Raw genomic sequence first — 57,671 nt, 5'->3', positions numbered from 1 at the left:
TATTAACGGAAAAGATCGTATGGTATTTGCAGAGATGGAGTAAGGTTCACACCTTACTCTATTTTTTTGTGGAAAAATTCATATAGATTTTGAATTTAATAGTTTAGAAAGATGAAAGTCTGTCCACACTGTTTGTAGAAGGGACGGTGGAGGAAATGAAAAAACAAGTTATTGCTTATCTTCTTATACTATTAATTGGTGCACAGTTACTTGTGCAGTTTGGATATATGAAAGCTGATGCGAAAGGGCCTTCAGTTATTCCGAAAGAGGCCGTTCGATTACGAATTTTAGCAAATAGTGATTCAGATAAAGACCAGGCATTAAAGCGTAAAGTGCGTGATGAAGTAAAAGCACAAATTGATGGATGGGTAGCGGATTTAACTTCATTTGAAGAGGCGCGCAAAGTAATTCAAAGTCATATTCCAGAAATCGAGAAAACGGTGGAAAATACGTTAAAAAGAGAAGGAAGTAAAGAATCATTTCAAGTGAAATTTAGTAAGAATGTAAAGTTTCCTACAAAGGTATATGGGAATTTTATTTATCCGGCAGGGGAATATGAAGCAGTCTTAATTACAATTGGGGAAGGTGAAGGGGCAAACTGGTGGTGTGTATTATTTCCACCGATGTGTTTCTTAGATTTTTCAAGTGGTACAGCTGTAAGGAAAGAAGAACATGTTGTGAAGGCTGAATCTCCTGAAGAGGAGCAAGTAAAACAAATAGATAATGAAGAAGTAGTAAATGTAGAAGAGAAAAAAGAGGATGAGGTAAAAGAAACGAAAGTTGTAAAGCGGGAAGCAGTAAAAAAAGTAACAGCTTCTGAAAAGAAAGTAGTGAAAAATGAAACAAAAGTCGAAGAGCAGCCTGTAAGTAAAGAAGAAACAAAAAATGTGGAAAAAGTGGAGAAATCTGTGGAGAAAAAACAAGAACAGCAAAATGAGTATGTAAAAGTAGAAGAGGAAGAAGAAAAGCCAGAAGTTAAATTGTTTATTGTAGAAGCTTTTACATCTTTATTCTCTAAATAGTACTATTAATAAATCCCTCCTCATATATAAAAATGAGGAGGGATTTATTATGAAGAAAGTGTATTTTGCTACGAAAGCAGATGTGGAAAGATTACATTCTTTTTTCGGACAAGCTAATAAAAAAGATGATAAAATAAATGAGTTGTACGCACAATTTATGATTTTGGAAGAGGCGGAAGAAATACGAGCTGTAATTGGTTATGAACAAAGTGGGGAAGATGTACTTATTCGTTCTTGTTTATTCACACCTCATGTGGATAAACAGACTTTCTTATATTTTTTTGAAATGTTTTTGCAGTATATGAAAGAAAAAAGTGTTCAACAATTGTACTTACTAACAAATCATCCACAATCTGTACCGATCTTTCAGTTCTTTGACTTTTTTACTATAGAAAAGGATGAGGTTCCAGAGGGAATTCAACAGCTAGAACATTTTTGTAAAAATATAAAAGAGCAGAATGCAATAATACTAAATTGTCAGCTATTCACAAAGTTATCCACGGATTAATTAGGTTTATCCACATTTTGTGGATAAACCTTGTTTGTCTTTTGGATAAATCTCATAGTAAACTAAAAATAGACAAGTATTTAAGGCTAGAAAAGGACGTGGAAAAAAATGCATACAAATATGTGGGTTGTGGATAATGTTGTGGAAAGAAAAAAATATTATCCACAGTTACAAGAAGCAGCAAAATTATTAAGAGAAAATGAGGCGGTTGCTTTCCCTACGGAAACAGTATATGGGTTAGGGGCAAACGCGATGGATGATGAAGCAATCGCGAAAATTTTCGAAGCGAAAGGAAGACCGAGTGATAATCCACTCATTGTCCACATAGGTACAAAATCTCAGTTAGATGGGATTGTGAAAGAAATTCCACCAGTTGCAGAGAAGTTAATGGCGCATTTTTGGCCAGGACCATTAACAATTATTTTGCCGAGAAAAGAAGGAATTTCAGAGAAGGTGACGGCAGGACTTAATACGGTTGGAGTAAGAATGCCTGATCATCCAATTGCACTTGCTCTTATTGAAGAGGCGAATGTACCTGTTGCGGCACCAAGTGCGAATCGTTCAGGGCGTCCAAGTCCAACATTAGCTTCTCACGTATATGAAGATTTGAATGGGAAGATTGCAGGTATTGTTGATGGTGGTGCAACTGGAGTAGGCGTTGAATCAACTGTAATTGATTGTACAAGCACGGTTCCAACAATATTACGTCCAGGTGGGATTACGAAAGAACAATTAGAAGCGGTGATAGGTACTGTTTCTTTAGATCCAGCTTTAAAGGATGAGAAGGAAAAACCGAAATCGCCTGGAATGAAATACACACATTATGCGCCGAAAGCACCACTTAGTATTGTCGAGGGCTCACGTGAGTTTATTCAGCATCTTGTGGATGAGAAAAAGAAAGAAGGATTTAAAGTAGGCGTATTAACGACAGAAGAGTATCAGCATGTATATAGTGCAGATGTTATATTATCTTGTGGTGTTAGAAGTGACTTAGCTAGCGTTGCGACTAAATTATATGATGTACTTAGAACATTTGATGCAAGTGAAGTGGATGTTATTTTTAGTGAGTCATTCCCTAATGAAGGAATAGGGAATGCAATTATGAATCGTTTAACGAAAGCGGCAGGACATCATATTATTATTGAATGATAAGGTAAGATTAGCAAACAGAATATTTCTCCTTGGATAAGCATATTGTGAAGTAGCACGTCCAAGGAGGGGCATGAATGACGTTTGAACAGCTAATACCTTTAATAATTATGGCATTCGCCTTAGGGATGGATGCGTTCTCGGTGAGTCTTGGTATGGGGATGATGCCCCTAAAGTTAAGACAAATCCTGTATATTGGTATGACGATAGGGATATTTCATATTATTATGCCGTTTATAGGAATGGTACTAGGTCGTTTTTTATCAGAGAAATATGGAGATATCGCACATTTTGCGGGTGCTATTTTATTAATCGGACTAGGGTTTTATATCGTATATTCGACCATTTTACAAAATGAAGAGACTAGAACTGCTCCTATTGGAATTAGTTTATTCGTATTTGCATTTGGCGTCAGTATAGATAGTTTCTCAGTAGGGCTTAGTCTTGGTATTTATGGGGCACAGACAATTATTACGATTTTACTTTTTGGATTTGTTAGCATGTTATTAGCGTGGATTGGTTTATTAATTGGGAGACATGCGAAAGATATGCTCGGTACATACGGTGAGATAGTAGGTGGTATCATTTTGGTTGGGTTTGGATTATATATCCTTTTTCCTATATAATTTTATGTAGGAGGGAATTATGAACAAGCTATTGGAATGGTATGTTAAATTTTTAACCTTCTTTCCTCGATGGCTAAGAAGACTTATAATTTGGGGTATTATTTTGCAAATTTCGATGTTAGGTTGGATTAAGTTAATTCGTGAATGGTGAGATAGTTCCTTTCTGTGAATATTTTGTTTGTACTATATTTATTACGCTAAAAATTACAGATATAGAAAGGATGAGATGAATGACGAGATTGAAGCAAGTTTTTGGTATTATTATTAGTTTTTTTGTTTTTTGGTTTAGTATGCTCGGTGTACAAATGTTTGCTGAGTTTTTAGATATTGAGTCATTGAAATTTGTTGCGGGAAAGACTGAGGCGGCGCGTGCCTTTTACTCTCCGTACCCGTTTTTAATTGTTTTTCTTATTACATTGCTTTCCCTATACTTCTTCGTAATTAAGCTAGGGAAGCCGAAAAAAGAGAAAATGCCTACTTTAGAGGAAAAGAAGGAAGAATTACAATGATAAAATCCCCTGCTAAAAAGCAGGGGATTTTATATTTGAGTGATGGGAGGAATCTAGCTGCCTCCGCTTTTAGATGTTATCCAGCTCCAGCTGCTAGAATGGTCGGTGGCTTCGCGTCTTCCTACGAGGTAAAAAGCACCTTTTGTGCGAGAGAACCTTAGCTGGTCAGAGCTAAACGGGCCACTTCCACTTTTAAACTGGCCTAACTAATTCAAATTGTTCTCCTAATTTTGCATAGTTGTGTCCTGCTAGGCGGCTTATTGGTTTGAGTCCTTCTGCGTGAATGCGCCCTTTTTCATATAGATGTTCGGCAACGTGGAAACGAACGACGCGTCCAATTAGTAGATCACAAGCTGGTGAGTCTTCCGTTCCGCCAAGTGGAATTGCACGTTCTAATACGCATTCCATTCGAATATTTGCTTCTTTTACACCTGGAACAGAGATGACTTCACTTTCGATTGGTGTTAGTTTTGCTAGTTCAATTTCACTTTCATTTGGCGGGAGGTTAGCTGCTGTTTCGTTAATTGCTGCTACATATGATTCGTCAGAAATATGTACGACAAATTCTCCTTTTTCAATTGCGTTTCGGGAAGTGTCCTTTCTTTCTCCTGCTTTTCGTTGTACAGATACTGAGATAAGTGGTGGATTAGCAGCGACAATATTGAAATAACTATATGGTGCTCCGTTTAGTACACCTTCTTTTGTTACAGAAGTAACGAATGCGACAGGACGAGGGATGATACTTCCGGTAAGTAATTTGTAATTATCTTTTTCAGTTTGTTCATTTGGATTAATGGATAACATGCTTGTAATCCCCTTTCTAAATATGAATACTTATTGTTTGTTTACAAGATAACGATGAGAAAATCCTGCTGGAAATAATATTTTGTTTCATAAAAAGAACTTACTTCAATTGTAATGAAGTAAGTTCTTTTTCAAGAATCTCAAATTTGAGATAAAAATTAAAGTAAAACGTATGCGCCAGGTCCGATTAAAGCTACACCAACAGCGACAGCGATTAACATTAAGTTATATTCATATCCGTTTTGTGTTACCCAGTAACCATTTTTTCCGTGAACAGTGAAGATAGCCATTAACATTGTTCCAACGATAAATAATGAACCAACTACAATGAAAATACCTGATGCGAATAAGAAACCACCTAGTAATTCAGTTGCGCCAGCCATAAATGCCATAAATACACCAGGACGTAAACCGATTGACTCCATCCAGCCACCTGTTCCTTTTAAACCGTAACCGCCGAACCAACCAAATAATTTTTGAGCGCCATGACCCATGAATGTAATTCCTATAATAAGACGAATAATAAGTAGACCGAAATCCATCATTTTAAAAACCTCCTAAAAGTTATTAACTTACCTTACGTAAGTAATAATAAAATAGTTACTTACTATAGTCAAGTGGATTTTGAAAAAAGTTTGAATTAAATTTTACAAATTAACAACAAAAAATAAAATGTAGTAAAGACCTCTAGACAAGTTGGGCAAAAAAAGAGAAAATATAAATAGAAGTTAACTTCTAATTGTTATTCAGACAATCAGAATTGACTGGAATTTTGTGAAGCGCTACAATAAGAGTCTATTAGTAATGACATAATTTATTTCGAAAGCGTTTTTACAGTATAATATTCGAAGTATGAAGTCTTACATGTATCCCGAGTTTTACTAGGGATTGCCCTATAAACTTTTAGGTAAATTATAAGGAGGACTATCCTATGTTTAAAAAATTATTCGGTCTTGGTTCAAAAACAAATGAAGAAACAATCGTAGCTCCATTAACTGGAGCAGTGAAAAATATTGAAGAAGTACCAGATCCAGTATTTGCTGGTCGTATGATGGGTGACGGTGTTGCAATTGATCCTACTGAAGGTGTAGTTGTATCTCCAGTTGATGGTGAAATCGTACAATTATTCCACACAAAACATGCTATCGGAATTAAAGCGAAAAACGGTACAGAAATTTTAATCCACGTTGGATTAGAAACTGTAAAAATGGAAGGTGAAGGTTTCGAAGCTCACGTTTCTGAAGGCCAAGCTGTAAAAGCTGGAGATAAATTAATCTCATTCGACTTAGAATTAATCCGTGAAAAAGCGAAAAGCACAATTACTCCAATTGTTATTACAAACACAGATGCAGCTGAGTCTATTAAGACAACTGTAGGCGTAGCAGCTACAAAAGGTTCAACAGAAGTAATGAAAGTTACAATGAAATAATTGCAATATAAGAGGAATCCGTTTCGTATGAAATGGATTCCTTATTTTTGTTGCGTGTTCAGTATGTATGTTAAAATACTCTAGGCACTTGGAAATAGGGTTTCACATATATGTGGATAAGGCGCATTTTTCTTAGAAAAAATATAAGAGAAATGCGCCTTTTGTATATTCACATTTCTTTTGTTCTATTCTAATGTAAGTTATGATGAATGATAAGAAATCGAATATAGGGGTGGGTTTGAATGAAACGAGTGTTATTTGTTTGTACTGGCAATACATGTCGTAGTCCAATGGCTGAGGCGTTGCTTCGTCATCACGGAGGAGATAAGTTTGAAGTGCAATCTGCTGGTGTTTTCGCCTATCCTGGGAGCGATGCATCGGTACATGCGAAGGAAGCTTTAGCTGAAAAAGGAATTTCAATTGATCATGCGGCGCAGCAAGTAAATGAAACTTTGCTTGATTGGGCTGATATTGTCGTAACGATGACAGAAAACCATAAGCAAATTGTACTTGGGCATTATCCGAGCGTTGAAAAGAAATTAAATACGTTATATGGATTAACTGAAGGTATAGGCAAGGACATTTCAGATCCATTTGGAGGCTCGCTTTCTATTTATAAAGAAACGTTAGATGAGATGGAAAAACTTGTACAAACTTTACTGAAAAAACATTCAGTAGGTTGATGTTTCGTGTATAATACGATATTGGAGATCACTTCTTCCTATATGAGGTAGCGAGTGTGAAATGAAGATAATTGATTGAAACTTTGGAGGGGTAAAAATGAAAGTAGTAATAGCATCTGATCACGGCGGTATGAATATCCGCAAAGAACTTGTAAGTTTATTAGAAGAGTTAAATATTGAATATATTGATTTAGGTTGTGAATGTGAAGCTGGTTCTGTTGATTACCCTGACTTTGCGTTTCCAGCAGCTGAAATGGTAGCGAATGGTGAAGTAGATCGTGGTATTTTAGTTTGTGGGACAGGCATTGGTATGTCAATCGCAGCAAACAAAGTAAATGGTATCCGTTGTGCGTTAGTTCATGATACTTTCAGCGCGAAAGCGACGAGAGAGCATAATGACACTAACATGCTAGCAATGGGCGAGCGTGTAATTGGTGCTGGTCTAGCGCGTGATATCGCGAAAATTTGGTTAACAACTGATTATGAAGGTGGTCGTCACGAAAACCGCGTAGGAAAAATTAAAACATACGAAACAAAGTAATAGATTCTAACTATCAGTAGTGTGAAATATAATTTGGTGAACCAATCTGTGAAAGGAAGAGGCGTAATGACAGAAATCGTAAAGGTAAGAGAACAGCTACAAATGTCGCTTTCTGATTTCCAAGAACAAGCTTCATTACAAAGCGGTCAAGTTTTTGTAGTGGGTTGTAGCACGAGCGAAGTGCTAGGCGAAAGAATTGGAACATCAGGAACGATGGAAGTAGCAGAGGCGATTTTCTCTGAGTTAAAACAATTTCAAGAGCAAACAGGTATTGAATTAGCGTTTCAATGTTGTGAGCATTTAAACCGTGCTTTAGTAGTTGAGAGAGAAGTAGCGATAAAATATCAATTTGAAATTGTAACAGTTACGCCTGTTAGATCAGCAGGTGGTGCATTGGGGACATACGCGTATCACAATTTGAAAGATCCGGTAGTAGTTGAGTTTATTAAAGCTGATGCAGGAATGGATATTGGTGATACATTTATCGGTATGCATTTAAAGCATGTAGCTGTTCCGGTTCGTACAAGTGTGAAGGAAATTGGAAGTGCGCATGTAACGATGGCCAAAACACGTGGAAAACTAATTGGTGGAGCACGTGCTGTCTATGCGGCAGTGGAAGAGACTACCACTTGCCGTTAAATATGAGAAATTAGGAAGTCATATAGTACCTGTTTATCATAAGATAAAAGGTATGTTGTCTGACTTTATAATAGAAGAAAGAAAAGACCGATTTTCGGTCTTTTTTTTCTTTTATGATATAGAAAGTCATGTTAGAATGTAGTTGAAAACATGAAGGTTCGAAAGAATTACAACCTGAATTTTCGTTTTTTCTGAATAAATAAGAAAAAACTGTTGGGAATCGATGTAATTCGTTCAGAAAAGGGGGATTTTGGTGGATCATTTAAAACGTCAAGATGAAAAGGTATTTGCTGCAATTGAGGCAGAACTAGGAAGACAGCGTTCAAAGATTGAGTTAATTGCTTCGGAAAACTTCGTAAGTGAAGCAGTAATGGAGGCACAAGGTTCTGTTTTAACGAATAAGTATGCTGAAGGATATCCTGGAAAACGTTACTATGGTGGCTGTGAACACGTAGACGTAGTAGAAGATATCGCACGTGATCGCGTGAAAGAAATTTTCGGCGCAGAGCACGTAAATGTTCAACCACACTCTGGTGCACAAGCGAACATGGCAGTATACTTCACGATTTTAGAGCAAGGCGATACAGTACTTGGTATGAACTTATCTCATGGTGGTCACTTAACACACGGAAGCCCTGTTAACTTCAGTGGAGTACAATATAATTTCGTAGAATATGGCGTGGATGCTGACTCTCACCGTATTAATTACGATGATGTATTAGCAAAAGCGAAAGAACATAAACCAAAATTAATCGTTGCAGGTGCAAGTGCATACCCTCGTGTTATCGATTTCAAGCGATTCCGTGAGATTGCAGATGAAGTGGGCGCTTATTTAATGGTTGATATGGCACATATCGCAGGTTTAGTAGCTGCTGGTTTACATCCAAATCCAGTACCACATGCACATTTCGTTACAACGACAACACATAAAACGTTACGTGGTCCGCGTGGTGGTATGATTTTATGTGAAGAGCAATTTGCAAAACAAATTGATAAATCAATCTTCCCTGGTATTCAAGGTGGTCCACTTATGCACGTAATCGCTGCAAAAGCTGTTGCATTTGGTGAAGCACTTCAAGATGATTTCAAAACATATGCACAAAATATCATTAACAATGCGAACCGCTTAGCTGAAGGTCTTCAAAAAGAAGGACTTACACTTGTTTCTAGCGGAACAGACAATCACTTAATCTTGATTGATGTTCGTAACTTAGAAATCACAGGTAAAGTAGCAGAGCACGTATTAGATGAAGTTGGTATTACAGTGAACAAAAATACAATTCCATTTGAAACAGCAAGCCCATTTGTAACAAGTGGTGTACGTATCGGTACAGCAGCTGTAACATCTCGTGGTTTCGGTTTAGAAGAAATGGATGAAATTGCGTCACTTATTGCTTATACATTAAAAAATCATGAAAATGAAGCTGCGTTAGAAGAAGTACGTAAGCGTGTAGAAGCGTTAACTAGCAAATTCCCAATGTATCCAAATCTATAATAGATTGAAGAAGACTGTCGAGACTTAATTGTTTTGGCGGTCTTTTTTTTTGGACATATATTATTTTTAAAGTATGTATACAAATGATGAATAAATTTTGGCGATATAATGAAGGATACAGCTCCCATAATTGGTAAAGATACTAGATAGATTCATTGTAAAATCATGATTTTGCCAAATTTGCCCTTGAATATTAGTAGCGTTTTCTTTACAATCGTAAATAGTGTAAAAAAGCGTGCAAACGCATGAATATCATCTAAAGGAGAGATTCACATGGGAAAACTGTATGTATTTGATCACCCGTTAATTCAACATAAGATTACATATATTCGCGATAAGAATACAGGTACGAAAGATTTTCGTGAATTAGTGGACGAAGTAGCAAGCTTAATGGCTTTCGAAATTACTCGCGACCTTCCACTTAAGGACATTGAAATTGAAACACCTGTAAGCAAAGCGACAACAAAAGTGATCGCTGGTAAAAAACTTGGTTTAATTCCGATTTTACGTGCAGGTTTAGGAATGGTTGATGGAATTCTGAAATTAATTCCAGCAGCAAAAGTAGGACACGTTGGTTTATACCGTGACCCTAAAACATTGCAACCGGTAGAATACTATGTGAAACTTCCAACGGATGTAGAAGAGCGTGACTTTATCGTACTAGATCCGATGCTAGCAACAGGTGGTTCTGCGGCTGAAGCAATTAACTCTCTGAAAAAGCGCGGTGCGAAACAAATTAAATTAATGTGTATCGTTGCAGCTCCAGAAGGGGTAAAAGTAGTACAAGAAGAACATCCTGATGTTGATATTTATGTAGCAGCATTAGATGAGAAATTAAATGACCACGGATATGTAGTACCAGGTCTTGGTGATGCTGGTGACCGTTTATTCGGAACGAAGTAAGACAACTGACGAGCAGGGGAGATTCCCCAGCTCGTCTTTTTTGCTGTAAGCAAGTAGGGGAGGGGGGAGAGGATAAATATACATCGTATATACAACATAAGTTGCATACACCTCACATATAATATAGAAGTCTTACGTCTGAGGAACACTATATTATGGAAGAAAAGCGTTATATCTCGAAAATATAATAGTGACAAACTTGTGAACATTTCCTTCTATTATAAAGAGAAAACTGTTAGAAATTGCATATATGTAACCAGTATTTAGAAGGGGAACGTTTTCATTTTTGGGAGGAAATGCCTAATACTCAAATTTTTAGATTTTTTACGATTTCTCGTTGACACTGTTAATACCCTATTGTATGCTAACAACGGGGATAGATGGTAGGGCTTTCAGTGACAAAATTACATCTATTCCGTGACGAAAATGTAAACTTTTTGTTTTGTATAGGATTTATGCAAAAAAATGAGTTATTATTAACACATCGTGAATGAGGGTTACATATTGGAGGGATGAATCCTTGCAAAAAAACGATCGCAGCCATATAAAAGCTTATGCTTTAATGTCAGGTATTCTTGCTCAATTAGTCGGTTCTATTCTTGTTGGAATCTTTGGTGGGCAGTGGATTGATAATAAGGTTGGAACGTTTCCGTTGTTTCTTATTATAGGGTTATTACTCGGACTAGGAACAGGGGTATACGCAATGATTCGACTCATTCGACATTACTATTCGGGAGAGCAATGATGATAGACGTACATGGACTTGTCCAAAGACAAAAGAAATATATGTACTACTTGCTTGCGCTTCTAGTGCTAGGATGGGGATTTACCTCTTACAAGGATGTATTTCTTGGACTGATTATCGGTACGATTTTCAGTTTTCTTAGTTTGCGCATCATTGCACGTAGAACAGACAAGCTGCTAGATCGCGTAACAAATGGAGAAAACGTGAAGTTCAAGGCAACAGCGGTAAGTACATATTCAAGATTCGCCACGATTGGGTTATTAATTTTATTTGCAGCCAAATATCAAGAGTTAATCGCGATGTGGGGCCTAGGTGTAGGATTGCTGACAGGATACCTTGTCATGATCATAGATTTTCTTTATTTAGAGTATAAGAGCAGGGAAGAGAGGTGAATTACTAGTGGAACACGGTAAATTAGTTGAATTTCTAGGTTTAACGTTCGATTTGTCATCAGTTATGATGGTTACTGTAGCAGCAGTTATTGTTTTCTTAATCGCTGTTATCGGAACTCGCAGCTTAGCTCTTCGCCCAACCGGGATGCAAAACTTCATGGAATGGGTGTTTGACTTCGTGAAAGGGATTATCAATAGTACGATGGACTGGAAAACAGGTGGACGTTTCTTAACGCTTGGCGTTACGCTTATCATGTTTATCATCGTATCGAACTTCCTTGGTTTACCATTCATGTATTCAGCAACTGAAGCTGGCGAACATATTGCATGGTGGAGATCACCAACGTCTGATCCAGCAGTTACATTAACATTAGCCGTGATGGTAGTTACCCTCACCCATTATTATGGAATTAAGATGAAGGGTACGAAAGAGTACGTAAAAGGTTATTTCCAACCTATGAAATTCTTATTCCCATTAAAGGTTATTGAGGAGTTTGCTAACACATTAACGTTAGGTCTTCGTTTATTTGGTAACATTTATGCAGGTGAGATCTTATTAGGATTACTTGCTAAGTTGGGCGGAGCATCAGTCCTTGGGGCATTAGGTGCGCTTGTACCAATGTTAGCATGGATGGGATTCAGTGTATTCGTTGGATCAATCCAAGCATTTATTTTCGTTATGTTAACGATGGTTTATATGGCTCATAAAGTAAGCCATGACCATTAATATAATTTAAGTAAGAAAAAATTTATTTTTTTATAATACAAAGGAGGACAAATTAAATGAGTTTAGGTGTAATCGCAGCTGCAATTGCAATTGGTTTATCAGCATTAGGTGCAGGTATTGGTAACGGTCTTATCGTATCACGTACAATCGAAGGTGTTGCTCGTCAACCAGAATTAAAAGGCGCACTTCAAACAATTATGTTCATCGGGGTTGCTTTAGTTGAGGCACTTCCAATCATCGGTGTAGTTATTGCATTCATCGTAATGAACAAATAAGGGAGACTCCCCTTACATAGATGGCGAAGAGTGTTTTTCCGAACTTTCTTCGCCATTGCTTTATGAACGAAACGTATGTCTTTTTTTTCATATGATCAATTTAGATATTTTGAAGGGAGTGAATCCTTGTGCCAACTTTATTATTAGGAGCTTCCATTCCATTTGGAACGATTGCTTATACATTGTTCATTTTCTTACTTCTATTAGTAATGCTACGCAAATTTGCGTGGGGTCCTTTAATGGGAATTATGAAAGAACGTGAAGAGCACGTTGCTAATGAAATCGACGCTGCAGAAAGAAATAATGCTGAAGCGAAGAAATTAGTAGAAGAACAACGTGAGATGTTAAAACAATCGCGTGTTGAAGCACAAGAGTTAATCGAAAGAGCGAAAAAGCAAGCTGTAGATCAAAAGGATGTTATTGTTGCTGCTGCGAAAGAAGAAGCAGAATCAATTAAAGCATCTGCTGTACAAGAAATTCAACGCGAAAAAGAGCAAGCAATTGCTGCTTTACAAGAACAAGTCGCTTCTTTATCTGTTCAAATTGCTTCTAAAGTAATTGAAAAAGAATTAAAAGAAGAAGATCAAGTGAAGTTAATTCGCGATTATATTAAAGAAGTAGGAGAAGCGCGATGAGCAATGGGATTGTAGCAAAACGTTATGCTGTCGCTCTTTTTAAAATTGCAAAAGAAAAACACGTATTAGAAATGTTTGAAGAGGAATTACGCCTTGTACAAAACGTTTATGTAAAGAACGGAGAACTACATAGCTTTTTAACGCAACCGAACATTTCAAAGGAACAAAAGAAAACGTTTCTTGCAAACGTATTCGGATCTGTTTCTGAATCTATTTTAAATACGTTATATATTTTAATTGATAACAAACGCATTGATATCTTACCTGAAATTGCAGATGAATATGTTGTTCTTGCTAATGAAGAACGTAACGTAGCGGATGCAACTGTATATTCTACTCGTCTTCTATCAGAAGAAGAGAAGCTTAACATTGCTGAAGCATTTGCAAAGAGAACGGGAAAAGATGCAATTCGCGTGAAAAATGTTGTAGATGAAGATTTACTAGGCGGAATTAAAGTACGTATTGGAAATCGCATTTATGACGGAAGTTTACAAGGAAAATTAGCACGTATTCAGCGTGAATTAATGAAGAATAGATAGGGGTGAAGCACATGAGCATCAGAGCTGAAGAAATTAGCGCACTGATAAAGCAACAAATCGAGAACTATCAGTCTGAAATCGAAGTTAGTGATGTTGGTACAGTTATCCAAGTTGGTGACGGTATCGCGCGTGCTCATGGTCTTGATAACGTTATGGCTGGTGAACTTGTAGAGTTCTCTAACGGCGTTATGGGACTAGCACAAAACTTAGAGGAAAACAACGTAGGTATTATCATTTTAGGACCTTACACAGAAATCCGTGAAGGTGACGAAGTTCGTCGTACTGGTCGCATCATGCAAGTACCAGTAGGAAAAGAACTAATTGGTCGTGTTGTAAACCCATTAGGTCAACCAGTTGATGGTTTAGGCCCAATCAATACAACAAACACTCGTCCAATCGAAAGTCCAGCACCAGGTGTAATGGATCGTAAATCTGTTCATGAGCCACTTCAAACAGGTATTAAAGCGATCGATGCTCTTGTACCAATTGGCCGTGGTCAACGTGAGTTAATCATTGGTGACCGTCAAACTGGTAAAACAGCAGTTGCACTTGATACAATCATTAACCAAAAAGATGAAGACATGATTTGTATCTACGTAGCAATTGGACAAAAAGAATCAACTGTACGTAACGTAGTAGAAACACTACGTAAGCACGGTGCATTAGAATACACAATCGTTGTAACTGCATCTGCTTCTCAGCCAGCTCCATTATTATACCTAGCTCCTTATGCTGGTGTAACAATGGGTGAAGAGTTCATGTACAATGGTAAACACGTATTAGTAGTATATGATGACTTATCAAAACAAGCAGCGGCTTACCGTGAGCTGTCATTACTATTACGTCGTCCTCCAGGTCGTGAAGCTTACCCAGGGGATGTATTCTACTTACATTCTCGCTTATTAGAGCGTGCAGCAAAATTAAGTGATGCAAAAGGCGGCGGTTCTTTAACTGCACTACCTTTCATCGAAACACAAGCAGGGGACGTATCAGCATACATCCCAACAAACGTAATTTCTATTACGGATGGACAAATCTTCTTACAATCTGACCTATTCTTCTCTGGCGTACGTCCAGCGATCGATGCGGGTACTTCTGTATCTCGTGTAGGTGGATCTGCTCAGATTAAAGCAATGAGTAAAGTATCAGGTACACTTCGTCTTGACCTTGCATCTTACCGTGAGTTAGAAGCGTTCGCTCAGTTCGGTTCTGACCTTGATAAAGCAACTCAAGCGAAATTAAACCGTGGTGCTCGTACTGTTGAGGTATTAAAACAAGGATTACACAAACCGTTACGTGTAGAGAAACAAGTTATCATTCTTTACGCTTTAACACGTGGATTCCTAGATGATATCCCAGTAGTAGATATCACTCGTTTTGAAGAAGAATTCCATGCTTGGTTAGATTCTAATGCGACTGACTTATTAGAAGAAATCCGCACAACTAAGAAACTTGCGGATGACGACAAATTTGCAGCAGCAATCAATGGATTTAAAAAAGTATTCGTAGCTTCTGAATAATAAAAGCGGAAGCGGCTCATTCAAGCCGCTGGAGCTAGATAGTATATATAAAAGGCATCTCGGGCTCTGAGATTGCTAAAGGTCATGTAAAGGAAAAGAGTAGGTGCACCTATTCTTTTCCTTCAATCATGAGCAAGAATATCTTGCAACGTAGATTAGGAAGAGGATTCTTACTAATCGTGCCAACTTCCGGAAAAAAGGTGGTGAAAACCTGTGGCATCTTTACGCGATATAAAAGCGAAGATTAACTCGACAAAGAAAACGAGTCAAATTACGAAAGCGATGGAGATGGTATCTGCATCTAAGTTAAACCGTGCAGAGCAAAATGCTAAATCTTTCGTTCCGTATATGGAAAAGATTCAAGAAGTAGTAGCGAGCATTGCGCAAGGAAGCAAAGGGATTAATCATCCAATGCTAAATGCGCGTCCTGTAAAGCGTACAGGATACATCGTTATTACGTCTGATCGCGGACTAGCAGGTGGTTATAACAGTAACGTATTACGTACAGTAAGTAACGTAATTCGTGAACGTCATAATATGGATTCAAACCAATATTCTATTATTGTGCTTGGACGACTAGGACGTGATTATTTAAAACGTCGCGGCTTTAACATTATTGATGAAGTAGTTGGATTATCTGACCACCCATCATTTACTGATATTAAAGACCTTGCTTCTCGAGCAATTGCGATGTTCGCAGATGGTGCTTATGATGAGCTGTACATTTACTACAACCATTACGTAAGTAAAATTTCACAAGAGGTAACGGAAAATAAAATTTTACCGCTTACTGATGTGGCGTCTGACAAACCGACGACAGCTTATGAATTCGAACCTTCTGAAGAAGAGATTTTAAAAGTACTATTGCCACAATACGCAGAAAGCTTAGTGTACGGTGCATTACTAGACGGTAAAGCAAGTGAGCACGCAGCGCGTATGACAGCAATGAAGAGTGCTACAGACAACGCAATGGAAGTTATCGATTCACTTACACTTTCATTCAACCGTGCGCGTCAGGCAGCGATTACGCAAGAAATTACGGAAATCGTTGGTGGAGCAGCAGCGTTAGAATAGTATTAAAAAGCGGAAGCGGTTCGTTCAGAATGAGAGGGGGATGGAGCCTTTTGACGTAGAGGCGATTTGTGCCTCGTAGGAAAAAGCGAAGCCACCGAACATTCTAACCGCTGGAGCTGGATTCAATAAAAAGCGTAGGTGGCTTGCTCAGAAGGGGAGGGCATTGGAACTCCTGACAAAGAGGCGTTCTTTGCCTCGTAGGAAGGGGTGAAATGACCGACCCTTCTAGCCACCGGAGATAGATTCAATAAAAAGCGGAAGCGGCTCTTTCAGGAGAGTCGCGTAAGCTAAACTAATAAAAAATTAAAAGCTAACTTCTCTGATAGAGGTAGCTAATTAAAAGAAAGCTAGGAGGGAACCCGATGAATAAAGGGCGCGTTACGCAAATCATGGGTCCGGTTGTAGACGTTAAGTTTGATGGCGGAAAGCTACCAGAAATCTACAATGCCCTTACGGTAAAACAAAGCAACGAAAACGGAAGCATGAACTTAACATTTGAAGTTGCACTTCATTTAGGTGATGATACAGTTCGTACAGTTGCGATGTCTTCCACAGATGGACTTGTTCGTGGCACAGAAGTAGAAGATACTGGTAAAGCAATCTCTGTACCAGTTGGTGATGCAACACTTGGACGTGTATTCAACGTATTAGGTGATGCAATTGACTTAGATGGTGAACTTCCTGCGGATGTACACCGTGATCCAATTCACCGTCAAGCACCTGCATTCGAAGAATTATCTACTAAAGTAGAAATTCTTGAAACTGGTATTAAAGTAGTAGACTTACTTGCTCCTTACATTAAGGGTGGTAAGATCGGCCTATTCGGTGGTGCCGGCGTAGGTAAAACAGTATTAATTCAGGAATTAATCAATAACATCGCACAAGAGCACGGTGGTATCTCTGTATTCGCTGGTGTAGGTGAGCGTACTCGTGAGGGTAATGACTTATACCACGAAATGAGCGATTCTGGCGTAATCAAGAAAACTGCGATGGTATTCGGACAAATGAACGAGCCACCTGGAGCACGTCAACGTGTTGCATTAACAGGTTTAACAATGGCTGAGCATTTCCGTGATGAGCAAGGACAAGACGTACTTCTGTTCATCGATAACATCTTCCGTTTCACGCAAGCGGGTTCTGAAGTATCTGCCCTTCTTGGTCGTATGCCCTCTGCGGTAGGTTACCAACCAACACTTGCAACAGAAATGGGTCAATTACAAGAGCGTATTACATCTACAAATAAAGGGTCTATCACGTCTATCCAAGCGGTATATGTACCAGCCGATGACTATACTGACCCAGCACCAGCTACAACGTTCGCTCACTTAGATGCAACAACAAACTTAGAGCGTCGTTTAACGCAAATGGGTATTTACCCAGCCGTAGATCCATTAGCATCTACATCTCGTGCACTTTCTCCAGAAATCGTAGGAGAAGAGCATTATGAAGTAGCTCGTCAAGTACAGCAAACTTTACAACGTTATAAAGAGCTTCAAGATATCATCGCTATCTTAGGTATGGATGAGTTATCTGAAGAAGATAAGTTAGTTGTACATCGTGCTCGTCGTATTCAATTCTTCTTATCTCAAAACTTCCACGTAGCTGAGCAGTTTACAGGTCAAAAAGGTTCTTACGTACCTGTAAAGAATACAGTTAGTGGTTTCAAAGAAATTCTAGAAGGAAAATATGATGACCTTCCAGAAGATGCATTCCGCTTAGTAGGTGGCATTGAAGAAGTTATTGAAAACGCGAAGAAAATGATGGCGTAAGGCCTTAGGAGGGACGAAGTATGAAGACATTTCCAGTCAGTATTGTAACTCCTGATGGACCGGTTTACGAAAAAGAAGTAGAAATGGTAAGTGTAAAAGCAGAGAGTGGGGAAATGGGGATCTTACCAGGTCACATTCCAACTGTTGCACCATTAAAAATTAGTGCAGTTCGTCTGAAAAATGGTGGACACACTGATTATGTAGCAGTAAGCGGTGGCTTTATCGAAGTTCGTCCAGATAAAGTGACTGTATTATCATCATCTGCTGAAGAAGCAAACCATATCGATATCCATCGTGCAAATGAAGCGAAGCGTCGCGCAGAGCAACGTCTGCAAGATAAACAAGCACATGTTGACTTTAAACGTGCAGAAATGGCATTACAACGTGCTGTGAACCGTTTGAACGTTTCCGATATGAAGTAAAAAAATCCGTAAGGGCTTTGCCTTTACGGATTTTTTTTTGTGTATTTTATGGATAATTTTACAAAACTGGTATAATTATATTGATGCTTGTATAAGTAGAAGTGTACAACAATTTATATTTCATAAAGGGGATGGATCAATGATTGGTGAAATGAAGCGAGAAGCATTGTACTCTTTAAAGGGAAAATGGGGACTAGGTGTTGGATCAACAATTTTATATTTTATTTTAAGTTATGTTGTTTCGCTGGCTGCAATGCTTATACTATTAATTCCAGGAATTATTATATTTCTCTCAGTTGTAAGCTTAACTGGATCATTTGAAGAGGAAACGATGTCAATTGGAGCAGGTATTACCTTTGGAATTTTTTATTGCATTATGATAATTTTGAGTAACGCATCGTATGGGATTACGTCATATGGTTATACAAATGTATTTTTACAGATTAGTAAACGAGAAGATGCTAAAGTAGATTACTTATTCGAAGGATTTCGTGGCTTTAAAAGAATGATGAAAACAATGTGGGCAATGCTTGCGATTTTGTTATATACAGGTACATGGATTCCGATGCTGTTAATAGGCTTATTTGCATTGTTAGGTGAAGAAGGGAATACGTCATTTGCAATAGCTTTCTTCGTACTATTAGCAATTTCAATTGTTGGTATGATTGTGATGTATTTTTCTTATGCACTGACGTACTATGTGATGATTGAAAATCCAGAATATAGTGTTTCGCAGGCGATGAAGGAAAGTAAGAATCTTATGAAGGGTCATAAGTTAGATTTGTTTCTTTTATGGCTGAGCTTCATAGGATGGGCTATTTTAGCGCTTCTTACTTTTGGAATAGGATTTCTTTGGCTTAGTCCGTATATGAGTACGACGACAGCACACTTTTATCGCTACATTTCAAAAGGTGAATTTCAATAGGAACATGCTATACTAATAGAATTATTGTGTATAGGAGGCGAGGCTACGCATGATTAGTGATTTAAAAGGAGAAGCACTAGATTCATTAGAAGGGAAATGGGGATTAGCTGTTGGAGCTACACTACTCATTTCAATTCTTATCACGGCTTTTAGTTTTAGTGTTGATTGGGGATTTTCTTTAATTTTCGGTTGGCAAAAAACAAATGGTTCACTTTCAACGAATATTCTTTCATTTTTTGTTACTGGACCGTTAACTTTAGGTGGATATTACCTTGGTTTAAATATCCTTCGTGAAAAGCAAGCTAGTATTGGTAATGTATTCATTTGGTTTTCAGAGGGAAAGAGATTTCTAAAATCATTTTTATTATATTTATTAGTAAATCTTTATCTTTTCTTATGGACGTTATTGTTCATTATTCCAGGTATTATTAAATCATTTTCTTATGCGATGACATACTTTATTATAAACGATCATCCTGAGTATTCACTGAACCAAGCTATTACAGAAAGTCGTCGTATGATGGATGGACATAAGATGGAGTATTTCATTTTATGTTTAAGTTTTATTGGCTGGTTTATATTAAGTTGTATTACGTTAGGGATTGGATTCTTATGGTTAATTCCATATTTCTATACGACATCTGCAGCTTTTTACGAAGAGATTGCAGAAGAATATTATGAGAAAAAAATTTAGCACTATAAAACCCCCAGTATGAATTATTTGTTCATACTGGGGGTTTTTTGTAGAAATTTTATAAATTGATTACTAGTAAGTGGTTTACTGAAATAGTAACCTTGCATATATTTACAGTTATGTTTTTGCAGAAACTTAAGCTGTTTTTCGGTTTCAATTCCTTCGGCAACGACTGAAAGATTTAAAGTATTTGCGAGGGAAAGTATTGTAGAAACGATGGCTCGTTCTTCAGGACGATGATCAGCTAATTGTGTAAATTCTCTCGGTACTTTTAATGTGTCGATTGGAAAAATTGATAAATAAGCAAGAGAAGAATACCCAGTACCGAAGTCATCAATGGAAGTTTGGATACCGTACTCTTTTAATTGCTTCAGTCTCAATAACGTTTCTTTCTCGTCAATCATTGCAATTCTTTCTGTTAACTCAAGGGTTACATATTTTGGGTCGACTTGCACGTCGTTTAATATTTGTGAAATGTTTTCGATTAATTGATCTTGCCGGAATTCTTTTGCGGATAAATTAACACTTATTTTTAAATTTTGGTAGCCAAAGGTATGCCATATTTTTAATTGGAGACAAGCTTCTTGTAATACCCAATGTCCAAGTGGGACTACTTGTGGCGTCTCTTCTACAATTGGAATAAACTCACATGGTGAAATGTCACCTAATAGCGGGTGTTTCCATCGTATTAAAGCTTCAGCACCGATAATTTTATTTGTTGTCGTATCAATTTGTGGTTGATAAACGAGATAAAATTCTTTGTTTACTAAAGCGATTGGCAAATCTTTTTCAATTCGAGCTTTTCGTTCCATTTTTTTATATAGTTCTTTCGTGTAAAGAGAGCTACCGTTTTTTCCTTTATTCTTTGCTTCGTACATGGCCATATCAGCATGCTGCAAAATGGATAGCGCATCTTCACCTGCTTCAGGATATATTGCAATTCCGATGCTCGGTGAGATTTGTAAATGTTGATTTTCGATTTCAAATGGCTCATTCATGGCCGCTACAATCCTATCAGCTATTTTTTGGACATCTGGCTTTTTTTTGTAATTCTCGATAAGGATTGTGAACTCATCCCCAGCTAGCCGCGCGAGTTTCATATTTGATGTTGCTATTCTTTCGAGCCTTTTTGCTACTGCGATGAGCAATAGGTCTCCTACTCGATGACCGAGGGTATCATTAATAACTTTAAAACGGTCTAGGTCGAGAAACATAACAGCAAAAGGCTTTTTCGATATTTTTGCTCGTGCAATTGCCTGTTCTAAATGTTGATGAAATGCACGACGATTTGCAAGCTCTGTTAAAGTATCATGGTATGCTAGGAAGTTGATTTGTTCTTGTTGTTGTTTGCTTTCCGTAATATCTTTAATCATTAAATAAACCCCAGAAATTTTCTCCTTTAAAAAGATCGGTACGGCGGTAACGTGCAAGTAGTAAATATCTCTGTTTTTATGGTAAGCCCGTATTTCTAAAGAAATCGAATATCCCTTTTTCACGCGATGAAAGGCGTTAATCATTTCTTCTAAATCTTCTTCGTATATGAGTGAATAGTAAGGCTGGTTTAATAATTCATTCGTTTGATAACCGAGTAAAGTAGTACCAGCGTTATTTACTTTGAGAAAATTACCGTACAAATCTAATGTGAAAATTGGATCTGGATGATGCTCGTATAAAGATTTAAACATTTGTTGATTATGATAGAGTTCATTTTTCTGTTCTACTAAATCTTCTGTACGTAGTTTAATTTGTTTCTCGAGTTCTGAGTTGAATTGCATTTGAGCGATCAATAATATTTTATTTTGTTTTCGAACTAAACTATGACGTATGAGAACGAAAGAAAAAGTTATTATAAGTCCGATTACTATAATAGGCGCAAAAACGTATTCAACTAATATAAAAACAATAAGCATTACTACAGAAATATACGGTAATGATAATCGGATTGATTCGCCAATTTTAGGTGTTAGTAGTACTTGTTCTTGTTTTTCAGGCTTTTTTGTATGGAGAATACAGGCGATTGCTACTAGTACTAAGGTTACTTGATAGAAAGGCGTAACTGTAAACATAGAATACTCTGGTATGAAGTATTTTATATAAGCATAAATCGCATCTGTAGTAGCATATAAAATTAAAGCACTGCCAAGAAGTGCACCGACCTTTTTAGGTAATAAGGATAGTGGTTTGAATAAAAGGTTGATTCCTATTAAGAGAAAGAGTAAATCAGCCATTGGATAGGTAAGTTGAACAAATATGTCGATATAGGATGTTGTAAAGATATGAATAGTTCGTTCAATAAGTAAGTAGTAACTTAAAGTAAATTGGGCTGTAACGATAATACAAATATCACATAGCATAAAAAGTTTTTCTAATAAATCTCGGTTATAAATGATTTCGTATAGAAAGGCAAACGTAAAGCTAACTAAAAAAAGTAAGTAAAAAAAGTCAGATGGATCAACGAACGTATAGAAGTCCTTTACAATTAAACGCTGATAGGCAACGACTATATCACCGATAAAATAAGAGAGAGCTCCAACAGATAATATGATCCAAAATAAACGAGATAGCCCTTCTTTCATGTTTGAAAAATAAAGTATATAACTACAAGCGATAATATCAATTAATAGGGTGCTCGTTCCGATTAATAGCTGAAAAGGAAATGAGTATTCATATACAAAAGGCATTGCTACATAGTGAAGCGTTATAGACAGCAATACAATGCTTATAAGAATACTTACATGTGTTTGTTTTTTCATTTATATCACCTACGGTTTCTTGAAAAGCATATATAAGTTTTATATTTATTTTGCACAATTATAGCAAGTTGTAAAGGTAGATTTTAATAATTCTTGTTTCTGTCTCCCAACATATCGACATAGGAATTTGAAGTTTGCTATAATGATTAGAATAGTTGCATTATTTAGAAAAATTTAAAAATAATAATTACTGCAACTAGGACATATTGTTTACTATGTGAACTTGTTCTTAATTTAGGGGGGAGGGTTTCACAATGGCAAGTGTATATGAAAATAGTTATATGATCGTTTTGATTTTCTTGCTATTAGGTATATTGCTGCCGGTAGTGGCTCTTACATTAGGAAGGATGCTGCGCCCAAATAAACCAAGTGCAGCAAAGGCGACGACGTATGAGAGTGGAATTGAGCCTTTTCATGATGCAAATATTCGGTTTCATGCTCGTTATTATATTTTCGCTTTATTGTTTGTGATCTTTGATGTAGAAACTTTATTTTTATATCCTTGGGCTGTTGCGTATGACAAGCTAGGTTTATTTGCATTAATTGAAATGCTCATCTTTGTTGTAATGTTGCTAGTTGGATTAGCGTATGCTTGGAAAAAGAAGGTGTTACAATGGTTATAAATTTTGAGGAATTACATCCAAATGAGCGAGCAGAATTAGAACGAAATATCTTTTTTTCTACATTGGAACAGTTGAAAGGATGGGCGAGGAGCAACTCTTTATGGCCGATGACATTCGGACTGGCATGCTGTGCAATTGAAATGATGGGGGTAGGCTCATCACATTACGATTTAGATCGATTTGGGTCATTTTTTCGAACTTCACCAAGGCAATCGGACGTCATGATTGTATCGGGAACAGTAACGAAGAAGATGGCTCCTATTGTTCGGCGTTTATATGATCAAATGCCCGAACCGAAATGGGTTATTGCGATGGGATCTTGTGCGACAGCAGGTGGTCCGTATGTAAATTCATATGCTGTTGTGAAAGGTGTAGACCAAATCGTACCAGTTGATGTGTATATTCCTGGTTGTCCCCCAAATCCAGCTGCTTTAATCTATGGAATTAATAAATTAAAAGAGAAAATTCGTTACGAGGCAAAGACCGGAAAGCAGGTGACGAATAAATGAGTAATCCAAATAAAGATTTAGAGGATCTGAAAAAAGAAGCAGCTAGGCGTGCGAAAGAAGAAGCGAGAAAACGCCTTGTAGCGAAACACGAGGCGGAAATAAGTGAACTTGAGGAGGAAGATCAAGAAAAAGAGAAAGCGCTACCAAAAAATGATGATATTACTATAGAAGAAGCAAAACGACGTGCAGCAGCAGCCGCAAAAGCAAAAGCGGCAGCGTTAGCGAAGCAGAAAAGAGAAGGGACAGAAGAAGTAACGGAAGAAGAAAAAGCGAAAGCGAAGGCGAAGGCAGCAGCAGCTGCAAAGGCAAAAGCGGCGGCGTTAGCGAAACAGAAAAGAGAAGGAACCGAAGAAGTAACGGAAGAAGCAAAAGCGAAAGCGAAGGCGAAGGCAGCAGCAGCTGCAAAGGCAAAAGCGGCGGCGTTAGCGAAACAGAAAAGAGAAGGAACCGAAGAAGTAACGGAAGAAGAAAAAGCGAAGGCGAAGGCAGCAGCAGCCGCAAAAGCAAAAGCGGCGGCATTAGCGAAGCAGAAAAGAGAAGGGACAGAAGAAGTAACGGAAGAAGAAAAAGCGAAAGCCAAGGCGAAGGCAGCAGCAGCCGCAAAAGCAAAAGCGGCAGCATTAGCGAAGCAGAAAAGAGAAGGAACCGAAGAAGTAACGGAAGAAGAAAAAGCGAAAGCCAAGGCAAAAGCGGTGGCGGCGGCAAAGGCGAAAGCGGCAGCATTGGCGAAGCAGAAAGCCTCGCAAGGTGATGGGGATTCGGGAGATGAAAAGGCAAAGGCAATTGCAGCGGCAAAAGCGAAAGCAGCAGCGGCTGCAAGAGCGAAGACAAAGGGAGCTGAAGGTAAGAAAGAGGATGAGCCGAAGCAGGAAGAACCGTCCGTAAATCAGCCGTATTTAAATCAGTATGTTGAGGCTATTAGGGAGAAGTTAGGAGAGGGTGCATTAGTAGATTCCTACATTAATAAACTGTCAAAGGATGTGCCAACTCTTGTGGTGGATCCCGAAAAGTATTATGAAGTGATGGAGTCATTGCGATTCCATGAGGGACTTGCTTTTGATTATATGTCAGAGCTACATGCGACAGATTTTGTGACACATATGGAAGTGTATGTTCATTTGTTTTCATATGGCAAGAAACAATCGGTAGCGGTGAAGGTAAAGCTAGACCGGGAAGCGCCGCAAGTCGAGTCTGTGACAGCGCTTTGGAAAGGGGCTGACTGGCCGGAGAGAGAAGCATACGATTTGCTCGGTATTGTATTTAAAGGGCATCCGAATTTAACGCGTATTTTAATGCCAGATGATTGGGTAGGATATCCGCTTAGAAAAGACTATGAACCGTATGATGTGGAGGTGTAGCTATGATCCGCACGGAAGAGATGCTTTTGAATGTAGGACCTCAGCATCCGAGTACACATGGTGTGTTCAGGCTCGTAATTAAGATTGACGGGGAAATTATTAAAGAAGCTACACCTGTTATTGGATATTTGCATCGCGGGACCGAAAAGATCGCTGAGAGCTTACAGTATACGCAAATTATCCCTTATACAGATCGAATGGACTATTTATCAGCCATGACGAATAATTACGTCATTTGCCATGCTGTAGAGACGATGATGGGGCTTGAAATTCCAGAGCGTGCCGAATACTTGCGAGTACTTGCGATGGAGCTAGGAAGAATTGCGAGCCATCTCGTTTGGTGGGGGACGAATCTTCTTGATATAGGAGCGGTCAGCCCGTTTTTGTACGCGTTTCGTGAACGAGAGATGATTATAAATTTATTAAATGAATTATGCGGGGCACGGCTTACTTTTAACTATATGAGAGTTGGTGGTGTGAAGTGGGATGCGCCAGATGGTTGGATTGAAAAGGTGGAAGAGTTTGTTCCGTATATGAGGGAGCAATTAGCAGGTTATCATGATCTTGTTAGCGGTAATGAGATTTTCTTAAATCGTGTGAAAGGCGTTGGTATATATAGCGCGGAAGAAGCGATCTCGTATTCCTTAAGCGGAGCAAATTTGCGGTGCACTGGAGTAAACTGGGATCTTCGCAAAGATGAGCCGTATTCGATTTATGATCGTTTTGATTTTGATATTCCTGTTGGAAGCGTGGGAGATGCTTGGGATCGCTACGTTTGCCGAATGCAAGAAATCGAGGAGTCTTTAAAGATTGTTGAGCAAGCGGTTCAGCAGTTCCCGAAAGATGGAGCTGTGCTGGCAAAAGTACCGAAAATTATTAAGGCACCTAAGGGAGAAGCATTTGTACGTATCGAATCGCCGCGCGGAGAGATTGGTTGTTATATCTCAAGTGACGGAAAGAAAGAGCCGTACCGTTTGAAGTTTCGTAGGCCATCTTTTTATAACTTGCAAATTTTACCGAAGTTATTGAAAGGTGAAAACATCGCTAATTTAATTACGATTTTAGGTGGAGTTGATATTGTACTTGGGGAGGTTGATGGCTAATGATTGAGGCGCTCTTACAATCACCTTCAAGCTGGACGAATTTCTTCATTTTTTTCGGATTAGCGGTACTTCTACTATTTGCAGTCCTTGGCTTCGTTACATATGGAATTTTGGCAGAACGGAAAGTGATGGGGTTTATGCAAGGGCGGATTGGACCAAACCAGGTTGGAGGCCGATTCGGTTTACTGCAAACGGTAGCTGATGTTTTAAAACTATTATTGAAAGAAGATAGTATTCCGAAAGCAGCAGATAAACCGCTGTTTATATTAGCGCCTGTCATTGCATTTGCACCAGCATTTATGGTGCTTGCGGTTATCCCGTTCACTGATAAATTTCAATTTGCAGATATTGGAGTCGGGCTACTTTATTATATTGCTGTTTCCGGTATTACGACGATAGGTGTTGTAACTGGGGGATGGGCATCGAATAATAAATATTCCCTTTTAGGAGGGATGCGTGCGGCGGCGCAAATGATTTCTTATGAGATTCCGCTCGTAATGAGTGTAATTGGTATCGTTTTGCTAGCTGGTAGCCTGAATTTAAATGAGATTGTAGCGGCGCAGGAGAAGGTCTGGTACATTTTCGTACAGCCAATTGGATTCGTCGTTTTCTTAATCGCAGCAGTTGCAGAGTTAAATAGGACGCCATTCGATTTGCCGGAAGCGGAGTCAGAACTTGTTTCTGGATATCATACGGAATACTCAGGTTTTCGCTGGGCGTTTTTCATGCTTTCAGAGTACGTATATTTCTTCGGGATGGCATCGTTAATTACAGTGCTCTTTTTAGGCGGATGGAATCCAGTCATGTTTCTTGGATTTATCCCAGGTGCCGTATGGTTTGCTTTGAAATTTAGCAGTGTAGTCTTTCTATTAATTTGGTTCCGCGTTACGTTCCCGCGTATAAGAGGTGACCAGTTAATGGAGTTTGGATGGAAAGTATTATTGCCGATTGCACTTGCAAATATTTTCTTAACGGCATTGATTAAGGAGTTATTCTTCTAATCTATGAGGGGGGTGCCAGTAAGAGATGAAAGGACTATTTAAAGGGTTAAAATATACATTAAGTAATTTGAGCAAGAAGAAGGTAACGTATGATTATCCAAATCAACCGTTGCCGTTGCCAGACCGTTTTCGGGGGATTCAAAAATTTTATCCGGAGAAATGTATTGTTTGTAATCAGTGCTCTAACATTTGTCCGACAGACTGTATTCAGTTAACAGGAAAGAAACATCCGGATCCTACGAAAAAAGGAAAAATTATCGACACGTATGATATTAATTTTGAAATTTGTATTCTTTGTGATTTATGTACAGAAGTTTGTCCGACAGAGGCAATTGTCATGACAAATAACTTTGAACTCGCGGAATATTCACGTGATGACTTATTTAAAAATTTGCAGTGGCTTGACGAAAACGACGAAAACGTCAGGAAGGAGAATAAGGCATGAATGGCGAGTTTGTAGCATTCTTTATACTATCCTTGTCTGCAATTATCGGCGGTGTTCTTATGTTGAACTTAACGAAAGTTATGCACATGATGCTAGCTCTCGTTCTGACATTTCTCAGCATTGCAGGTTTGTATTTTCTTTTGTCAGCCGAATTTATAGGCGTTGCACAAATTTTACTTTACTCCGGTGCAATCACAATTATTATGATTTTCGGCATTATGTTAACGAAACATAACGCGGAAAATGAATCGCGTCTTACTCTTCGAAAATGGATTATCTTCTTTGCAGTTGTAGCATTTGGAGCGGTTATGTATTTCGCTGTTAATAATGTTGATTTTGCAAATGAAAGCACACAAGGAAGTTTACCTCTCCATGAAAACAACACACTTCAAATCGGTACGCTTCTCTATTCAAAATATATTATTCCATTTGAACTAACTTCAGTTATTTTACTTGTAGCACTCGTTGGCGCAATTATACTTGCGAAAAAGGACGAGAAAGAGGAGGATTCCAATGAGTAGCGTTCCAGCTTCTGCATATTTAACACTTGCGATTATTTTGTTTTGCATCGGTCTATTTGGAGCTTTAACAAAGCGGAATACAGTAATCGTATTAGTTTGTATCGAATTAATGCTGAATGCTGCCAATTTAAACTTAGTGGCGTTTAGTAAATTAGGCTTATTTCCGAATTTAACAGGTCAAATTTTCTCACTGTTTACGATGGCTGTAGCGGCAGCGGAAGCGGCGGTAGGACTCGCTATTTTAATTGCTTTATATCGTAATCGTACGACAGTTCAGGTGGATGAAATGGATACGCTCAAAGGATAGCATTGTGACCGAAAAAGGGGGAAGGAAACAATGATCGATTATGCATGGCTCATACCGCTTTTCCCACTCGTTTCGTTTTTGTTACTTATTATATTCGGGAAGAAAATTAGAGAAGGAAGCAGCGTACTTAGTATTTTTTTCGTCTTTCTCTCCTTTATACTTGCGGTACTTGTGTTAATAGAAAGGTTTTCAGAAGCAAGCGTGAAGCATAAGTGGGTGTGGCTTAGAGCTGGAGATGTGGATATATCATTCGGCTTTGAAGTGACTGCATTAGGAGCTTTAATGTTATTTATCGTGACGCTTGTGAGTCTACTTGTACATGTGTATTCGAAAGGTTATATGAAAGGTGATGAACGATTACCGACCTTTTACGCATATTTAGGACTCTTTACATTTGCGATGTTAGGGCTTGTTATATCAACGAATTTATTACAACTTTATATATTTTGGGAATTAGTTGGCCTTGGCTCATTTTTACTTATCGGTTTTTATTTCTTTAAAGAAGAAGCGAAGGCTGCTGCAAAAAAGGCTTTTATTATGACCCGTATTGGGGATGTTGGTTTATTTATCGGGATGATTTTAATTTTTTGGTACGCAGGTAGTTTTGAATATGACGCAATATTTAGGGCGATTTATACAGGGGATCTACCTCCTTACATGATTACAATAACAGCGATATTAATTTTTATCGGGGCGATGGGGAAATCAGGTCAGTTCCCGCTTCATACGTGGTTGCCAGATGCAATGGAGGGGCCAACACCCGTTTCGGCACTTATTCACGCGGCGACGATGGTCGCAGCTGGCGTATATTTAGTAGCGACGATGTTCCCTCTATTTTCAGCAAGTACAGTGGCGATGCAGACAGTGGCAATCGTTGGAGCTTTCACTGCAATCTTTGCGGCCTCTATCGGTCTTGTGCAAACAGATATAAAGAGGGTGCTTGCTTATTCTACAGTTAGCCAGCTCGGGTATATGATGCTCGCGTTAGGTTCTGCCGGTTATGTAGCTGGTATATTTCATTTAACGACACATGCTTTTTTTAAAGCACTACTATTTTTGGCGGCAGGAAGTGTAATTCATGCTGTGCATACGCAAAACATTAATAAAATGGGCGGTTTACAGAAGAAGATGAAAGTAACTGGTACGCTATTTTTAATAGGTACCCTTGCCATTAGCGGTGTTCCGCTGCTTTCCGGTTTTTTCAGCAAAGATGAAATTTTAGCGGCGACGTGGATGAATGGCAATTACGTTTTATTTACTTTAGCGGTAATTGCGGCGTTTTTAACAGCGTTTTATATGTTCCGCCTTTACTTTCTTGTCTTTACTGGAGAAACGAAGACGAAGGAAGAAGTGCATGAATCGCCTCGCGTTATGACGTATCCAATGATTGTTCTCGGCGTTCTCGCAGTAGTGGCAGGATATATAAATACACCATGGTTTGGGACGTTTCTCGGAGATTGGTTGACGAAAGATGTAGGGTTTAAGGTTGAAGAAACGCATGGACCAGTTTGGATTATGATTGTTGCGACACTCGTTTCATTTGCGGGAATCGCTCTTGCATATTTCATATATAGGAAGAAATCAATTTCTAGGAATTGGGCTGGGGGTACGGAAACATCGCTTTATAATCTTTTGAAAGAAAAATATTATGTGGATGAACTATACAACATGACGGTGATCCCTATTACGAAAGGAATCGCTCATGTGCTTCGCTTATTTGAAGTGTATGTAGTCGAAGGAATTGCAGTTTTAATTGCAAGTGTAGTGAAAGGCACAAGTAACCTTGGATCGAAACTTCAAAACGGGAATGTACAAGTGTACGGTACTGTAACGGCGGTTTCGCTCGCTGTACTCGTCATTATTTTGCTCTATACGGGAGGGGATTTACGATGAATGATTTGTTGTTAACGTTCTTCATTTTTTCCCCGCTTTTAGGAATTTTATTGCTTGTATTAACACCGAAAAAGGAATTGCGTACAGTGCGAGCGCTTGGCTTATTTGGGACGGCACTTCCATTTGGAATCGCTATCGTCCTCGCTTGTACATATGCTTCTGGAAAGAATTTGTCACTATTCGATGAAAAGATGAAGTGGATTAAGTTCGGCGATTTTACAGCGGTAGATAAAAGGTGGTTTTCTATTTATTACGAGCTCGGTATTGATGGTTTGTCGCTTGTCATGATGGTACTGACGGCTCTTCTAGCAACGCTTGCAGCAATTGCAGCCTTTTCTATTAAAAGAAATTTAAAAGCATTTTATATGCTGTTACTCATGCTAGAAATAGGAATGCTCGGCGTCTTTGCTGCTCAAAACTTAATGTTGTTTTTTATCTTCTTTGAAATTACGTTGCCACCAATGTTCTTATTAATTGGAAAGTGGGGAAAATTGTCGAGTGAAAAGGCTGCGTATAGTTATTTAATATATAACGGTATTGGCTCAGCTATTTTGCTCATTGTTTTCTCAATTTTGTTCGCGAAAACAGGTACAACAAATATTGTGGAGCTGAAAGAGATATTAAGAAGCGTAAACGCAGAGGGAGCACTCGTCATCCCAAGTAGTTTGCAGCTTAGTGTATTTATTGCCATAATGATTGCTTTTGCAATTAAACTACCTGTTTTTCCGTTGCACCGCTGGATGGTCAATGTACACATAGAAGCGCATCCAGCTGTAGTTATGCTTCATGCGGGTGTTTTGCTGAAGATTGGAGCGTACGGTATTATTCGCTTCGGAAAAGGGCTATTCCCGGAATATTTTCACGATGTTGCAACACTAATTGCGATATTAGGCGTAATTAATTTATTATACGGTGCCTTTTTAGCGCTCATCCAAACAGACTTTAGGAAAGTACTGGCTTACTCTAGTATTTCGCATATGGGAATTGTGTTAATGGGACTTGCGTCACTTAATGCACCTGGTACACAAGGAGCGTTATTCCAGGTTGTATCGCACGGTTTAATTGCAGCCTTGCTGTTTTTCTTACTCGGTGTTATAGAACAACGTTTCGGAACATCAGACATTACAGCGCTTGGTGGACTCGCAAAAAGTGTCCCAGTACTTAGCGGCTTCTTCTTAGCAGGAGGAATGGCATCGCTCGGATTACCAGGGATGTCTGGGTTTGTTAGTGAATTTCTTGCCTTTCTCGGTTTATTTCAAGGAGAGCCCGTCATTGCTGCAGTCGGTGTGATTGGCATCATTTTAACCGCTGTGTATGTATTAAGGGCGACACTTCAAGTGACATTTGGAAAGAAAGAGTGGGAAGCAAAATCTGATATACACGGATGGGAGTATGTCCCTGTTTTACTACTTATCTTTTGTATTATTGCAATTGGAGTTATGCCAGAGATACTAGGGGATCCGCTTCAAAATACATTGAAAACATTGGGGGTGAAGTAGGATGGATATGAATACGTTACTTAGCTTATCGTGGCATCTAATGGTGCCAGAATTTATTATTCTCGGCGCCGCCATCCTCCTTTCCATATGTGATTTGTTTTTTAAGCTGAACCATAGATATGTAGCTCTTGGTGCGATTGCTGCCATCGTATTAGCAATCGTGTCATTAATTACTCTATATAGCGAACCGGCAGGAGATATTTTAAATGGATCGTTTGTGTTAGATGGATTTTCAAAAGGGTTTAAAACGTTGCTATTAGGTGCCTCAGCTCTCATTTTATGCACCGCGATGAGCGATGATAAGAAGAATCCAATCGAGGATAAGGGCGAATATTATTATTTATTTTTAATGGCGCTTCTTGGTGCGATGTTCATGGTTTCTAGTGTTGATTTTATTACCCTTTTCGTTGGTTTGGAGTTACTTTCACTTTCTTCTTATATTTTAGTAGGAATACGAAAAAAGAGCCGTGCATCAAATGAAGCGGCAATGAAATATGTCATTAGCGGAGGAATTGGAACGGCGATTACGCTCTTCGGAATGAGTTATTTATACGGTATTACAGGTTCAACTAACATTGTAGATATGCAAAAGGTACTCACTGGGGAGCTCGCTAGTGGTATTCAGTTATTGTTAGCTCTCGCATTTCTTTTATTGCTAGTTGGTCTCTCATTTAAAATTGCCACAGTGCCGTTTCATATGTGGGCACCTGATGTGTATGAAGGAGCGACTACACCTGTTACTGCTTTTCTTGGAACGATTTCTAAAATTGCTGGGTTCCTACTCATTATTCGTTTGTTCCTTATGATCTTTGCAAGTGTATTAATACAAGGAGATATGCAATCTTTATATGGGCATATGAGTATATATATTGCAGTGCTAGCAAGTATTACGATGATTGTTGGGAATGTAGTCGCATTAAAACAATACAATATAAAGCGTTTATTTGCTTATTCGGGCATTGCTCATGCAGGATATTTACTCGTTCCACTTGTGGCATTATCACCATTTACGATGGATAGCATGTGGTTTTATATGCTGGCATACATGCTTATGAATATAGGGGCATTTGCTATCATCCACGGCTTAATCTTACAAAATAATGAGGAAAATATAACAATTTTCACAGGTTTATATAAAAGGTCGCCATTTACAGCGATAATGATGACAATTTTTATTTTATCGTTGGCTGGGATACCAGGAACGGCTGGCTTCATTGGAAAGATTAATATCTTTTTAGGCGCACTTCATGTAGAGCCAGCACATTACGTACTAGCTTCGATTATGATGGGTACGACAGTTGTTTCATTCGTATATTATTTCCGTATTTTACAACAAATGTTTTTCCGCACCGGAGAGACAGAAGAGAGAATACGGTTACCGTTAAATATAAAGGTTGTTATGAGTCTTTGTGCAATTTCGATTGTAATACTAGGGATTATGCCGATGATTGGGTACAATTTCTTTTATGAATATTTTCCATTAATGAAAGATTTCTTCTTCTTAGGGAACGTGGTACAATAGTGAAAATAAAAGGTGTGGAGTCAGTACTCTGCGCTTTTTATTTTGTGTTAACTTGTAATGTAGATATACGTTTTTGGAAAGAAAATCACGATGTAAAATGTAAGATGTCTATGTGCATTTGAAAAAGTGTAGCTCCTACTTATTATGGTATCGTTTTTATATTCTTTCATAAGTAGTAGCTGAGTAAAAAGGGGTCGATTTTTTGGCACAACTTTTAGGGCAACAAGCACTGATTGCCATTGTTTCGCATTTATTGTTTATTACCATTACGTGGTGGGCCTTACAAGGCATTCACATTGAGCGTTTAATGAAGTCCGGAAAAGTGCTGCAGACGCGAGTATTACTCATCTTAATTACAATTGCAATTGGGACATCTGTAAGTAACTTTTTCCTTGATTATTTAGGCTATTCGAAGAGTTTAACGTATTTAGTAAAGTAAGTGTATAGAACCTCAAATCTCCGTTAACAATGGGGATAGGAGGGGATGAAATTGAAGCTTAAAGCCATTCTTATTGTTGCACTTAGTGTTGTTTTATTTTTGGTTGGATATAGAGAGATGAAACCGATAAGCGATGAACAGAAAATGGAGAGCATGATCAAGGCTTTAGAGAAAAATGATGCTAAAGTAGAAAAATGGTCATGGTTAGCGAGAGAAACAAAAACAATTTCTAACATACATACGTTTCAAAAGTTGTTAAACGATGTGAAGGAAAAGGCAAATATTCAAAAGTGGGAAGTAGAGCAATCTCCAGATGGATATAAAGCTACATCCTATAAAAAGCTTTCTTCTTATGAAGAACGAGTAGTAGTAACTTGGAGTAAAGAAAATACTAAAGAAAACACTTTCATTATCTTTGAAGTAAGTGGGGCGAAATGGGACCCGAAGTATGTTCAAAACATGAATAAAATTTTTAGTGAAAAACCTATAATTTACACTTGTGTTCAAGGTGTACTGAATGATAAGATTGAAGGTGTTTTGCAAAATAAAACCAATCAGGTTTTGAAAGATCTTTCAGCAAGAGCGATCGAACAAGTAGAAGAAAGAGCATTTGTGTCAGTCTCCGCATACAATAAAAAGTGGGATGACGCTCTTTCAACAAATAGAGAGAAAATAAATGTGCAAATAGCAATACGTTCTACAGACAACAAAGATACAATTGTGGTTGGCACACCGATCATAACTTCTGAGTATTGAGTGAATAGATACTGAAAAAAGGACACGGAGGGGAATAATTTGGAAAAGATCATCGTCCGTGGCGGAAAGCGGTTAAACGGCACAGTGCGTGTTGAGGGCGCAAAAAATGCTGTATTACCTATAATCGCTGCAGCCCTATTAGCGAGTGATGGAAAGAATGTACTATCTGAAGTACCAGTTTTGTCTGATGTATACACAATTAATGAGGTATTACGTCATTTAAATGCTGAAGTCGTATTTGAAAATAATCAAGTAACAATCGATTCTTCTAAAGAACTAAACATTGAAGCACCATTTGAATATGTACGTAAAATGCGTGCATCTGTTCAAGTAATGGGACCATTATTAGCACGTAACGGTCGTGCTCGTATTGCACTTCCTGGTGGATGTGCAATTGGTTCACGTCCAATTGACCAACATTTAAAAGGCTTCGAAGCAATGGGAGCAAAAGTACAGGTTGGTAACGGTTTTGTTGAGGCATATGTTGAGGGAGAACTAAAAGGAGCTAAAATCTACTTAGACTTCCCAAGCGTAGGCGCGACAGAAAACATTATGTCTGCAGCTACATTAGCAAAAGGGACAACAATTCTTGAAAACGCAGCGAAAGAACCAGAAATCGTTGACTTAGCTAACTTCTTAAATGCGATGGGAGCGAAAGTACGCGGAGCTGGAACTGGAACGATTCGTATCGAAGGCGTTGATAAATTATATGGTGCAAACCACTCTATTATTCCTGACCGTATTGAAGCGGGAACATTCATGGTTGCAGCAGCAATTACTGGTGGAGACATCTTAATTGAAAATGCTGTACCTGAACATTTACGCTCAATTACAGCGAAAATGGAAGAAATGGGTGTTAAAATTATTGAGGAAAACGAAGGTGTACGTGTTATCGGCCCAGATAAGTTAAAAGCGGTTGATATTAAAACTATGCCTCACCCAGGTTTCCCAACAGACATGCAATCACAAATGATGGCATTATTACTACAAGCTGATGGAACAAGCATGATTACAGAAACGGTATTCGAAAACCGCTTTATGCACGTTGAAGAATTCCGTCGTATGAATGCTGATATTAAAATTGAAGGTCGTTCTGTTATTATGAACGGTCCAAACAGCTTACAAGGTGCTGAAGTAGCAGCAACTGACTTACGTGCTGCAGCTGCATTAATCTTAGCTGGTTTAGTATCAGAAGGTTATACTCGTGTAACTGAGTTAAAACATCTTGACCGTGGCTATGTAAACTTCCATAAGAAATTAGCTGCATTAGGTGCAACTATTGAACGTGTAAACGAAAAAGTAGAAGAAGTGAAAGAACAAGAAGTTTCTGATCTTCACGCTTAATTAAAATAGTCTCTATGTCTTTTGACATAGGGGCTATTTTTTTTGGTTATTACTGTTATAGTCAATAAATTCTATACTTATGCACGTACCAGTAAAAATATTTAGAAAATTTCTGTTTTATACTCTTCCCCTTAAGTATGTTCTAAAAGAAAGAGTTGTTCCATAAGAATGAATGGAGTAAAGCTTTTATATTGGGGGAAAATAGGATGAAATTTTCAAAGCCACTTTTTATTACAGTAGCGCTCTTAATAGCGCTCGTTATCATTGTACCTGCAGCCCTTGTTATTCCATTTGCGAAAGCAAAAGTAGGGGAAGAAACGGCCTCTAACACTCCTCCAGCGATAGACAGCATACCAGCTCCAGGAAAAGTAGATACAGCTGTTCAAGTTGCTGTATATCGCGAAAAACAGAAGAAGGTAGAAACATTACCAGTGGAGGAGTATGTGACAGGTGTAGTAGCTTCTGAGATGAATGCCAGTTTTGAAATAGAGGCACTAAAGGCGCAGGCATTAGCAGCGAGAACATTTGTAGTACAACGTATGCTAAGCGGAGGAAAGAAAAATAATGCGGACGTGACAGATACGGTGAAAGATCAAGTGTACAAAAGCAAAGATGAATTGAAGAAGCAATGGGGTAATAACTACGAAAATAATTTGAAGAAAATCGAAGAAGCCGTTTCGAAAACAGCAGGACAAGTTTTAACGTATGATGGAAAACCAATTTCAGCATCCTTCTTTTCAACGAGTAATGGCCGAACAGAAAATGCAGCTGACTATTGGGGAAATGATTATCCGTACTTGAAAAGTGTAGATAGTCCGTGGGATCAAGCCTCTCCAAAGTTTACGAGCGAGCAAACATTTACAGTAGCTGATTTTCAAAAACGTCTCGGTGTGAAAGTGCTAGCAGACGGGAAGGTTGGAAATATTAAAGACCTTACGGAAGGAAAGCGCGTAAAGGATGTAGCTTTTCAAGGAAAAACATTAACAGGAAAAGAAGTTCGTGAAAAGTTAGATTTACGTTCTTCTGATTTTACGTGGAAACAACAAGGAGATAAAATCATCGTTACGACGAAAGGCTTCGGTCACGGCGTTGGTATGAGTCAATATGGGGCGAACGGCATGGCAGCGGAAGGAAGGAAATATACAGATATCGTCGCTCATTACTATAAAGGCGTTGAAATAAAGACGATGAATGATTATGAAGGAAAATTGATGGTGAAGAAATAGGTGTCAGAACTCTGGCATCTATTTTTTTGTTTAAAATATCATAATTTTCCATTAACTGTTTGATATAATAGGATAAAAAGGCATTTGGGGGAAATGAAATGGCGTTACTAGAGTTGAAACAATTAGGGAAGGCGAACCAGTTACCGGCAATTGAGCTAAAGGTTGAGAAAGGACAATGTATTGTTTTGCAATGCAATAATCATACAGCTAAAGTGTTACACCGCATTATTATTGGTGAAGAAGAAGCTTCGACTGGCAATGTACTGTTTGAAGGAGAAGCAATTGGAAAGAAAAATTATTCCCGCATCGGTTTTTGTTTTTTGAAAGATGAGGCATATGATCGTTTGAAGGTGAAAGAATACTTTAAGTTTTTAATAGGGCTTTATGAATCAAAGATAAGTATAGAAGAAGTTGTGCAGTCTGTTGGTCTCCTAGATAAACTAAACGTTAAAATAGAAAAATTGTCATTTTCAGAGAAACGCCGTCTTCATATTGGACGAATGATGATTCATAATCCGGATTTAGTCATTTTGGAAGAGCCAGAGCAAAATGTAGATATAGAGAGTACGATTATTATTCGAAAAGCAATTATGAAAATGAAAGAGCAAGGAAAGGCGATTTTTATTACGTCATCTTTTCTATCGGATGCCCTTTCGTTAACGGAAGATGTATACATATTAAACAACGATGGTGTGAAAAAGATAGAAATTGAGCAAGAGGAAGTGGAAGAAGTCGGTGAAGAAAAAGTCATTCAAATGATTCCGCAAATGAAGTTAGAAAGAATACCTGCGAAAGTGAACGATAAAATCATTTTACTTGATCCGATGGAAATCCATTTCATTGAAACGCAAAACGGAGTAACGCATATTCACGTTCGTGAAGGCGATTTCGTATGTGCATTAACATTAAGTGAACTAGAAGCAAGGTTAACAGGTTTTGGTTTCTTTAGATGTCATCGCTCGTACCTTGTAAATTTACAAAGAGTACGAGAAGTGATTACATGGACTCGTAACAGTTTCAGTTTAATTTTGGATGACGAAAGAAAAAGTTCAATTCCGCTTTCAAAAGGACGCATGGATGAATTAAAAGGTGTGATTGGGCTATAAAAAGTGTTCCAATAAGCTCAACATGCGATTCATTCACCGGTAAAAATACTCCTTTTACCGGTATTTTAATGCGCCTACCCTTTGTTTTTCATATGATTGAGTCAAGAAAAGCGAAACAAACGAACGAAAAGCGCTAAAGCGACTTTCATCTATAAAGAAGAAAAACAAAGGGGATGAAGAAATGACATTGGCAATTGAAATGAAAGATGTAATGAAAAGTTTCAGTGGAAAAACGGCACTTCGAAATGTAAATATTGAGGTGAAGCAAGGAGAGATATTCGGATTCCTCGGACCGAGTGGATCTGGTAAGACGACAACAGTAAAAATTTTAACTTCTCAATTGCTTCATAGTGTTGGAACGGTAAGAGTATTAGGGAAAGATATTACAGGACCAAGTAGCATCGATTACAAACGAATTGGTATTTTAACAGATAACAGCGGCTTATATGAAAGACTTAGCATTTATGATAACTTACTATTATTTTGTGACTTATACGATTGCAAAAAAGAACGAATCGATGAAGTACTAACACAAGTAAATTTATTAGATGATAAAAAAACACCAGTAAAGAAACTATCAAAGGGAATGAAGCAACGCGTCACACTAGCGAGAGCAATCCTTCATAAACCAGATATCCTCTTCTTAGATGAACCAACATCTGCACTTGATCCAGTAAACGTACAAAACATTCATAAAATCTTAAAAGACTTAAATGAAGAAGGAACGACGATTTTCTTAACGACTCACAACATGGATGAAGCAGAAACGCTTTGTAACCGTATTGCCTTCCTTTGTGGCGGAGAAATTGTAGCACTCGATACGCCAGAGAACCTGCGCTTACAATACGCTAAGGATCAAATAGAGGTCGTATTAAAAGGTAAACGAAAAGAAGTAGTGCAAAAAGATGAATTAGGCGCAAATCGTATTTCAGAATGGATGAAAAAGGGCGAACTGTTATCTATTCATTCACACGAACCAACGCTAGGCGATATCTTTATTGAAGTTACTGGGAGGGGATTATAATGACATTTTCAATGAAACGGTTTTCGGCTATTGTAAGAAAAGAAATAAATGATGCAGGTAAAAACTCACAAGTTATATTAATGGCGCTATTACCTATTCTACTTGCTGTATTTTATAGTAATATGGATTCTATAAAAGAGTTCTTTGCAGGTTTTATTATTGTAATGACGATTACCATGGTGGGAAGTTATGTGCAAGCAATTATTATTGCAGAGGAGAAGGAAAAACACACGTTACGAGTATTGATGTTGTCTCCAGCAAGTCCAATAGAAGTTATTTTAGGTAAAAGTGTATTAACTGTATTTTTTGTACTAGCATCTAGTTTTATTAGTTTAGTGATTTTAGATACTTTTAAAGGAAATATTAGTATGCTAGTTATTATTATTTTAATAGGAACATTGTTATGTGTCGTTTTAGGTACTATAGTTGGCTTACTATCCCAAAATATAGCACAAACATCTATATTGGGGCTTCCGATTTTTATAATATTCATAATGGGGCCGATGCTACAAGAAATGGTTAAGAATGAGTTTATTATAAAAGTAGTTAAGCTTCTTCCGACAAATCATGTTATGGAAGCATTGCAAAAAGTTATAAAGGGAGAAGGATTTATTGCAATTCAAGAACATATTTTAAACAATACAATTTGGACTATATGCCTTATCATTCTTTGTATTATTGTGTACAAAAAGAAACAATTAGACTAAAAACTGAGCTAAAAGTGCTCAGTTTTTTCTTTTTTCTATCATTTCCTCGGAAATTTTACAGTTCTTATACATATTTTTACAGATTTTGTCGAAAAGTAATTAGTTATACGTTGTATAGGATACGTGAATATTGTTCAAAATGATTGCTGAGGTGATGATGGAATGCGAGGAAGAAATAATAAAAAGTCGCAAAAGGTAGTACATTTATTTCAAAAAAGATGGGTGTTTCCGGCACTATACATTGCTTGTGCAGCGGTAATCTTAATGGTTGCGCTATGGTTCCAAGGAGCTAATCCGAAGAAGACTCCAAACCACGATCAAGCAACACCGTATACACAATCGGAAGATCCAGCAGTACCAGTAACGAAATCTTCAGAAGTAGTGAAAATGCCAGCTGCCGCGAATGCGGAAGTAGTCGTACAGAAGAAATTCTATGAAGATGCAGCAACTGAGGCGGAACAAGAAAAAGCACTTGTCTTTTATAACAACACATATTCCCCGAACAAAGGAATTGACATTGCTGCGAAGAATGGAAAAGAATTCAATGTTGCTGCTGCTTTAAGTGGTACAGTAACGAAAGCTGAAAAAGATTCACTTCTTGGTTATGTTGTAACAGTTGATAGTGGAAATGGTGTAGCGGTATCTTATCAAAGCTTAGGCAGTGTGAAAGTAGAAAAAGGTGCAAGAGTTGCACAAGGTGAAGTATTAGGAACATCCGGTCTAAGTGCAATGAATAAAGAGGCAGGCTCTCACGTTCACTTTGAAGTACGTAAAGACAATGTGGCTGTGAACCCTGAACGTTACTTAAATAAATCAGTAACAGAAATTAAAGCTGATGCAGGTGCTGCAAAGGCTACGAATGCTTCTGGTAAAAAAGCTGATGACAAATCTCAAAAAGAAGAGAAGTCAACGAGCACGAAACCTGAAAGTAAAACAGAAGACAAGTCTCAAAAAGAAGAGAAATCAACAAGCGGTTCAACTAGTGACAAAAAAGAAGAACCGAAGAAAGAAGAAAAATCAACAAATGGTTCTACAGAATCATCTAACGATTCTTCTTCACAAGAATAAGAAAGTGAAAAAATCAGTTCCCACTAGGAGAGCTGATTTTTTTATTTCTATATAAAAATACTCAATTTCGAGAAAAAAGTTGCAAAAACAAGGAAAAATGACGAGATTCTCGAATATATATTACAAAAGGGAGGGGATACTGTGTCATTTTTATTTGTTCTGTCGACTGCTATTATTTTATTGTTTGTTTTATTCACTTTATATTATTATATTGCCGGTAAGAAAGAGGTTCCCCACCATCAATTATTAGAAGAAGAGTTTGAAAGAGAAGAATGACGCCTTATATATAAGGTGTCATTTTTTTTCGCCAAAATAGTTACTGTTAACGTATTTCTCACAAAAAAACGTAATTTTTCTTAACTTAGTCCGCAAAAATAGTGAACATGTAGCATATATCAGTAGTGCGGGCAATACAATGGTATAAACCAAAGCAAAGAGAGTGTTTGAGGTGAGAAATCGTGAATCATTTCATTATAAATCCAAGAATGTTTAACGCTTACAAACAGCACTCACACTTACTTCTTAGTCGTATGCAGCGAGGCTCATTTCACCCTTCTCACATCCAAATTAGGGAGGCGAGTGGTGTGCACGATTACATCAAAGAGAGAACTATCAAGATTGGTAAGTATATCGTGGAGACAAGAAAGACAGTGCGTGTCATTGCAAAGGAATTTGGGGTATCAAAGAGTACAGTCCATAAAGATTTAACAGAACGTCTACCAGAAATTAATCCAGAGCTCGCAAATGAAGTGAAAGAAATTCTTGATTATCATAAGTCTATTCGTCATTTAAGAGGTGGAGAAGCAACAAAGCAAAAGTATAGAAAAGAAGATGTAGAGAAGCCTGTACGTCAATAATGTTACAGTAGCAAACATTCCGTTCACATTCGGTAATATTTTTCAGAAGAATTCTTTTTGCGAATATTACGTTTCTGTTAAATTTATGATAAAATCAGAAATTAGGTGAAAAGAATTCGGGTGTAACCTGATTTTGAATATCGAGGAGGAAAAAACGGGAATGTTTGCGCGAGATATCGGAATTGACCTAGGTACGGCTAACGTATTAATTCATGTTAAAGGTAAGGGTATTGTATTAAATGAGCCATCTGTTGTGGCAATTGATCGTAATAGTGGTAAAGTATTAGCAGTAGGTGAAGAAGCGAGAAGTATGGTGGGACGTACACCGGGTAATATTGTAGCAATTCGTCCACTTAAAGATGGTGTAATCGCAGACTTCGAAATTACAGAAGCAATGTTAAAGTATTTCATTAACAAATTGGACGTAAAGAGCTTCTTTTCAAAACCTCGTATTTTAATTTGTTGTCCAACAAATATTACATCAGTAGAACAAAAAGCAATTCGTGAAGCTGCTGAACGTTCAGGTGGTAAAACAGTATTTTTAGAAGAAGAACCAAAAGTAGCCGCAGTTGGTGCTGGTATGGAAATCTTCCAACCAAGCGGTAACATGGTTGTTGATATTGGTGGAGGTACAACAGATATCGCTGTACTATCTATGGGTGATATTGTTACCTCTTCCTCTATCAAAATGGCTGGCGATAAGTTTGATATGGAGATCTTAAACTATATTAAACGTAAGTATAAGCTATTAATCGGAGAACGTACTTCAGAAGATATTAAAATTAAAGTTGGTACAGTATTCCCAGGTGCACGTAGCGAAGAGCTTGAAATTCGCGGACGTGACATGGTAACAGGCTTACCACGTACAATTACAGTATGCTCTGAAGAAATTACAGAAGCATTAAAAGAAAATGCAGCTGTTATTGTACAAGCTGCAAAAGGCGTATTAGAGCGCACACCACCAGAACTATCTGCAGATATCATCGACCGCGGTGTTATTCTAACAGGCGGTGGAGCTTTACTACACGGTATCGACATGCTTCTAGCAGAAGAACTAAAAGTACCAGTATTAATTGCTGAAAACCCAATGCACTGCGTTGCGGTTGGTACAGGTATTATGTTAGAGAATATCGACAGATTACCAAAGCGTGCTTTGAGATAATTTGAAAGAACTAAGGCTAATGCCTTAGTTCTTTTTTTCGTTTTTATATTTTTTTATTTTGTTTTTTTGCGAAAATGGAAGGAAAATAGAGAAATATGAAGGAAACAGGTAAAATATTCATATATATGGTTAAATTTAATATTTCCTTAATTGAAAACGTTTATAATATAATGAGTCGAATACGACATTAAGGCAAATAATGTTTCAATACATATTGCCTTTCCCTAATTTGGGCATACACTCTTTTCCACCTCCGTGTCAGTTGCAAAAATGTGCAACTATTTTAATGGAATAGAGTGTGTGCATTTTTTTTAGGAAGTTGTGCTAAATATAAAATGTTACTTTGTAATGACAAACAATAAACAAAATGGGATAATAGCAATATGTCCAAGTGGTAAGACCAATATTACAAAAGGGGCGATTGTTACATGCTAAATATAGAACAAATTAAAGAAATCATTCCTCACCGCTATCCATTTTTACTTGTTGATAAAATATTAGAAGTAGATGAAGGCAAAAGAGCGGTTGGGATTAAAAATGTATCCGCAAATGAAGAATTCTTTAACGGACACTTCCCTGACTATGCAGTTATGCCTGGTGTACTTATTGTAGAAGCATTAGCACAAGTTGGAGCAGTTGCAGTATTAAAGAAAGAAGAAAACCGCGGAAGACTTGCTTTCTTTGCAGGTATCGACAATTGCCGTTTCAAAAAACAAGTACGCCCAGGTGATCAGCTTCGTCTAGAAGTAGAAATGACACGCGTACGCGGCCCAATTGGAAAAGGAAAAGCAATCGCCACAGTAGATGGTGAAGTTGCATGTGAGGCAGAAATTACATTTGCAATTGGTGATAAAAAAGAATAGATAGTACTAAAAAATCTCCTTGTGAAAAAGACAAGGGGATTTTTTGTTTACTGCTATATAACGATGAAAAGATAATATACAAACTAATCAGAAAATATCTTGTAAATAGATGGTAATTACCATATACTTACTTTATTATTTATTTAGAAAACAGGATAAGTGATAAAGGTAATAAAGAAATAAAGGCATTGTCATATTGTTAAGGTACTTAAGTAAGACAAAGTAGAATGTTATTGATTATGATGAGATATGGGGAAATCAGCAAAAATATTAATTAGACGTATGAAATCGAGCATAAAAGAGAGAAAAGGGAAATGTCGCATTTCACAAAAGGAGATTATGAATATGTTCGGGAGAAAGAAAAGAAAACCATTACGACAATTAATTACACATAAAGAGCCTAAATCGCGTATTACAGAACAATACCGTAACATTCGTACAAACATTGAATTTACATCTGTAGATAATCATGTTCGTTCTATTATTGTTACTTCAGCCGATCCAGGTGATGGAAAGACAACGACAATCGCAAACTTAGCAGTTGTTTTCGGACAACAAGGAAAGAAAGTTTTATTAATTGGAGCTGACTTGCGTAAGCCGACGATACAAAACTTATTTGCTGTTCATAGTTCAAATGGATTAACGAACTTATTATCAGGACAAGCAAAACTTATGCAATGCATTCAAAAAACAGATATAGAGAACGTATACTTAATGGCAGCAGGTCCAATCCCACCAAATCCAGCAGAACTATTAGGGAGCCGGGCAATGGACGAGGCATTGCTAGAAGCATATAACATGTTTGATATTATATTAATCGACACACCACCTGTCCTTGCGGTTACAGATGCACAAATACTTGCGAATAAATGCGATGGAATCGTACTCGTTGTACGAAGTGAAAAGACGGAAAAAGATAAAATCGTAAAAGCGAAACAAATATTAGATAAAGCATCAGGAAAACTACTAGGTGTTGTTTTGAACGATAAAAAGGAAGAAAAAGAACAATATGGTTATTACTAAAATATGAAAAAGCCAACAAAATTTTTGTTGGCTTTTTTGTTTTCTGAAAATTATTTATCAAGTTATACAGTGTAAAAAGCATGATATGATAAAATTTTTGGGAAATCATTGGAATGTGTTGTCATATTTAATATTATTTTGTAAGATTAAACTTGTTTCTTGTGAACAAATATAGAACTGAATTATTAAAAATAAAAAATGTAAGATTTATATGTTATAATTTTTCCTATGTGTAAATTTTAGAAAGTTGGAGGAACCTATGGAAGAAACAATTAGTTTAAAAGAGTTATTTCATATCTTAAAAAAACGTTTAGCAATGATCCTCGTAATCGCCTTTGGTGCAGCTATTGTAAGTGCTATCATTAGCTTTTTCTTTATGACACCAATCTATCAATCTTCGACGCAAATTCTTGTTAACCAGAAGAAACAAGAGGGTGCAATGTTCCAAGCTGGTGAAATTCAAACGAATATTCAATTAACGAATACATATAAGGTTATTATTAAAAGTCCAGTAATCTTAGAACAAGTGAATGAAAAATTAAATTTAAATATGACATCTCAAGCGCTAACAGGAAAGATTAATGTTGCGAATGAAAAGGATTCACAAGTAATCTCTGTAACAGCTGAGGATAAAGATCCAAAACTAGCTCGCGATATTGCGAATGCAACTGCAGATGTATTTAAAGGTGAAGTTGCAAAAATTATGAACGTTGATAACGTAACAGTATTATCTAAAGCAGAAGTTGCAGAAAATCAATCTCCAATTAAACCACGTCCAATGTTAAATGTGGCAATTGCTTTCGTTGTTGGTTTAATGGCTTCAGTTGGTCTTGCGTTCTTATTAGAATACTTAGATAACACAGTGAAAAAAGAAGAAGATGTAGAGAGCTTACTTGGATTACCAGTGTTAGGAATTGTAGCTCGTATGGATGAAGAAACAATGAACGTGAAATCACACGCTCCATCATCAAGAAAAGTGAGGGGACAAACAATTGGCTCTTAATTTATTTAAAAAGAAAAAGAATCATCGTCAACGCCGTCAATTAATTGCTCATCAACAACCGAAATCACCAATTTCAGAACAATATCGTAATATTCGAACGAATATTGAATTTGCAGCTATTGATACGAATTTACATTCATTAATGGTCACGTCTGCAAACCCAAGTGAAGGGAAAACGACAACGACAGCCAATATGGCAGTTGTGTTTGCTCAACAAGGAAAAAAAGTATTATTAATTGATGCAGATATGCGTAAACCAGCAATGCATCAAATGTTCCAAGTAGACAATATTTTTGGACTAACGAATGTATTAACAAATAGTGAACGTTTAGAGAAATGTGTGCAAACAACACTAGTTGATAATCTACACTTTTTAGCTTGTGGTCCAATCCCACCAAACCCGGCCGAATTGTTAGGCTCAAAATCAATGAAAGAACTTCTTGGACAAGCATACAGCATGTACGATCTAGTTATTTTTGATATGCCACCAATTTTAGCTGTAACCGATGCTCAAATTATGGCAAATGTATGTGATGCTTCTATTCTTGTTGTTCGTAGTGAATCGACAGAGAAAGAAACAGCGGTAAAAGCAAAAGGATTGTTAGAATCGGCTAAAGGTAAATTGTTGGGCGTTGTTCTAAACGACCGTGAACGTGAACAAGGCCTATACTACTACTACGGTGCAAACTAATTTTAAAGTGAGATATGGTAAAAACATATCTCCTTTTTTCCCTTGAATATGAGCGATATCTCATATTCAAGGGAAAAAAGATCTTTATAGGAGAGAGGGAGGATGAAACAAATGATAGATTTACATTGTCACATTTTACCTGGTATCGATGACGGTGCACAAACAGTAACAGATAGTTTAGCGATGGCACAACAAGCCGTTTCAGAAGGAATACATACGATTGTCGCAACGCCGCATCATCAAAATGGAAAATATGTAAATGAACGTATCTCAATTATTCATCATGTAAAACAACTAAATGATGAACTACAACAACATAATATTCCACTTACCATTTTACCGGGGCAAGAGGTCAGATTATATGGCGATTTATTAGAAGACTATGAAGCTGGTAAAATCGTTACTTTAAATGAAACAAATAAATATATATTCATTGAATTCCCATCAAATCACGTACCTCGTTATGCAGAACAACTACTATATGAATTGCGCGTAAAAGGAATGATTCCAATTATCGTTCATCCGGAACGTAATGCCGAGTTAATCGAGCGGCCAGATAAGTTATATAATCTTGTAAATAAAGGTGCATTAACACAAGCGACAGCAGGTAGTTTACTTGGGAAATTTGGAAAAAAAATTAAAAAATTCTCACTACAGCTTGTAGAACATAATTTAACACATATGATCGCATCAGATGCACATAACACGACATCAAGAGGATTTCATTTAGCGGAAAGCTATGAACTAATTGAGAAAGAATTTGGAATGAGTGTTATGAGTGATTTGAAAGAAAATCCGTACTTATTAATTAGCGGGAAGGCAATTTATAAAGAAGATCCAGAACAAATTCGTCGTAAAAAATTGTTCGGTATTTTTTAAATAAAGAATTGGTGATGTCTCCTAACCGTTATCAACGGAGGCACTCGGTCGTGCTGTGGGTAGAAATTTTTATTTCGAACCTACCTTAGACGCTTGTCGTCGGGAGTATGACGTGAGGATGGGTTAGATGCCCATAATTTATTTATGTTAGAAACTCTACTTATGGAGTTGTAAAGACGACCCTATAAGTAGGGTTTTTGTTATTGTTACATATGGATATAATAATATGTCTGGGGGTACTAGATTTGAAAAAAGTAAGAAAAGCAATTATTCCAGCTGCGGGACTGGGGACAAGGTTTTTACCGGTAACAAAGGCAATGCCGAAAGAAATGTTACCAATTGTTGATAAACCAACAATTCAATACATAGTAGAAGAAGCGATAGAATCAGGAATTGAAGATATTATTATTGTTACTGGAAAAGGAAAGCGTGCCATTGAGGACCACTTTGATCATTCTTTCGAGCTTGAACAAAGCCTTTTAGAAAAGGGAAAGTATGAAATGCTTGAAAAAGTACAAGCTTCCTCAAAAATTAACATTCATTACATAAGACAAAAAGAACCAAAAGGGCTGGGACACGCAGTATGGTGCGCCCGTAAATTTATTGGAAATGAGCCATTTGCGGTATTACTTGGTGATGATATTGTACAAGCAGAAACGCCATGTTTACGTCAATTAATGGATCAATATGAAGGTACACAATCATCCGTTATCGGTGTACAAACAGTACCAGAAAATGAAACACATCGTTACGGTATTATTGATCCAGTTGAACGGAATGATCGCCGTTATCAAGTACGCCAATTTGTTGAAAAGCCAGCTCAAGGAACTGCGCCATCAAATTTAGCAATTATGGGACGTTACGTATTAACACCAGAAATCTTTATGCTCCTTGAAGATCAACAAACAGGTGCTGGTGGGGAAATTCAGTTGACAGATGCAATTCAACGATTAAATGAAATTCAACGGGTATTTGCATATGATTTTGAAGGAAGGCGTTATGATGTTGGTGAGAAATTGGGGTTTATTAAGACGACAATTGAGGTGGCGTTACAGCATAAGGAATTAAAAAAGCAATTAATAAAATATATGAATGATTTAGTACATAAAGAAATCAATGAATAAGATTATAAGGGAGAGGGAATATGAAGACTGGTGAAAATATAGCGAGAGAATATCAAGTTACATCAGATGATCAAATCGTTCAAGTTGAAAATAGACAATCCAAGTTATATTTAGGGAGTAAGTATATATTAGATGTTATATTCGCTTTACTAGGCTTGATTATATTGGCACCTGTTATATTGATATTTAGTTTACTAATTATTTTAGAATCCCCAGGATCACCTTTCTATTTACAGGAAAGATTGGGCATAAACGGAAGGAAGTTTAATGTTATTAAATTACGTTCTATGAGAAATGATGCAGAAAAAAATGGTGCAAAATGGGCAGAGAAGAATGACCCACGTATTACAAAGATAGGATTATTTATTCGTAAGACGAGGATTGATGAGCTACCGCAATTATTTAATATTTTAAAAGGTGAAATGTCTCTTGTAGGACCAAGGCCGGAAAGACCTATGTTTACTGAGAAATTTGAGCGTGAAATTCCAGGTTTTAAAAAGAGACTAGAGGTAAAACCAGGACTGACAGGATGGGCGCAAGTAAATGGTGGTTATGAAATTACACCGAGAGAAAAGTTGAGGCTAGATATATATTACATTAACAACTCCAGTTTATTGTTGGATTTTAAAATTATATTAAAGACTATTAAGGTAGTATGCACAGGTGACGGAGCTAGATAATGTATCTTATAAATACAGGATGGTATTAGTATGAACTTACAATTAATTCTTAAAAATGCTTCATTTTTATTTGTAGGAAATGTGATGGTACGAATGTTAACCGCCATTTCAGCAATTGTTATAGCTAGGTATCTTGGGGCAGAACAATATGGTATTTTAAGTATTGCATTAGTATTTTCCACTTTTGCAAGTTCAATGACAGATCTAGGATTAACTCATACATTTATTAGGGAGGGTACCAAAGCTGATAAAGATATATCTAAACTTTTAAATAGCTATTTGGTAACAAGATTATTCATTTGTATATTCTCCTCTGTAATTGTATTTATTCTGGTGAATTTTATGTATAGTCAGAAAGAAATGAAACAAGTAATTTTCTTGATGGTAATCCCTACAATATTTGGTGCAGCACTACAAAATGTAGGAGCGGTATATTATCAAATTATCGAAAAAATGAAATATACTGCAATTATTCGAATCATGGCAGGCTTAATTTCTGTCATAGGTCTTCTTATTGGAGTTTATTTTGGATATAGTCTTTTAATGGTAGCCTTAACTTATGGGCTATGTAGTATTTTAGGGGGTATTATAAGTATCTCTTTTGTCATTAATAAAATTAAATTGCATAAAGGGTTAGATAATTCTATTTTAAATGGGTTAAGTGCTTTTACGTTAACTGCTTTTTTAACAATACTTATGCCTTTAATGGGACCTATTGCTTTAGAAAAGGTATCTAGTTTAGAACAGGTTGGCTATTTTAACGCTGCATTACGTATCCCCTCTGTTCTATATCAAATTCCAGGTATTGTAGCAGCAGCTTTTTACCCAGTTTTGTTTAAGCTTATTGATAGAAGTGAGCTAAAAAAACATGGAGAGGTAATAGTTATCGAAATCAAGTTAATGACTTTATTGTCTTTAATTATGGTTCTACCCATAATACTATTTCCAGAAGAAATTTCAGTTTTCCTGTTAGGGGAAAACTGGATAGGAATTGCTAAAACTCTTTCTATTTTATCTATTATTGTTTTTATTCAATCAATTAACTTTCCTTTAGCGGATAGTTTAACAACTAAAGGTTTGCAAAAATATAGATCTATTGCATTATTAATTAGTTTTGGGACAGGTATTTTTGCGTACTCGTATTTTGGAAAGTTATACGGTAGTTTAGGAGCAGCAATTGCAGCTGTTTTAATAGAGATTGTACTATTACTGGGTTTAATAATTTTTAATAAGCAGGGAATATTTACCGTGTTTAGGGGTAGTTCTAAAAGTTTATTAAGTTTAATTTTTTTGTATGTCATAAATAAATTATTCCTAGGAAATATTAATATATTTATCTCATTAGTAATAAGTTATCTCATTGTTTTAATTGTTATTCTATCAGAAAAAGATTTAATAAAAAATATGATTCAAAAAAAGAAATCTATTATGTAGAGGAGGCTATAAATGTCTGTTCCTGAGATATCTATAATAATTCCCACTTATAATGTAGAAGAATATATAGAGGAAGCGTTAAATTCAGTACTTAATCAGAGTTTTAAGCAATTAGAGGTTATAGTAATTGATGATGGATCACGGGATAAAACAGTTGAAATCATTCAATCTTTACAAGATGAGCGGATAAAGCTATATGAAAATGGGTCTAACCAAGGTCCTGCTTATTCGAGAAACTTTGGGATTTCTAAAGCAAAAGGTACTTGGATAGCCTTTTTAGATGGAGATGACTGGTGGGATCAAGAAAGAATAAAAGAGTTGCTTAATTTTGCTAGAATTAAAGAAGCTGACATGGTATTTGATGATATTTTCCTAATATATGATGGGCATGTAAGTCCGTATGCAACACAATGTCAAAATTACAAAGAAAAACTTGAATCTAGCCTTAATATTACCCCAGAGTTATTAGTAGAGTTAGATTTAGGAATGCAACCGATAATAAAAAGAAATCTATTGGAGAAAAAAAATATAAGATTTAATGATCAATTGATATTTGGGGAAGATTATGTTTTTTATCTTGAGGTACTATGCGAGTCTAATAAATGTTATTTTTATAATAAACCGTTATATTTTTATAGGCAGAGGGGAGATTCTCTTACAAGACAAAAGACAAAGAGAATCCAACAGTTAATACAAGCAAATAGGGAACTGTTAAAGCATGAAAAATTTCAAGGGAATAAAAAATTAATTAATCAATTGCAATGTAGGATGGTAAGACTCTCAAATCTAAATTTATATTATAGCTTCATTGAAAAAATAAAAGAAAAAGATATTAAGGGTATAGTGAAAAATATATATTTAAATCCTAAGGTGATTTTAATATTAATAAGCCGTTTACCAAAGGTCTTAAAATACAGACTAGGGAAATTTATTAAAAGTAGAGGTTAAAATATGAAAGACAAAAGTTTTGTACTTCAAAAGATGGATAGTAAGAATTCTTATGTTTATAACTCTATTTTCATAATGTTAATTTCACTATTCATTTTATATGTGCCGGTAGTAAATAGCATGCAACCATTAATAAAAGCACCATATAGTTATTATGTTAATTTTTTAATTATTTTTGTGCTGTGGGTATTTAATTTTTTAAATAGTAAAAATGCTAATTTTACTAAAGAATATTTGCAATCAATGGGCTGTTTATATGTCTTAGGTCTTTACTGTGCTATTTCAAGTTTTTGGAGTGAAATACAATTTGAAACTTTATGGAGAACATTTATAATTTTTGGTCCTATTTTCGCAATGGCATACATTGTTAATGTAGATCGAATGATTGAAAAAACATTGATTGCTAGTTATAAAATTCAAATGTTAGTAGGTTTATTTTTAGCTACCCTAATGATATTTATTAAAATTTTTGGATCAATGATGTGGTTTAATGACGAATATTCACTAAATTATATTACCTTAGGTCCTATAAGAATAGAACAGGCAGTTTATTATTCAGGAGCGACACTGAGATTTTCATCTATTACAGGAAATCCTAACATATTATCATACATACTATTAATATCATTAGCGACCACTCTGATTTTGTTTTTAAGACAGTCAATAAAAACTTTCTATTTTATAATATCATTTTTAATTCAATGTTATGCCTTGTTTTTAACATATTCAAGGACAGGGATATTGGCATTTGGAATCTTCTTATTTCTGTTCTTTTGGTTAAATAATAGTAGGGGAATGAACCGTTTAAGAAAAAACATTTGGAAATTCATGAGAATATCTTTGATTCTAAGTGTTTTTGCAGGAGGAATAATAGCCCTTTTATTACAGGGAAGTAACCAGCGATTAAGCTTAGATTTGGCAGGAAGAGGAAAAGCATGGGATTTATTAGCCGATGTTATTTCAAATCATTTCTTTTTGGGGATAGGATTCAATTCTAGTCAAGAGTTTTTAAGAGAAATGAATGTTGGAGTAAATCATGCACATAGTCTATATTTAGGTATTACAGCTGAGATAGGGGTTATCGGTTTAGGATTATTTCTATTTTTTGTCTGTTGTACATTAGGGATTTTAATTCAACAGTTTCAAAAATACAAGAACAACTTAGAGTATAAAAATCAGTGGCTCATGTATTCTGGAAATATTGCAATAATAGTGGCTATTTTATTTCATCAGGGTACAGAATTCTCTTTATTAAGAAATAATTATCTGAACTTTTTATGGTTTTTCTTTATATTTACTACAATAAAGTTAGGTAGTGATTTAATTAAAAGAGAGAACGGAGGAGATCCTGTTGCAAAAAACTTTAGTAATAGGGGTTAAAGTAGAGAACATAGAAAAAGAAATGTCTGGTCCACAAAAGGTGTTCAATAGTATTGTTAATGATATAGATAATGAGGATATAATTGTTTTAGGAAGGGATATAAGAGCATGTATAAAAGGGATATTTTCTAGAGATGTAAGTAATTTGCATATATTTGGTTTTACACGATCAAATGCATTGTTAGTTATAATAGGGAAAATATTACGAAAGAATATTCTTTATACCGCAAATGGCTTAGTATCGCGGGAAAATTTGCACTTCTCTAATCAGAGAATTTCTTGTAAAATGGCGGAATTTATTACTTTGAAGCTTGCAGATGGTATTATATGCGTGTCAGAAGGGTTAAAGGAAATGATTATAAGTGATTATAAAATACCAAAAAAGAAATTGAAAGTTATTCCAAATGGCGTTTCCGAAAAATTTCTGACTATAAAGCCAGACAAAAATATTTTTAACGAACTTATTCCTTTAGAAAAAAGAAAAAAGATTATATTTACTGCTTGTGGAACTTTTAAGTACAAAGGAATTGAACAATTAGTTAAAGTTGTGAATGATATAAAAAGGGATGATTTTATCTTAGTAATTGCTGGGCCAAAGGGAAATGTTCATGACAAGGTAATGAATATGATGGATCCTAAAAAGGTTATATATATAGGTAATTTAAATCAAAGTGAATTGATAAGTGCTTATTATTATTCAAATTTTTATATCCAAAATAGCTTATATGAAACTTTTGGCTTAGCACCATTAGAGGCATTAGCTGTTGGTACACCAGTTATAGTAAGTAAAGATGTTCAGATGAATTATTTGCTTAAAAATACAAGATTAGAACACTTTATTATAAATAATGATGAGGAACTGTCTGAAAGGATTAATTTAATATTAGATAATCCTAATATTAAAGAGGATTTAAGTATCAGTGCTAAGAAAATAGCTCAAAATAATACTTGGCAGGATATACGTCAGCAATATAAAGAATTATGGAGCGTTATTAATTAAGTGATAAAAGTATGGTGAGAAAATTGGGCAATGAATATCTAGTTAATGTTATAGTACCCACATTAGGAAATAGAATTGAGTATATTAAACGCTTATTTAATAGTTTAGAAGAGCAAACTATTAATAATATTAAAGTTATTATTGTGTCTCAAGAAAATCATGATAGAATTAGCAGTTTATTAATGAAATACAAGTTTAATTACCATCATGTTATATTAAGCAAAAAAGGGTTATCTCATGCAAGAAATAAAGGTTTAGAATATGTGGATAATGGTATTGTTACGTTCTCTGATGATGACTGCTGGTATCCTAAAAACGCATTTGAAACGGTTGTTGAAGGATTTAAATATAGGGATATCGACGCGCTAAGTTTTCAGATATTTGACCCCGAAATTCAAAAATATTATAAAGAATATCCACAAGCTCCTGTAGAAAAATTAGGTATTCGCGGGGTTTTAAAAATTTCATCAATAGAGTTCTTTATTAATTTAAATAAAATTGATATTGGAGATTTGAAGTTTGATGAGAGATTTGGTCTTGGGGCAAAATATCCATCTGGGGAAGAAAATATCTTGCTCGCAGATTTATTGAAACAGAAATATAGTATAGCTTATGTTAATCAAATTATTGTTTTTCATAAAAAGAAAACATCAGAAAATAAACTAATTGATTCGAATACTTTTACAGGAAAAGGACCATTATTTAAAAGGATGAGAGGAACTATTCCAGCTATATGTATGCTAATAATTTTCTTTGTAAAAAAATTTCATTTAACTGAAAAACCAATTCGCTCATTCATCAAAAGTTTTAAAGAGCTGTTAAAATTTTGATGAAAATATCAAAGAAGATCTGAAGGAGTAGTATTGAAATGGAAATGAATCTAAGTGAGATTGAAATAGGGAATCAATCACTTGTGTCAATTATTACCCCATCATATAATGCAAGTTCTTTTATTAAAGAAACAATCCAATCTGTCCAATCTCAAACTTATACAAATTGGGAAATGATTATTATAGATGATGTTTCAAAAGATAATACTTGTGAATTAATAAAAGAAGAGATTAAGAAAGATAATCGTATACGATTAATTGAATTGCAGGAAAATTGTGGAGCAGCGATTGCGAGAAACACGGGCATTAATAATGCAAGAGGGAAGTATGTAGCTTTTTTAGATAGCGATGATCTATGGCTACCCGAAAAATTAGAAAAACAATTGACTTTTATGCAGAATAATGATGTAGCTTTTTCGTTTACGGGTTATCAAATTATGAATCAAGATGGTACCCTTACTGATAAAATTGTACATGTGCCAGAAAAAATTAATTATAATGGATTATTAAAAAATACAATAATCGGTTGTTTAACGGTGATGTTGGATATTGAGAAGCTAGGGAAAGTACAAATGCCTAACATTAGGACCCGCCAAGATACTGCAACATGGTTAAAAATATTAAGAAAAGGTCATTATGCCTATGGCTTAGATGAAGTTTTATCTAAGTATAGAAAAGTTGAAAACTCTATTTCTAGTAAAAAGTTCAAAATGGCTAAAATGAATTGGAAATTATATAGGGAAATTGAAGGGTTAAGTATCCTAAAATCTGCATGGTGCTTTATAAATTATGCCCTAAATGGAGTTGTAAAACATTTTGTTAAATAAGTTTTAAAAGCCTTTTTCTTCAAGGGGCTTTTTTTATTGTTAATAAATAAGGAGGATAAAAAATGAATATTGCTATTTTCGGAACAGGTTATGTAGGGCTAGTAACAGGGGTTTGTTTATCGGATATTGGACATCGTGTAACTTGTATTGATATCGATGAGAATAAAGTTGCGAAAATGAAAGAAGGTATTTCACCAATATATGAACCTGGTTTAGATGAGTTGATGAGTAAAAATATTAATGATAATAGATTGTTATTTACAACCAATTGTCGCCAAGGGATTGAAGAAGCAGATGTTATTTATATAGCAGTAGGTACACCGCAGCAAACAGATGGTTCAGCTAATTTACAATATATTGAGCAAGTTGCTTTAGATATTGCTAATAATCTAAAAAAAGATTCGATTGTAGTAATTAAAAGTACGGTCCCAGTTGGTACAAATGATCATGTTAAAAATTTAATTCAGCAAAATTTGAAAGCAGATGTGAAAATTAGCATGGTATCGAATCCGGAATTTTTAAGAGAGGGTTCTGCAATTCACGATAGTTTCTATGGAGATCGTATCGTTATTGGGACTGATGATGCTAAAACTGCCGATGTTATGGAAGAAGTGAATAAACCTTTTAATGTTCCTGTTTTTAAAACAACAATTAGAAGTTCAGAAATGATTAAATATGCAGCAAATGCTTTCTTAGCTACAAAAATTAGCTTTATTAATGAAATTGCTAATATTTGCGAAAAGTTAGGTGCGGATGTAGAGCATGTAGCTAATGGTATGGGATTAGATAAAAGGATTGGTACACAATTTTTAAAAGCAGGTATCGGATATGGGGGCTCTTGTTTCCCAAAAGATACACATGCTTTAATACAAATTGCTGGTAATGTCGAGCATGATTTTGATCTGTTAAAATCAGTTATTACAGTAAATAATAATCAGCAGGCATCGCTCGTTGAAAAAATAAAAAATGTATTAGGTGATATGGAAGGAAAACAAGTGGCTATGCTTGGTTTAGCTTTTAAACCAAATACTGATGATATGAGAGAAGCGGCATCTATTGTTATTGCAAATGATTTAGTAAAAATGGGTGCGAAGGTTGTAGCCTATGATCCAATTGCTACTGAAAATGCAAAGAAAGTATTACCTAATGAGGTTCAATATGTGTCCTCTGTTGCAGGAGCAGTTAAAAATGCCGATGTAACACTTATTGTAACTGAATGGGATGATATAAAAGAATTCCCTATTGAACAGTATATCAAATTAATGAAACAACCTATTATTTTTGATGGTCGTAATTGCCATGGTTTAGAATATGTGAAAAAGTTTAATGTAGACTATTATTCCGTAGGAAGACCAGCTGTAGTTCGTGAAAAAGTTTCTTTATAATTAGTGGGTAATTTATAGGATGAGAATCTGGAAGACTAATTTTTATAAATAAAGAAATTTTTTATTAACCTAGCTATTTTAAATTCTAGCTAGATTAATGTTTACATGCTTATTATAAGGATATGTAGTAATGGGGAGGTTTGTTAATTATGGCAATACTTGTAACAGGTGGAGCAGGATATATTGGTAGTCATACATGTGTAGAATTACTAAATAGCGGTTACGAAATTATAGTAGTGGATAACCTTTCGAATAGCTCGGTAGAATCTATAAATCGAGTGAAAGAAATAACAGGAAAACAATTTAAGTTTTATAAAGAAGATGTTTTAAATCGCGAAGCGATTGACGCAATTTTT

At 36.3% G+C, this 57,671-nt stretch carries 66 protein-coding genes (1 of these 66 running past the window's edge); 63 read left to right on the top strand and 3 right to left on the bottom strand.

Translation table 11 applies throughout. The annotated features are described in order from the left end of the window. From prmC to ACTFSL_RS21390, 7 genes are all read left to right on the top strand, one after another. On the top strand, window positions 1-43 hold the end of the coding sequence (gene prmC, locus ACTFSL_RS21420; RefSeq protein WP_001267065.1) for a peptide chain release factor N(5)-glutamine methyltransferase. It extends 809 nt beyond the left edge of the window; only the last 43 of its 852 coding nucleotides appear in the window; the start codon falls outside the window, past its left edge; the stop codon is at window positions 41-43. Between the two features lie 112 nt (window positions 44-155). Beyond that, a complete protein-coding gene (gene spoIIR / locus ACTFSL_RS21415; protein WP_000745065.1) occupies window positions 156-1,022 on the top strand; it encodes a stage II sporulation protein R in 867 nt (288 codons plus the stop codon). A gap of 49 nt (window positions 1,023-1,071) precedes the next feature. Continuing rightward, window positions 1,072-1,530, top strand: a complete 459-nt coding sequence (locus tag ACTFSL_RS21410; RefSeq protein WP_000758437.1) for a mechanosensitive ion channel protein — start codon at window positions 1,072-1,074, stop codon at window positions 1,528-1,530. Window positions 1,531-1,638: 108 nt separating this feature from the next. Then, window positions 1,639-2,679, top strand: a complete 1,041-nt coding sequence (locus tag ACTFSL_RS21405) for an L-threonylcarbamoyladenylate synthase (protein WP_000557353.1) — start codon at window positions 1,639-1,641, stop codon at window positions 2,677-2,679. A 77-nt stretch (window positions 2,680-2,756) separates the two neighbouring features. Then, window positions 2,757-3,305: a manganese efflux pump MntP gene (locus ACTFSL_RS21400; protein WP_000142475.1), complete on the top strand. Its 549-nt coding sequence runs from the start codon at window positions 2,757-2,759 to the stop codon at window positions 3,303-3,305. A gap of 19 nt (window positions 3,306-3,324) precedes the next feature. Next, complete coding sequence (locus ACTFSL_RS21395) at window positions 3,325-3,456, top strand: hypothetical protein (protein WP_001037634.1); 132 nt, start codon at window positions 3,325-3,327, stop codon at window positions 3,454-3,456. Between the two features lie 79 nt (window positions 3,457-3,535). Beyond that, a complete protein-coding gene (locus ACTFSL_RS21390) occupies window positions 3,536-3,814 on the top strand; it encodes a DUF3935 domain-containing protein (RefSeq protein WP_000197472.1) in 279 nt (92 codons plus the stop codon). Window positions 3,815-4,006: 192 nt separating this feature from the next. Here ACTFSL_RS21390 and ACTFSL_RS21385 read toward each other — a convergent pair whose 3' ends face one another. Then, the gene (locus tag ACTFSL_RS21385) at window positions 4,007-4,618 is read right to left on the bottom strand and encodes a flavin reductase family protein (RefSeq protein WP_000949055.1); all 612 of its coding nucleotides are present in this window, start codon (window positions 4,616-4,618) and stop codon (window positions 4,007-4,009) included. 158 nt (window positions 4,619-4,776) lie between these two features. Beyond that, entirely contained in the window at window positions 4,777-5,163 is a 387-nt protein-coding gene (locus ACTFSL_RS21380; RefSeq protein ID WP_000968616.1) for a DoxX family protein, read from the bottom strand. 386 nt (window positions 5,164-5,549) lie between these two features. On the opposite strand from ACTFSL_RS21380, the gene ACTFSL_RS21375 reads away from it, so the two are divergent. From ACTFSL_RS21375 to ACTFSL_RS21285, 19 genes are all read left to right on the top strand, one after another. After that, the gene (locus ACTFSL_RS21375; RefSeq protein ID WP_000473665.1) at window positions 5,550-6,047 is read left to right on the top strand and encodes a PTS sugar transporter subunit IIA; all 498 of its coding nucleotides are present in this window, start codon (window positions 5,550-5,552) and stop codon (window positions 6,045-6,047) included. 242 nt (window positions 6,048-6,289) lie between these two features. Further along, the gene (locus ACTFSL_RS21370) at window positions 6,290-6,730 is read left to right on the top strand and encodes a low molecular weight protein arginine phosphatase (RefSeq protein WP_000832373.1); all 441 of its coding nucleotides are present in this window, start codon (window positions 6,290-6,292) and stop codon (window positions 6,728-6,730) included. Window positions 6,731-6,827: 97 nt separating this feature from the next. After that, window positions 6,828-7,271 carry a ribose 5-phosphate isomerase B gene (rpiB, locus tag ACTFSL_RS21365; protein WP_000869542.1) on the top strand — a complete coding sequence of 148 codons (444 nt, stop codon included), beginning with the start codon at window positions 6,828-6,830 and terminating at the stop codon, window positions 7,269-7,271. 66 nt (window positions 7,272-7,337) lie between these two features. Continuing rightward, window positions 7,338-7,910, top strand: a complete 573-nt coding sequence (locus ACTFSL_RS21360; RefSeq protein ID WP_000136386.1) for a TIGR01440 family protein — start codon at window positions 7,338-7,340, stop codon at window positions 7,908-7,910. Between the two features lie 253 nt (window positions 7,911-8,163). Continuing rightward, a complete protein-coding gene (glyA, locus tag ACTFSL_RS21355) occupies window positions 8,164-9,405 on the top strand; it encodes a serine hydroxymethyltransferase (RefSeq protein ID WP_440042363.1) in 1,242 nt (413 codons plus the stop codon). Window positions 9,406-9,678: 273 nt separating this feature from the next. Continuing rightward, window positions 9,679-10,308 carry a uracil phosphoribosyltransferase gene (gene upp, locus ACTFSL_RS21350; RefSeq protein WP_000517539.1) on the top strand — a complete coding sequence of 210 codons (630 nt, stop codon included), beginning with the start codon at window positions 9,679-9,681 and terminating at the stop codon, window positions 10,306-10,308. Window positions 10,309-10,688: 380 nt separating this feature from the next. After that, window positions 10,689-10,802 (top strand): DUF4024 domain-containing protein, encoded by a 114-nt coding sequence (locus ACTFSL_RS21345; RefSeq protein ID WP_000232962.1) that lies wholly within the window; start codon window positions 10,689-10,691, stop codon window positions 10,800-10,802. 26 nt (window positions 10,803-10,828) lie between these two features. Continuing rightward, window positions 10,829-11,053: an AtpZ/AtpI family protein gene (locus ACTFSL_RS21340; RefSeq protein WP_001171223.1), complete on the top strand. Its 225-nt coding sequence runs from the start codon at window positions 10,829-10,831 to the stop codon at window positions 11,051-11,053. Continuing rightward, window positions 11,053-11,445 (top strand): ATP synthase subunit I, encoded by a 393-nt coding sequence (locus ACTFSL_RS21335; RefSeq protein ID WP_000567600.1) that lies wholly within the window; start codon window positions 11,053-11,055, stop codon window positions 11,443-11,445. Before ACTFSL_RS21340 ends, ACTFSL_RS21335 begins: the two co-directional genes overlap by 1 nt. A gap of 7 nt (window positions 11,446-11,452) precedes the next feature. Then, window positions 11,453-12,172 (top strand): F0F1 ATP synthase subunit A, encoded by a 720-nt coding sequence (gene atpB / locus ACTFSL_RS21330; protein ID WP_000399871.1) that lies wholly within the window; start codon window positions 11,453-11,455, stop codon window positions 12,170-12,172. 56 nt (window positions 12,173-12,228) lie between these two features. Next, entirely contained in the window at window positions 12,229-12,447 is a 219-nt protein-coding gene (atpE, locus tag ACTFSL_RS21325) for a F0F1 ATP synthase subunit C (protein ID WP_000052064.1), read from the top strand. A 128-nt stretch (window positions 12,448-12,575) separates the two neighbouring features. Next, the gene (gene atpF, locus ACTFSL_RS21320) at window positions 12,576-13,082 is read left to right on the top strand and encodes a F0F1 ATP synthase subunit B (RefSeq protein ID WP_001142624.1); all 507 of its coding nucleotides are present in this window, start codon (window positions 12,576-12,578) and stop codon (window positions 13,080-13,082) included. Next, complete coding sequence (atpH, locus tag ACTFSL_RS21315; RefSeq protein WP_000064683.1) at window positions 13,079-13,621, top strand: F0F1 ATP synthase subunit delta; 543 nt, start codon at window positions 13,079-13,081, stop codon at window positions 13,619-13,621. The genes atpF and atpH overlap by 4 nt, the downstream gene beginning before the upstream one ends. An 11-nt stretch (window positions 13,622-13,632) precedes the next feature. After that, window positions 13,633-15,141 carry a F0F1 ATP synthase subunit alpha gene (gene atpA, locus ACTFSL_RS21310; protein WP_000027518.1) on the top strand — a complete coding sequence of 503 codons (1,509 nt, stop codon included), beginning with the start codon at window positions 13,633-13,635 and terminating at the stop codon, window positions 15,139-15,141. A gap of 213 nt (window positions 15,142-15,354) precedes the next feature. Continuing rightward, window positions 15,355-16,215: a F0F1 ATP synthase subunit gamma gene (gene atpG, locus ACTFSL_RS21305; protein WP_000157696.1), complete on the top strand. Its 861-nt coding sequence runs from the start codon at window positions 15,355-15,357 to the stop codon at window positions 16,213-16,215. Between the two features lie 362 nt (window positions 16,216-16,577). After that, window positions 16,578-17,984, top strand: a complete 1,407-nt coding sequence (gene atpD / locus ACTFSL_RS21300; RefSeq protein WP_001032595.1) for a F0F1 ATP synthase subunit beta — start codon at window positions 16,578-16,580, stop codon at window positions 17,982-17,984. Between the two features lie 20 nt (window positions 17,985-18,004). Then, window positions 18,005-18,406: a F0F1 ATP synthase subunit epsilon gene (gene atpC, locus ACTFSL_RS21295; protein WP_000847211.1), complete on the top strand. Its 402-nt coding sequence runs from the start codon at window positions 18,005-18,007 to the stop codon at window positions 18,404-18,406. A 139-nt stretch (window positions 18,407-18,545) separates the two neighbouring features. Further along, complete coding sequence (locus ACTFSL_RS21290) at window positions 18,546-19,331, top strand: DUF975 family protein (protein ID WP_000578820.1); 786 nt, start codon at window positions 18,546-18,548, stop codon at window positions 19,329-19,331. Window positions 19,332-19,380: 49 nt separating this feature from the next. After that, on the top strand, window positions 19,381-20,025 hold the full coding sequence (locus ACTFSL_RS21285) for a DUF975 family protein (protein ID WP_000622462.1): 645 nt from the start codon (window positions 19,381-19,383) through the stop codon (window positions 20,023-20,025). A gap of 23 nt (window positions 20,026-20,048) precedes the next feature. Here the strand turns inward: ACTFSL_RS21285 and ACTFSL_RS21280 are convergent, their stop codons facing one another. Beyond that, window positions 20,049-22,778: an EAL domain-containing protein gene (locus ACTFSL_RS21280; protein WP_000745011.1), complete on the bottom strand. Its 2,730-nt coding sequence runs from the start codon at window positions 22,776-22,778 to the stop codon at window positions 20,049-20,051. Between the two features lie 254 nt (window positions 22,779-23,032). On the opposite strand from ACTFSL_RS21280, the gene nuoA reads away from it, so the two are divergent. The 37 genes from nuoA to ACTFSL_RS21095 all read left to right on the top strand — a co-directional run. Continuing rightward, window positions 23,033-23,401, top strand: coding sequence for an NADH-quinone oxidoreductase subunit NuoA (nuoA, locus tag ACTFSL_RS21275; protein ID WP_000179273.1), 369 nt, complete (start codon window positions 23,033-23,035; stop codon window positions 23,399-23,401). After that, on the top strand, window positions 23,392-23,910 hold the full coding sequence (gene nuoB, locus ACTFSL_RS21270) for an NADH-quinone oxidoreductase subunit NuoB (protein WP_000236331.1): 519 nt from the start codon (window positions 23,392-23,394) through the stop codon (window positions 23,908-23,910). Before nuoA ends, nuoB begins: the two co-directional genes overlap by 10 nt. After that, window positions 23,907-25,268 (top strand): NADH-quinone oxidoreductase subunit C, encoded by a 1,362-nt coding sequence (locus tag ACTFSL_RS21265; protein ID WP_440042362.1) that lies wholly within the window; start codon window positions 23,907-23,909, stop codon window positions 25,266-25,268. The genes nuoB and ACTFSL_RS21265 overlap by 4 nt, the downstream gene beginning before the upstream one ends. A gap of 2 nt (window positions 25,269-25,270) precedes the next feature. Then, window positions 25,271-26,371 (top strand): NADH-quinone oxidoreductase subunit NuoD, encoded by a 1,101-nt coding sequence (nuoD, locus tag ACTFSL_RS21260; protein WP_440042361.1) that lies wholly within the window; start codon window positions 25,271-25,273, stop codon window positions 26,369-26,371. Next, a complete protein-coding gene (gene nuoH, locus ACTFSL_RS21255; protein ID WP_000568570.1) occupies window positions 26,371-27,372 on the top strand; it encodes an NADH-quinone oxidoreductase subunit NuoH in 1,002 nt (333 codons plus the stop codon). Before nuoD ends, nuoH begins: the two co-directional genes overlap by 1 nt. Before the next feature lie 25 nt (window positions 27,373-27,397). Continuing rightward, window positions 27,398-27,817 (top strand): NADH-quinone oxidoreductase subunit NuoI, encoded by a 420-nt coding sequence (nuoI, locus tag ACTFSL_RS21250; RefSeq protein WP_000677191.1) that lies wholly within the window; start codon window positions 27,398-27,400, stop codon window positions 27,815-27,817. Further along, on the top strand, window positions 27,814-28,338 hold the full coding sequence (locus ACTFSL_RS21245) for an NADH-quinone oxidoreductase subunit J (protein ID WP_001012812.1): 525 nt from the start codon (window positions 27,814-27,816) through the stop codon (window positions 28,336-28,338). The genes nuoI and ACTFSL_RS21245 overlap by 4 nt, the downstream gene beginning before the upstream one ends. Beyond that, a complete protein-coding gene (gene nuoK / locus ACTFSL_RS21240) occupies window positions 28,331-28,645 on the top strand; it encodes an NADH-quinone oxidoreductase subunit NuoK (protein WP_000100079.1) in 315 nt (104 codons plus the stop codon). Before ACTFSL_RS21245 ends, nuoK begins: the two co-directional genes overlap by 8 nt. 30 nt (window positions 28,646-28,675) lie before the next feature. Then, window positions 28,676-30,538 carry an NADH-quinone oxidoreductase subunit L gene (gene nuoL, locus ACTFSL_RS21235; protein WP_000568229.1) on the top strand — a complete coding sequence of 621 codons (1,863 nt, stop codon included), beginning with the start codon at window positions 28,676-28,678 and terminating at the stop codon, window positions 30,536-30,538. Next, entirely contained in the window at window positions 30,535-32,037 is a 1,503-nt protein-coding gene (locus ACTFSL_RS21230; RefSeq protein ID WP_000998925.1) for an NADH-quinone oxidoreductase subunit M, read from the top strand. Before nuoL ends, ACTFSL_RS21230 begins: the two co-directional genes overlap by 4 nt. 7 nt (window positions 32,038-32,044) lie before the next feature. Then, window positions 32,045-33,559, top strand: a complete 1,515-nt coding sequence (nuoN, locus tag ACTFSL_RS21225) for an NADH-quinone oxidoreductase subunit NuoN (RefSeq protein ID WP_440042380.1) — start codon at window positions 32,045-32,047, stop codon at window positions 33,557-33,559. Window positions 33,560-33,761: 202 nt separating this feature from the next. Continuing rightward, entirely contained in the window at window positions 33,762-33,998 is a 237-nt protein-coding gene (locus tag ACTFSL_RS21220; RefSeq protein ID WP_000057889.1) for a DUF1146 family protein, read from the top strand. Between the two features lie 51 nt (window positions 33,999-34,049). Next, on the top strand, window positions 34,050-34,754 hold the full coding sequence (locus tag ACTFSL_RS21215) for a YwmB family TATA-box binding protein (RefSeq protein WP_000767916.1): 705 nt from the start codon (window positions 34,050-34,052) through the stop codon (window positions 34,752-34,754). Between the two features lie 39 nt (window positions 34,755-34,793). After that, window positions 34,794-36,098, top strand: a complete 1,305-nt coding sequence (murA, locus tag ACTFSL_RS21210; protein WP_000411274.1) for a UDP-N-acetylglucosamine 1-carboxyvinyltransferase — start codon at window positions 34,794-34,796, stop codon at window positions 36,096-36,098. A 206-nt stretch (window positions 36,099-36,304) separates the two neighbouring features. Beyond that, entirely contained in the window at window positions 36,305-37,324 is a 1,020-nt protein-coding gene (gene spoIID / locus ACTFSL_RS21205) for a stage II sporulation protein D (protein ID WP_440042359.1), read from the top strand. 98 nt (window positions 37,325-37,422) lie between these two features. Beyond that, window positions 37,423-38,430, top strand: coding sequence for a LytTR family transcriptional regulator DNA-binding domain-containing protein (locus ACTFSL_RS21200; protein ID WP_440042358.1), 1,008 nt, complete (start codon window positions 37,423-37,425; stop codon window positions 38,428-38,430). Between the two features lie 181 nt (window positions 38,431-38,611). Then, window positions 38,612-39,454 carry an ABC transporter ATP-binding protein gene (locus ACTFSL_RS21195; RefSeq protein ID WP_000170866.1) on the top strand — a complete coding sequence of 281 codons (843 nt, stop codon included), beginning with the start codon at window positions 38,612-38,614 and terminating at the stop codon, window positions 39,452-39,454. Continuing rightward, the gene (locus tag ACTFSL_RS21190; RefSeq protein WP_440042356.1) at window positions 39,454-40,161 is read left to right on the top strand and encodes an ABC transporter permease; all 708 of its coding nucleotides are present in this window, start codon (window positions 39,454-39,456) and stop codon (window positions 40,159-40,161) included. The genes ACTFSL_RS21195 and ACTFSL_RS21190 overlap by 1 nt, the downstream gene beginning before the upstream one ends. 162 nt (window positions 40,162-40,323) lie before the next feature. Further along, the gene (locus ACTFSL_RS21185; RefSeq protein ID WP_001214926.1) at window positions 40,324-41,229 is read left to right on the top strand and encodes a M23 family metallopeptidase; all 906 of its coding nucleotides are present in this window, start codon (window positions 40,324-40,326) and stop codon (window positions 41,227-41,229) included. 141 nt (window positions 41,230-41,370) lie between these two features. After that, a complete protein-coding gene (locus ACTFSL_RS21180; protein WP_000008901.1) occupies window positions 41,371-41,505 on the top strand; it encodes a hypothetical protein in 135 nt (44 codons plus the stop codon). Window positions 41,506-41,813: 308 nt separating this feature from the next. Next, complete coding sequence (spoIIID, locus tag ACTFSL_RS21175; RefSeq protein ID WP_000544012.1) at window positions 41,814-42,086, top strand: sporulation transcriptional regulator SpoIIID; 273 nt, start codon at window positions 41,814-41,816, stop codon at window positions 42,084-42,086. A gap of 160 nt (window positions 42,087-42,246) precedes the next feature. Then, a complete protein-coding gene (locus tag ACTFSL_RS21170) occupies window positions 42,247-43,248 on the top strand; it encodes a rod shape-determining protein (RefSeq protein ID WP_000457978.1) in 1,002 nt (333 codons plus the stop codon). 428 nt (window positions 43,249-43,676) lie between these two features. Continuing rightward, complete coding sequence (gene fabZ / locus ACTFSL_RS21165; protein WP_000931959.1) at window positions 43,677-44,111, top strand: 3-hydroxyacyl-ACP dehydratase FabZ; 435 nt, start codon at window positions 43,677-43,679, stop codon at window positions 44,109-44,111. Between the two features lie 345 nt (window positions 44,112-44,456). Further along, the gene (locus ACTFSL_RS21160; RefSeq protein ID WP_434165495.1) at window positions 44,457-45,134 is read left to right on the top strand and encodes a CpsD/CapB family tyrosine-protein kinase; all 678 of its coding nucleotides are present in this window, start codon (window positions 44,457-44,459) and stop codon (window positions 45,132-45,134) included. A 259-nt stretch (window positions 45,135-45,393) separates the two neighbouring features. Then, window positions 45,394-46,137 carry a YveK family protein gene (locus ACTFSL_RS21155; RefSeq protein ID WP_000393137.1) on the top strand — a complete coding sequence of 248 codons (744 nt, stop codon included), beginning with the start codon at window positions 45,394-45,396 and terminating at the stop codon, window positions 46,135-46,137. Then, window positions 46,127-46,828, top strand: coding sequence for a CpsD/CapB family tyrosine-protein kinase (locus tag ACTFSL_RS21150; RefSeq protein ID WP_016513260.1), 702 nt, complete (start codon window positions 46,127-46,129; stop codon window positions 46,826-46,828). Before ACTFSL_RS21155 ends, ACTFSL_RS21150 begins: the two co-directional genes overlap by 11 nt. A gap of 111 nt (window positions 46,829-46,939) precedes the next feature. After that, window positions 46,940-47,707 (top strand): tyrosine-protein phosphatase, encoded by a 768-nt coding sequence (locus tag ACTFSL_RS21145; RefSeq protein WP_440042378.1) that lies wholly within the window; start codon window positions 46,940-46,942, stop codon window positions 47,705-47,707. Window positions 47,708-47,952: 245 nt separating this feature from the next. Then, complete coding sequence (gene galU / locus ACTFSL_RS21140) at window positions 47,953-48,831, top strand: UTP--glucose-1-phosphate uridylyltransferase GalU (protein WP_440042354.1); 879 nt, start codon at window positions 47,953-47,955, stop codon at window positions 48,829-48,831. Window positions 48,832-48,851: 20 nt separating this feature from the next. Continuing rightward, the gene (locus ACTFSL_RS21135) at window positions 48,852-49,511 is read left to right on the top strand and encodes a sugar transferase (protein WP_088349220.1); all 660 of its coding nucleotides are present in this window, start codon (window positions 48,852-48,854) and stop codon (window positions 49,509-49,511) included. 30 nt (window positions 49,512-49,541) lie between these two features. Beyond that, a complete protein-coding gene (locus ACTFSL_RS21130) occupies window positions 49,542-50,945 on the top strand; it encodes an oligosaccharide flippase family protein (protein WP_001053220.1) in 1,404 nt (467 codons plus the stop codon). Window positions 50,946-50,957: 12 nt separating this feature from the next. Next, window positions 50,958-51,893 carry a glycosyltransferase family 2 protein gene (locus ACTFSL_RS21125; RefSeq protein ID WP_000115837.1) on the top strand — a complete coding sequence of 312 codons (936 nt, stop codon included), beginning with the start codon at window positions 50,958-50,960 and terminating at the stop codon, window positions 51,891-51,893. Window positions 51,894-51,896: 3 nt separating this feature from the next. After that, the gene (locus ACTFSL_RS21120) at window positions 51,897-53,273 is read left to right on the top strand and encodes an O-antigen ligase family protein (protein ID WP_440042353.1); all 1,377 of its coding nucleotides are present in this window, start codon (window positions 51,897-51,899) and stop codon (window positions 53,271-53,273) included. After that, on the top strand, window positions 53,245-54,273 hold the full coding sequence (locus ACTFSL_RS21115) for a glycosyltransferase family 4 protein (protein WP_440042351.1): 1,029 nt from the start codon (window positions 53,245-53,247) through the stop codon (window positions 54,271-54,273). Before ACTFSL_RS21120 ends, ACTFSL_RS21115 begins: the two co-directional genes overlap by 29 nt. 11 nt (window positions 54,274-54,284) lie before the next feature. Then, entirely contained in the window at window positions 54,285-55,103 is an 819-nt protein-coding gene (locus ACTFSL_RS21110) for a glycosyltransferase family A protein (protein ID WP_440042349.1), read from the top strand. Between the two features lie 38 nt (window positions 55,104-55,141). Then, window positions 55,142-55,930, top strand: a complete 789-nt coding sequence (locus ACTFSL_RS21105; RefSeq protein ID WP_088349218.1) for a glycosyltransferase family 2 protein — start codon at window positions 55,142-55,144, stop codon at window positions 55,928-55,930. Window positions 55,931-55,992: 62 nt separating this feature from the next. After that, the gene (locus ACTFSL_RS21100) at window positions 55,993-57,315 is read left to right on the top strand and encodes a UDP-glucose dehydrogenase family protein (protein WP_088349217.1); all 1,323 of its coding nucleotides are present in this window, start codon (window positions 55,993-55,995) and stop codon (window positions 57,313-57,315) included. A gap of 149 nt (window positions 57,316-57,464) precedes the next feature. Next, window positions 57,465-57,671, top strand: a 207-nt coding sequence (locus ACTFSL_RS21095; protein WP_440042347.1) for an SDR family NAD(P)-dependent oxidoreductase, incomplete at its 3' end; no start/stop codon positions are given.

It is taken from the genome of Bacillus cereus group sp. MYBK108-1 (assembly GCF_051917185.1).
In the GTDB taxonomy this organism is placed as follows: domain Bacteria; phylum Bacillota; class Bacilli; order Bacillales; family Bacillaceae_G; genus Bacillus_A; species Bacillus_A cereus.
This window is presented reverse-complemented; position numbering and strand designations above follow the sequence as displayed.

Bases quoted from the DNA above. Each gene is read 5' to 3' on its own strand.
- spoIIR (WP_000745065.1), top strand. From the start codon at position 156: ATGAAAAAACAAGTTATTGCTTATCTTCTTATACTATTAATTGGTGCA.
- ACTFSL_RS21410 (WP_000758437.1), top strand. From the start codon at position 1,072: ATGAAGAAAGTGTATTTTGCTACGAAAGCAGATGTGGAAAGATTACAT.
- ACTFSL_RS21405 (WP_000557353.1), top strand. From the start codon at position 1,639: ATGCATACAAATATGTGGGTTGTGGATAATGTTGTGGAAAGAAAAAAA.
- ACTFSL_RS21400 (WP_000142475.1), top strand. From the start codon at position 2,757: ATGACGTTTGAACAGCTAATACCTTTAATAATTATGGCATTCGCCTTA.
- ACTFSL_RS21395 (WP_001037634.1), top strand. From the start codon at position 3,325: ATGAACAAGCTATTGGAATGGTATGTTAAATTTTTAACCTTCTTTCCT.
- ACTFSL_RS21390 (WP_000197472.1), top strand. From the start codon at position 3,536: ATGACGAGATTGAAGCAAGTTTTTGGTATTATTATTAGTTTTTTTGTT.
- ACTFSL_RS21385 (WP_000949055.1), bottom strand. From the start codon at position 4,618: ATGTTATCCATTAATCCAAATGAACAAACTGAAAAAGATAATTACAAA.
- ACTFSL_RS21380 (WP_000968616.1), bottom strand. From the start codon at position 5,163: ATGATGGATTTCGGTCTACTTATTATTCGTCTTATTATAGGAATTACA.
- ACTFSL_RS21375 (WP_000473665.1), top strand. From the start codon at position 5,550: ATGTTTAAAAAATTATTCGGTCTTGGTTCAAAAACAAATGAAGAAACA.
- ACTFSL_RS21370 (WP_000832373.1), top strand. From the start codon at position 6,290: ATGAAACGAGTGTTATTTGTTTGTACTGGCAATACATGTCGTAGTCCA.
- rpiB (WP_000869542.1), top strand. From the start codon at position 6,828: ATGAAAGTAGTAATAGCATCTGATCACGGCGGTATGAATATCCGCAAA.
- ACTFSL_RS21360 (WP_000136386.1), top strand. From the start codon at position 7,338: ATGACAGAAATCGTAAAGGTAAGAGAACAGCTACAAATGTCGCTTTCT.
- upp (WP_000517539.1), top strand. From the start codon at position 9,679: ATGGGAAAACTGTATGTATTTGATCACCCGTTAATTCAACATAAGATT.
- ACTFSL_RS21345 (WP_000232962.1), top strand. From the start codon at position 10,689: ATGGTAGGGCTTTCAGTGACAAAATTACATCTATTCCGTGACGAAAAT.
- ACTFSL_RS21335 (WP_000567600.1), top strand. From the start codon at position 11,053: ATGATAGACGTACATGGACTTGTCCAAAGACAAAAGAAATATATGTAC.
- atpE (WP_000052064.1), top strand. From the start codon at position 12,229: ATGAGTTTAGGTGTAATCGCAGCTGCAATTGCAATTGGTTTATCAGCA.
- atpH (WP_000064683.1), top strand. From the start codon at position 13,079: ATGAGCAATGGGATTGTAGCAAAACGTTATGCTGTCGCTCTTTTTAAA.
- atpA (WP_000027518.1), top strand. From the start codon at position 13,633: ATGAGCATCAGAGCTGAAGAAATTAGCGCACTGATAAAGCAACAAATC.
- atpD (WP_001032595.1), top strand. From the start codon at position 16,578: ATGAATAAAGGGCGCGTTACGCAAATCATGGGTCCGGTTGTAGACGTT.
- atpC (WP_000847211.1), top strand. From the start codon at position 18,005: ATGAAGACATTTCCAGTCAGTATTGTAACTCCTGATGGACCGGTTTAC.
- ACTFSL_RS21290 (WP_000578820.1), top strand. From the start codon at position 18,546: ATGATTGGTGAAATGAAGCGAGAAGCATTGTACTCTTTAAAGGGAAAA.
- ACTFSL_RS21285 (WP_000622462.1), top strand. From the start codon at position 19,381: ATGATTAGTGATTTAAAAGGAGAAGCACTAGATTCATTAGAAGGGAAA.
- ACTFSL_RS21280 (WP_000745011.1), bottom strand. From the start codon at position 22,778: ATGAAAAAACAAACACATGTAAGTATTCTTATAAGCATTGTATTGCTG.
- nuoA (WP_000179273.1), top strand. From the start codon at position 23,033: ATGGCAAGTGTATATGAAAATAGTTATATGATCGTTTTGATTTTCTTG.
- nuoB (WP_000236331.1), top strand. From the start codon at position 23,392: ATGGTTATAAATTTTGAGGAATTACATCCAAATGAGCGAGCAGAATTA.
- ACTFSL_RS21265 (WP_440042362.1), top strand. From the start codon at position 23,907: ATGAGTAATCCAAATAAAGATTTAGAGGATCTGAAAAAAGAAGCAGCT.
- nuoD (WP_440042361.1), top strand. From the start codon at position 25,271: ATGATCCGCACGGAAGAGATGCTTTTGAATGTAGGACCTCAGCATCCG.
- nuoH (WP_000568570.1), top strand. From the start codon at position 26,371: ATGATTGAGGCGCTCTTACAATCACCTTCAAGCTGGACGAATTTCTTC.
- nuoI (WP_000677191.1), top strand. From the start codon at position 27,398: ATGAAAGGACTATTTAAAGGGTTAAAATATACATTAAGTAATTTGAGC.
- ACTFSL_RS21245 (WP_001012812.1), top strand. From the start codon at position 27,814: ATGAATGGCGAGTTTGTAGCATTCTTTATACTATCCTTGTCTGCAATT.
- nuoK (WP_000100079.1), top strand. From the start codon at position 28,331: ATGAGTAGCGTTCCAGCTTCTGCATATTTAACACTTGCGATTATTTTG.
- nuoL (WP_000568229.1), top strand. From the start codon at position 28,676: ATGATCGATTATGCATGGCTCATACCGCTTTTCCCACTCGTTTCGTTT.
- ACTFSL_RS21230 (WP_000998925.1), top strand. From the start codon at position 30,535: ATGAATGATTTGTTGTTAACGTTCTTCATTTTTTCCCCGCTTTTAGGA.
- nuoN (WP_440042380.1), top strand. From the start codon at position 32,045: ATGAATACGTTACTTAGCTTATCGTGGCATCTAATGGTGCCAGAATTT.
- spoIID (WP_440042359.1), top strand. From the start codon at position 36,305: ATGAAATTTTCAAAGCCACTTTTTATTACAGTAGCGCTCTTAATAGCG.
- ACTFSL_RS21200 (WP_440042358.1), top strand. From the start codon at position 37,423: ATGGCGTTACTAGAGTTGAAACAATTAGGGAAGGCGAACCAGTTACCG.
- ACTFSL_RS21195 (WP_000170866.1), top strand. From the start codon at position 38,612: ATGACATTGGCAATTGAAATGAAAGATGTAATGAAAAGTTTCAGTGGA.
- ACTFSL_RS21190 (WP_440042356.1), top strand. From the start codon at position 39,454: ATGACATTTTCAATGAAACGGTTTTCGGCTATTGTAAGAAAAGAAATA.
- ACTFSL_RS21185 (WP_001214926.1), top strand. From the start codon at position 40,324: ATGCGAGGAAGAAATAATAAAAAGTCGCAAAAGGTAGTACATTTATTT.
- ACTFSL_RS21170 (WP_000457978.1), top strand. From the start codon at position 42,247: ATGTTTGCGCGAGATATCGGAATTGACCTAGGTACGGCTAACGTATTA.
- fabZ (WP_000931959.1), top strand. From the start codon at position 43,677: ATGCTAAATATAGAACAAATTAAAGAAATCATTCCTCACCGCTATCCA.
- ACTFSL_RS21160 (WP_434165495.1), top strand. From the start codon at position 44,457: ATGTTCGGGAGAAAGAAAAGAAAACCATTACGACAATTAATTACACAT.
- ACTFSL_RS21155 (WP_000393137.1), top strand. From the start codon at position 45,394: ATGGAAGAAACAATTAGTTTAAAAGAGTTATTTCATATCTTAAAAAAA.
- ACTFSL_RS21145 (WP_440042378.1), top strand. From the start codon at position 46,940: ATGATAGATTTACATTGTCACATTTTACCTGGTATCGATGACGGTGCA.
- ACTFSL_RS21135 (WP_088349220.1), top strand. From the start codon at position 48,852: ATGAAGACTGGTGAAAATATAGCGAGAGAATATCAAGTTACATCAGAT.
- ACTFSL_RS21130 (WP_001053220.1), top strand. From the start codon at position 49,542: ATGAACTTACAATTAATTCTTAAAAATGCTTCATTTTTATTTGTAGGA.
- ACTFSL_RS21125 (WP_000115837.1), top strand. From the start codon at position 50,958: ATGTCTGTTCCTGAGATATCTATAATAATTCCCACTTATAATGTAGAA.
- ACTFSL_RS21120 (WP_440042353.1), top strand. From the start codon at position 51,897: ATGAAAGACAAAAGTTTTGTACTTCAAAAGATGGATAGTAAGAATTCT.
- ACTFSL_RS21110 (WP_440042349.1), top strand. From the start codon at position 54,285: ATGGTGAGAAAATTGGGCAATGAATATCTAGTTAATGTTATAGTACCC.
- ACTFSL_RS21105 (WP_088349218.1), top strand. From the start codon at position 55,142: ATGGAAATGAATCTAAGTGAGATTGAAATAGGGAATCAATCACTTGTG.
- ACTFSL_RS21100 (WP_088349217.1), top strand. From the start codon at position 55,993: ATGAATATTGCTATTTTCGGAACAGGTTATGTAGGGCTAGTAACAGGG.